The organism is Pedobacter borealis DSM 19626 (assembly GCF_000708285.2).
GTDB lineage: Bacteria > Bacteroidota > Bacteroidia > Sphingobacteriales > Sphingobacteriaceae > Pedobacter > Pedobacter borealis.
In genome coordinates this window covers 1-57671 of record NZ_JAUG01000043.1, presented here as the reverse complement: position 1 = coordinate 57671, position 57671 = coordinate 1, and the positions used below count along the sequence as shown (strand labels likewise).

The following is a 57671-nucleotide window of genomic DNA, read 5'->3' as shown; positions in this document are numbered from 1 at the left end:
TGTATTTTTTGAATCCCAAATTGCCATCCTACAATAACGTTTCCAAGTAGAAACGAGGTTGGGGTTCCTTTGGTACTATCGAAAATAGTTCCGTTTAATAATCTTCCTTCATAATCAGAAGTGATTTTTGTAGATGCTGTATACACCACACTTCCTGTTCCTGGTTCTAATATCTGATAAAATATACCACTGGCATCTTTCGTAGCCGAGATATTATTAGTCTTCACAAAAGCACTTATTGCAGCAGTATCAGCCTTAAACTGTGGCGTAGGGTCGTAATCATCAACCGGCACATTTTTCTTACAGGCTGCTAAGCACCCTGCAAAGCAGATCATGAGTATAAAATATTTAAACTTAACCATCAATCGCAAAAATAAGCTTTTAATACGGATGCTACAATTTTTAACCTATTTTAACAATTTTAAGGAGCTTAAAGGTAAAAGTAAAAAGACTAAAGCGGCATTTTGATTTGAATTTAGTCTTTTATCCCTAGTCTTACGCTTATTGTGTATTAGACAGCTGTATGGTAAAATCTAATACAGAGTTACCAGGGATAGGGCCTACCGAACTGCTTCCATAGCCCAAACCCGGTGGAACGATCAACCTAATTTCTCCACCTTTTTGGATTTTAGGAATGCCTATTCTCCAGCCCTGTATTAATTCTGCCAGATTAAAGGTTTGCTCTTTGCCACCACCATTATCAAATACACTTCCGTCTAATAACCTACCTTCATATTTAATGCTTATTTTGGTATTGTTGGGATAAGTGAACGATCCCGAACCAGGTTTAATGATCTGATAATATAAGCCAGAATCGTCTCTAACTGCATTAATATTATTTTGTTTGATGAAATCGGTAATTTGTTTTTCAGGGTCTTCATCTTTTTTACAAGACGAAACCATAGCTACACATAAAAGAAGTATCGGAAGTAATCTAAATTTAAACATGCGCGAAAATAGGATTTTGGCAGCACAACTCTAAAAACTAAGCTAATTTTTCAAATGTGATGAAGCACAAAGCCAGGCTTTCATCGGTAACATCAGTCCTGCTTTACACTTTTATCTTTTTCCACTTCTGTCATGCTGAGGCACGAAGCATCTGTTTCATCGGCTTCAGATGCTTCGTGCCTCAGCATGACAGCATATTATAGATTCTGCAAGAAAAAGGATAACGTTTCAATCAGGGCTAATTAAGCGGGTCCTGTGGTGCTGTTAACCCAAATCTCCTAAAACCTAATTTGGCACAACAAAAAAAGGTTTAGCGCCTGAGTTAATGCACCTAAACCTTAAGCCCTCTACCCTAAACCTACCTTAAAAGATATATTTATTTGCCTCAATAAGCTGTTGGGCGACTCTTTGACGGGCATCTTTAACATTAAATGGTTCTACTTTAGTAAAACGGCGTAAACCAACAAGCATCATACGTTGCTCATCACCTTCGGCAAATGCCCAAATCGCTTCTTTACCCGCTTTGGCTATACCATCAACCGCTTCTACCAAATAAATTCTTAATAGATCTAATTGGCCTGCAACTGCTGCTTCTCCGCGGGTACTTGCTAATTTTTCTGTTCTCAACAGTGCAGATTCGAGCACATAAACATAACTGGCCATATCTGCAATGTTCATTAAAATTTCCTGCTCTTTGCTTAGGGTCATCATCAATTTTTGAACCGCAGCACCAGCCACCATTAAAGTTGCTTTTTTCAAATTCGACAAGACCTTTTTCTCTGCAGCAAATAAAGTGGTATCCTCTTCCCCAAAATCAGGGATGCTCATTAATTCGGCTGCAACCGCTGTAGCTGGCGTCATTAAATCCAATTCACCTTTCATGGCGCGTTTTAGCATCATATCAACGGTCAACAAGCGGTTAATTTCGTTTGTACCTTCGAAAATCCGGTTGATACGCGCATCACGGTAAGCCCTGTCCATTGGCGCATCGGCACTAAAGCCCATACCACCGTAAATCTGCACACCTTCATCCACAGTATAATCTAAAGCTTCAGAACCCCATACTTTTAAAATGGCACACTCTACCGCAAATTGCTCCACAGATTTTAACCTAGCTTTACCAGACTCCATTCCACCCGCAACCAGTTGGTCGTAAGTATCATCAATATTCTGTCCGGCACGATAGTTTGCCGAATCAACAGCATAAAGCTTAGAAGCGATTTCTGCAATTTTAAAACGGATTGCACCATATTTAGAAATCGGTCGACCAAATTGGATCCGTTCGTTCGAATAATTAATCGCTGTATTTAAAGTTGCTTTTGAAGCACCGATAGCCGCTGCTGATAGTTTGATACGGCCAATATTTAAAATGTTAACCGCTATTTTGAAACCGTTTTCTCTATCGCTCAACATGTTCTCAACCGGCACCGGACAATCGTTAAAGAAAACCTGGCGGGTTGAAGAACCTTTAATACCCATTTTATGCTCTTCGGGATTCATGGTGATGCCACCGAAATCTTTCTCTACAATAAATGCAGTTAAGTTTTTATCATCGTCAATTTTAGCGAAAACAATAAAAATATCGGCAAAACCACCATTGGTAATCCACATTTTCTGTCCTGTAATGATATAGTGTTTACCATCGTCGCTCAGCGTGGCTTTGGTTTTACCAGAGTTCGCATCCGAACCTGAGTTTGGCTCAGTTAAACAATAAGCAGCTTTCCATTCGCCCGAACCGAGTTTAGGGATATACTTTGCTTTTTGTGCTTCATTACCATAATATAAAATTGGTAATGTACCGATTCCGGTATGTGCAGAAAGTGCAACGGCGAAAGAGTGGCCTGCACCTACCACGTCTGCAACCAGCATGGAAGTATTGAAGTTTTTGCCAAAACCGCCGTACTCTTCCGGTACCGAAACACCAAGAATACCCAGTTCGCCAGCTTTGGTTAAAAGTGTTGGCATCAACTCAGGATCTTCCTGTTTGTCAATTTTATCTAAATTGGGATAAACCTCAGCCGCCAGAAAATCGCGACAGGTTTGTGCAATCATCTGCTGCTCTTCATCAAATTCTTCAGGGATAAATACTTCCTGATAAGTGGTATCCTTAATTAAGAATTCACCGCCTTTAATTGTCTTTTTTTCAGTTGTTTCCATTGTTTTAGTATCTAGTAGCGAGTATTAGGTATCAAGACAAAGCTTAACACTAGATATCACTAAATTTTAATATTATGCAGCTATTATCAGGCATCAAAACTGTGTTCAAAAACTTGATATCGCTTTATTATTTTTTCTATTATTTCTTCTATTCAATCTGGACATTTATACTCAAACCTTAATGCTTACACTTTGATACTTCTATCCAAAGCATAAACCATTTTTTGAATCTCAGTAGTTTTCTCAACCAAATCAGCTGATAATTCATCATCTAGTAATTCAAGTCGGTTTGAAATAATCAATTGTGTCTCTAACTCAAAAGCTGAACCTTAGCTTATGTTCAAAAAATATTTGAATTGAGCACCACTTCCTCTACCAGAACCCTCAGCTATGTTTGAAGGAATTGATACCGAACATCTTTTCATTTGCGAAATAAGCCCGAACCTTTCATCACTTGGCAAAAACGACGTTGCTCTATAAACTTCTACAGCTAGTTCAATAGATTTCTGCCAAACTTTTAGTTCTTTAAAATTATGCATATACTTTAGTATTAAATTATGAATACAAATATGTTTGGGATGATTTCATAAACTTGTATTCACCTGTTATTCAATCTCGATACTTGATACCCACATCTTGATACTAATTACAGCAACTCAAAAATTCCTGCGGCACCCTGTCCGGTTCCTACGCACATGGTTACCATTCCGTACTTTTTATTTTGTCTTTTTAGTTCATCCATGATCTGTACGGTAAGTTTTGCTCCTGTACAACCCAGCGGATGCCCTAATGCAATTGCACCACCATTTACATTAATTACATCAGGATTTAAATCTAATGTTCTGATTACGGCTAACGATTGTGAGGCAAAAGCTTCGTTCAGTTCAATTAAATCGATATCCTCTTTTTTCAAACCAGCTTGTTTCAACGCTTTTGGAATTGCCTCGATTGGGCCAATCCCCATAATGCGTGGCGGAACTCCTGCGATACCGTAACTTACCAACCTGGCAATCGGTTCTGCGTTTAATTCTTTCATTTTCTTTTCAGACACCACCAAAACAAAAGCTGCTCCATCAGATGTTTGTGATGAGTTACCCGCGGTTACACTTCCAACCACATCAAATACAGGTTTCAGTTTCGCCAGCTTATCTAAGGTAGTATCTGCACGCGGCCCCTCATCGGTATCAACCACGTAAGAACGGGTTTTCTTTTTAAGGTTTGCATCAAGGTAATTTTCGTTTACTGTGATTGGCAGAATACCGTCTTTTAAATAACCATTTTTTATAGCGTGAATAGCTTTTTCATGAGATCTTAACGAAAAAGCATCCTGATCTTCACGGCTCACATTGTATTCTTTAGCTACTGCCTCGGCGGTTAAGCCCATACCCCAATACCAGTCTGGATTGTTTTTTGCGACTTCTGCATTGGGCACCAGTTTCCAACCACCAAAAGGCATTCCACTCATCACCTCTACACCACCTGCAATAATACAATCGGCCATGCCAGCCTTAATTTTGGCAACTGCTGTCGCAATGGTATCTAAACCCGATGCACAATAGCGGTTTACCGTAACACCCGGAACTTTATCGGTATCGAGGCCCATCAGCGAAATCATACGGCCAATATTTAAGCCTTGCTCTGCCTCTGGTGTAGCATTACCTACTATTACATCATCAATCTGTTCGTTATCTAAATTCGGAACCGATGCCACTAAAGCCCTGATTACTTCTGCGGCTAAATCATCAGCTCTTGTAAAACGGAATACGCCACGGGGTGCTTTGCCCACTGCTGTACGATATCCGGCTATAATATATGCTTCCATTATTTTAGTATCTAGTAGCCAGAATCAAGTATCAAGACCTAATCCTCGCATTGTTTTATTTGTTATTAATGTAAGTAAAACTTTATTCGACATTCATATCTTGATACTTGATACTCATATCTAAATATTTAACCCACTAGTTCCTCAACGGTTTCCCCTTAGTAATTATCGACTGGATCCGCTCTAAGGATTTCCGCTCACCTGCAAGTGATAAAAATGCTTCCCTCTCCAGATCCAATAAATATTGCTCTGTTACTTCTGTTGGAGCCGATAAGTCTCCTCCACACATCACATAACCTAATTTTTCGGATATTTTTTTATCGTGTTCAGAAATGAAATGCCCCGCATACATGCTATTTGCACCAGCATAAACAATTCCTAAACCTTGTTTTCCTAATACTTTAATATCGTTCCGTTGCACAGGTTTTGTATAACCAGCATCGGCCAATTCTATTGCTTTAGCTTTTGCATCGGCCAATAAGCGGTTCCGGTTCATCGAGATCGAGAATTTATCCTTTTGCAGATAGCCCAGCTCGTAAGCCTCGTAACCAGAAGTAGAAACTTTCGCCATTCCGATGGTTAAGAAACGATCTTTCAAAGCATTTTGCACAATCTGATCATCTTTATACTCATCAGAAGCACGCAAAGCAAATTCTTTTGTTCCGCCGCCGCCTGGGATAACGCCAACACCAAACTCAACCAAACCCATATAAGTTTCGGCAGAAAGCTGAACGTGATCGGCATGTAAACTGAATTCGCAACCACCACCCAGGGTTAAATTATGTGGGGCAACCACAACCGGAATAGAAGAATAACGGATGCGCATCGAAGTATTCTGGAACATCCTGATCGCCATATTCAATTCATCCCACTCCTGCTCTACCGCCATCATAAAAATCATACCCACATTTGCCCCGGCAGAGAAGTTTGCGCCATCATTGCCAATTACCAAGCCACGGTAATCTTTCTCGGCCATATCAATCGCTTTGTTTATTCCAGAGATCACATCACCGCCAATGGTATTCATTTTGGTATGGAATTCTACATTCAGAATGCCATCGCCCAGATCGATAATCGAAACTCCTGAGTTTTTCCAAAGGGTTTTATTTTCGCGGAGGTTATCTAAAATGATAAACTCATCGGTTCCAGGCAGAGCTTTATAACTTTTAGAAGGGATATCGTAATATTTTTTAACGCCGTTTTCTACTTTATAGAATGAAGTATTTCCGGCATCGAGCATTTCATGTACCCAAGCCGCAGCTTTATTGCCGTATTGCTCCATTCCTTCGATGGCTTCTTTTACACCAACTGCATCCCAAAGTTCGAAGGGGCCAAGTTCCCAACCGAAACCTGCACGCATTGCATCATCAATACGGTACAATTCGTCAGAAATTTCAGGAATTCTATCTGATACATATTCAAATAAACCAAATGAAGAATGGCGGAACAACTCGCCTGCCTTATCTTTTCCTTTGGCAAAAATCTTCATGCGCTCACGAAGATTTTCAACCGGCTTAGTCATTTCTAAGGTAGCCGATTTTACTTTTTGCTGTGGTTTGTATGCTAAAGTTTTTAAATCAAGCGCCAGGATTTCGGTTTTACCATCGGAAGATTTGGTTTTTTTATAGAAACCCTGTTTGGTTTTATCGCCAAGCCATTTGTTCTCTTCCATTTTTTGCACGTATGCTGGAAGTTTAAACAAATCGTGTGCTTTATCATCCGGACAGTTATCATAAAGTCCTTTTGCTACTTTGATCATGGTATCTAAACCTACCACATCCGAAGTACGGAAAGTAGCCGATTTTGGTCTACCCAAGGCTGGTCCGGTAAATTTATCAACTTCTTCTACTGTCAGATCCAGTTTTTCAACTAAATGCAAAAGTGCCATGATAGAATAAACACCTACACGATTGGCGATAAAAGCTGGGGTATCTTTACATAAAACAGTTGTTTTTCCTAAAAACTTATCGCCATAATGCATCAGAAAATCAACAATTTCAGGTTGCGTGTGTGGTGTAGGGATAACCTCTAACAATTTTAAATAGCGGGGCGGATTAAAAAAGTGTGTACCGCAGAAATGCGATTTAAAATCATCACTCCTTCCTTCAGCCATTAAATGGATTGGAATACCAGAAGTATTCGAAGTAATCAATGTGCCAGGTTTACGGAACTGCTCTACCTGCTCGAAAACTTTTTTCTTGATATCAAGATTTTCGACCACGACTTCAATTACCCAATCGTAACCGGCAATTTTCGGCATATCATCGTCGAAATTCCCAGTTTTGATCTTATTTAATACTTTTTTGCTATAAACTGGAGATGGGTTTGTTTTTACGGCCGTTTGCAAAGCTGTATTAACAATCCGGTTTTTTACAACTGGGTTATCCAGTGTTAAGCCTTTTGCCTGCTCTTCGGGGCTTAAGTCTTTTGGGGCAATATCCAACAACAAAACCTCTACACCAATGTTGGCGAAGTGGCATGCAATACGCGACCCCATAATACCCGAACCTAAAACTGCAACTTTATTAATGCTTCGTTTCATTATCTCTTTGCTTTTCATTAGTCTGATAGGGCCATTTATATAGCAACCTGCCAAACAGATTTTTTGATTGTTATATTTGTTAATCAACAGTATAGGCTACCGTGATATCATTTAGTTTTATCAATAGATTAATAAAAGTCTCCTTCTCTTTTTTAGAGAAATGCTCATCGAGATATTCATTAAATTTCCGAACAACACCCTTGGCCAATTGCTTTTTCTCTTTACCGAAATCAGTTAGAAAAACCTTTACCGATCGTTTATCGCCTGCAGATGTTTCACGGTAAATGAGGTTGGCCTCTTCCATATTATTTAACATACGGGATAAACTGGTTGCTTTAACCCCAAGTAAGCCAGCTAAATTTGAAACCGCAGTTCCCTCGGCATCATCTATATTAATAAGCATGTAACCAATGGCCTGGGTAATCCCGAAACCAGATGCCATTTGATTGTACTTATTAAACATATTTTGCCAGGCAAACTTAACGTGGTAATCTATGGTTTGTTGTTGTTTCATTTTTGCTAATTTATTATGCTTGCATAACAAAGCTAATGAATGTATTTTGTTAATGCAATAGAAAAATTCAAAATATTTGTCAAATTTTTCTTATCATAGTCATACACAAAATGAAAACACTTAATATGTTAAAAGCTAGCGGAATTCTCCTATTTAGCCTATTTATTTTATGGGCAACAATTTGTAAAAGTCAGGTATCTTATTTCGGAGCTGCCCTTTTAAACAGCCAAAAATTAGAGACATTTAAAAAAACAACAACCTTGTTTACTTTACAGTATGCGGATTATGCTGAATTGCAAAAATTTGATCAGGCTATTAAAAAAAACTGGACGATTACACCTTATAAAATTATTAAACCCGAAGAGCTTGCCCGTTACGATACGCTTTCAAACTATTCGTTCTTCTATTTCGATGGTTATGCCAATAAGCTGGATAGCACCAAAAATGTAAACGTAGTTTACGCATTAAAGCTGGTTAGTCCATCAAAAAAAACCAAAACAAAGGAAGAAAGTGTACTTGCAACGGTTACGCTTTTTGCTGATCGGAGTACCAATCTTCAAATAGAAATTCAGGATGCCACTACCGGCTCAAAAAGAGCGATAAGAAATAACCTGATATCAACCCTCTACAATAAGTCGAATTTTCTCAATTGGTCGCCAGGATTTTTAAAGGGTTATTTAAAACAGATTAATGATGGATTGCTCGCAAACGAGGATTGTAATTTAGATTACCAGTTTTACAATAAGGTACGTTTACCAGAATTAACAAAAGAAACGCTGTATGTGCCTGAGTATATTAAGCAGGTATTCTCATCCAAATTGACTCTTTTGCCTCAATCGGGGGTAGTTTTAGAACCTTATAATTATAAACTCAAATTTGCATCGTACAAGGAATTGGATAGTTTAATTTTGAATAGTGAAACGAATATTAAGTATGTAGTTTACACTCAACGTTCTAATGATAAAATAATCAGTGTTTATGATAGCAAAGACGATAAAATCATTTACCAGCGTTTTTATTCGCAATCACCAAATTTTGAAATGAATGATTTAAGCGAAATCAAAAAGGTAATTGTTTCGCTTAAATAAGTTGATTTCGAATAATATTTATTAAGCTGTCATTCTGAACGCAGTGAAGAATCCTTAACACAAGAACCACTGGTATTTAATCCAGAAGCCTATTGCGCCAAAATTAGCCTAGCAAAGGTCCTTCACTCCGTTCAGGATGACAAATTCGCTAATCTGGTCTTAGTGTCTCGCTAAGACATTAGAAATGCTAAACTTAACATTACAGAACTATCTTATGTCGTAGCGAGACGCGACGACATAAGATAGTTAATTTCGAATAATATTTATTACGCTGTCATTCTGAACGCAGTGAAGAATCCTTAACATAAGAACCACTGGTATTTAATCCAGAAGCCTATTGCGCCAAAATTAGTCTAACAAAGATCCTTCACTGCGTTCAGGATGACAAATTCGCTTTTAAGATACTAACCAAAAAGTAGTCAGCTATCATAGACAAAACCTCTTAAACCAAAAAAGTCCCGATTTTCATCGGGATTTTTTAAATGTTATTAAAAACAGTCTAGTAAAGGGTAAACTCTACACGACGGTTTTGTTGACGGCCTTTTGCAGTTTTATTAGTAGCAATTGGTTGACCCATACCATAACCTGTAGCCTCAATACGTGATGCATTTGCACCTTGAGAAACTAAATAAGCTTTTACAGATTCTGCTCTATCTTTCGATAAACGCAAGTTTAATTCTTTTGAACCTGTATTATCTGTGTGGCCAGCTAATTTTAAGCTAAAGTTTTTCTGGATTAATAATGCCGCAACTCTGTTTAAAGAAGCATAAGATTTAGAACGGATGGTTGCTTTACCTAAATCGAACTCTAAGTTTTTAATCGCTTCGTTAACAACTTTACGATCTTCTTCTGTTACGATTACTTTCTCTACAACCTTTTCTGGAGTTTTTAACGGACAACCAGAACCATCAACAACAGTTCCTGCTGGTGTATCAGGACATTTATCCAATTTATCTGCAACACCGTCACCATCTGTATCTTTCAAGATGTCGTTCATTTCTGAACGTAGTTTTGCATTTTCAGCTTTTTGAGCATCTAAATCAGATTTCAAACCCTCTGCAGTTTGTTTTGCTTTTAACGCTTCATCATAAGTTAAAGCTACCGGATTGTGGAAAGCCAATTGTTTTCCGCTACCTAAGGCAAACTCTAAACCAGCGTAAGCATAGTTATATTTATCGTTTCCACCTCTGTAATAGCCATCTACGTTATCACCATCAACAAAGTTGATCGTCCAACCTAGATCCAAGTTAACCGCATCAGAAATTTTAAATTTAGCACCCACACCTACTGGAATAATTAATTCTTGGATGTTTTTGTCGCCAGCATATAAAGAAGTTCCCGATGCAGTTGTAATAGTTGGTTTATAACCTGCAATACCCGCACCAGCTGAAGCATAAAGCTGCAAAGTGTTCTCTTTTTTAAACATATCGATATTGAACATGTTTACTACAGCATTCAAACTTCCCGAGTACGATAATTCTGTGTCGAAAGCTTTTACTGGCGAGTTGTTTACCACACCGCTTTCATAGGGCTCGGTATTATCACCTTTTAATTTACCACGAACTCCATCTAAGCGAAGAGAGAAATAAGGTGTAAATTGTTTTTTAATGTAAAGGCCATAACCTAAACTTGATTTGTTATTACTGAAATCATTTTTTCCACCTAGTGGTGATAATGGAGTAAGCACACCAGCGTTTACACCGATAGACCATGTTCTGAACGTTGCTGTTGAAGTTGCAGGGCTTTCCTGAGCTGAAGCAACCGACCCGATGAATAAACCAGCGAGTGCAACTGGAAGTGTCTTGAATAGTTGTAATTTCATAAATTTTCTATTAACGTTGAATAAGCGTTGCCCAAGTATTACAATAGCCATACCAAAAACACAAGCCTGTAAAAATACTTATCAACTTTTCAACACTAATAGTCGGTTAAATACGCCGAATAAACTAAAAAATACGTTATAAAATAGTAAGCGCAGCACTTTCAATTTGCATAGGCCTTACAGATCTTCTAAAATCAAAATCTTTAGTTTCAGGCTTCAATAGCCTATTTTCTGTGGATATTTTACGAATGGCAGGAATCGGCAGTATCCATCTTGTTAAAATAAATCAATGTCAATTCATCAAGTTGGGTAAACCCTTCCTGCGAATCACGAATAAATATTTTATCAATCCCTTTTTTTGATCATCTATCGCCCCATGTTATAAGCACATCCGCCACAATATTGTACACTATTTAATATCGCCGGCAAATTTCCAACGGGTACTGAAATTTTCTGGCAATTGCTGATTGGTTAATAAGGCCCTTACCATTTCTACCGGCATATTGTTTTCGTGCAATATGTGATTGTGAAACTGAATGTTGGTCATTTTACCGCTTTGTACCAACTCTTTGTGCAATGCCCTAAACTGTAATCCGCCTAACATATACCCAATTTGATATAGCGGCCCATAACCTCCGGTAAACGATCTACGTACCTCTGCTTCTGCGTTAGCACGCTCGAAACCAACACGATCTACCAAAAAATCGATACACTGCTGAGGTGTCCATTTGCCTAAATGGTAGTTCATTGAAAAAATGATACGCGCACAACGGTGCATGCGCCAAAAAAGCATTCCAATTTTATCTTCCGGAGATTTTGCAAAATTCTGGTCCCACAGCAACATCTCCCAATACAGCGACCAGCCTTCCGTCCAGAAAGGCGTACCAAAAACCTTACGGTAAGGTTTGTAGCGGCTTTGCATAAAATGTTGAAGGTTATGCCCGGGAATAAGTTCATGAAAAACTACAGCTCTGGAAAAATGCCTGTTATTGCCACGCAAGGTCATCATTTTGGCATCCTCGGTCATGTCTTCTGTTGGGTAGGCTATTAATACGGATTCACCACCCAGGAAAAACGGCGCAAACAATTGTTCCTTCGGACTTAGCATGCGCATCCGCCAGCCTTCTTTGGCCAGGGCTGGAATGGCGATGAGTTTATTTGTCTCTACAAAATTTATGGCTTCATTGGCCAGTTCATAAACCAGTTCGGGCTGTTTCCCCAAGTCAGGATAATCTGTTTTTACTTTTTCCAGTGCTTTTTTCCATTCGTTACCAAAGCCCATTTGTTGCGAGGCTTTGAGCATTTCGGCATCACACCAGGCAAATTCTCTCATGGCAATGGCCTCAATCTGCTCAGGGGCATAAGCAATCATCTCATCCTTTAAGCTGCTTAATAAAGCTGTTCCTCCTATCGGATTGCCAATAATGCCACTTCCATCGTCTTTGGCATTTGACGGTTTAGCTATTTTACCCAGTGCAGCAGCATAATCCTTTGCGGCATCTACTACATCGGGATAAACTGCTTTGGTGGCTTTGGTGAATTGCGGATCGTAGCCATCATAAAACTGATAAGCTTCGGTAAATACAGCCATGTATTGATTAACGGTTTCCTGCGCCCAAGAAGCCTGTACTGGCGTAACTGCTAGGTCTTTGTTTTCTACTGCTTTTGTGGTTTTCTGAATAGCTTCTTTCAGTTGTTCGAATTGTTCTTTGGTAATTTTACCATCTTGTTGCTGGCCAATTCTTCGCTTTGCTTCAAAATCCAACAATATTTTGGCAAAGGGTAAAGTAAAAATGCTGTTTCTAAATTCGGCGTAGTGCTGTTGCAAACTTGCCGAATCTGATCTGATATCGCGTTTAAGCAAAATATAATCTACCCTTTCATTTACAGTTAGCTTGTTAAAAGGCAATGCCTTTAATTGTTTTTGCCATTCAGTATAAAAGCGTTCCATCCGCTTAAAGTATTCCTCCGATCGCTTGAGCGTATATTTACGGTTTAACATGGTCTCGTCTGATTGATATTGATTAATCAGTGGACTCACCAGGCTGGCTTCATTAGTTTGAGCGTGTAATTGTAGGGTAACTGTTAGAAATAAAAACAGCGAAAATAGTTTGCGCATAGCGATTGGGGCATGTTTGATTAGCTAACGCAATATAGCTAAACCGCTAAATATTTGTAGCAGGGTGCCTGTGTAACTTATTGAAGATATTGGTTGTTGATCTATAGGCTAGCAAATGCGAATCAAGAATAGAGGTTTTAATGTTTTTTGGAGCGCAATGCCTTTGAGATGATTAATGGTAGTCCAACTTTTCCGCTATATCTTTTTTGCCTTAACGGCAAAAAAGTATGCCGCTTCAATTTGGGCTATTTACCTGGGGCAATGCAATAGAACATAGTCGCAAGATTAAATATGCACTTTTTCATCTCTTTAAATTTTAAACCACACAAAAATTGAATTGCAAAAGATTGACTAGTGTTAAGATAAAAAATAGATGTGAGAAATTGCTACCAGCCAATGGCCTTATCATCCCCCCTTGGGTCGGCACCGCCCTGATAATTGCCCCATTTAGTTTTTAAGATGGCATCAACCCTGCCAATCGCACCTCTCGGTACAACTTTATAGCCTTTTGCTTTTAATTTTTCGAGGGTTAAACTATCGATGGCATCTTTTTCGATATATACTTCATCTGGTAACCATTGGTGATGAAACTTTTTAGCAGCCACAGCCGACTGCATCGACATATCAAAATCGATTACATTTATAATGGTTTGAAATACGGATGTGATGATGGTTGAACCGCCTGGAGTACCCACCACCATAAATAATTTTCCATCTTTCTCTACAATACTCGGTGTCATAGAGCTTAACATTCGTTTATTGGGTGCAATTGCATTGGCTTCGCCACCAACTAAACCGTACATGTTAGGTGCGCCAGGTTTAACAGAAAAGTCGTCCATTTCGTTATTCAACAGAAACCCGGCTCCTTTTACAGCAACTAACGATCCGTAAGAACCATTTAAGGTAGTGGTAATCGAAACAGCATTTCCATCGCGGTCTACAATAGAGAAATGTGTGGTCTCTTCGTGTTCTGCCCCTTTTATTTCACCGGCCAAAACAGCGCTGCTTGGTGTTGCTGCTGCCCAGTTAAAGTTTGCCATGCGTTTTTTATTATAATCGGCGCTCAACATTTGTTGTTGTGGAACAGCGTAAAAATCAGGGTCGCCTAGATGTGTTGCCCGATCGGCATACACTCTTCTTTCGGCTTCTACAATTACCTGAACTGTAGAGTCTGCATTATGCCCCCACTTTTTTAATGGAAAATTTTCTACACTTTGCAGCAATTGAATCAGGGCAATACCTCCACTTGAAGTTGGTGGCATGGTAATAACCTTATAGTCTCTATAGTTGCCTGTTATGGGTTTACGCCAGGTGGCGTGATAATTTTTTAAATCTTCTTTTGTAATAAGTCCATGGCCTCGTTGCATTTCAGCCACAAGCGAATCGGCTACAGCACCTTCATAAAAACCTTCCCTACCTTTTTCCTGGATCAGTTTTAGCGTATTGCCAAGCTCTTTTTGAACCAGAAGATCATTTTCCTGCCAGGTACTTTCTAAATTTACGAAGGCCGTTCCATCTGGATTAAAATCCATAAACTTTCTATGCAAACCATTCAATTCGCTTGCCTGCCGCTTGGTAATTTTGAAACCATCTTGCGCCAAATTTATTGCCGGTTGTAACACCTGTGCCCAAGAAAGTTTCCCATATTTTTTGTGTGCCTCTACCATACCATCTACTGATCCTGGTACGCCAGCGGCTAAATGCCCATATAAACTTTTATCTACAATTGGATTGCCGGTCGAATCGAGATACATATCTCTGCTGGCTGCCGCAGCTGCTTTTTCTCTAAAATCTAAAGCATTTATTTCGCCGTTTGCACCGCGGCACACCATAAAACCGCCCCCACCTATATTTCCCGCATTTGGATAAACCACAGCAAGTGCAAACTGAACAGCAACAGCTGCATCAACCGCATTCCCACCTTTTTTTAAAATATCTATACCTACTTGCGATGCTTCTGGATGGGCAGAAACCACCATCCCATTTTTATATTCGCCACTGTTGTTTTTACCCAATTGCCCGGTTACACAACCAGCCAACAACAGCACAACGCTTAGGTATATTAACGATTTTTTAATGTTATTGAGGGGCTTTATAGTTTTCTGCATCTTTATATATTTTTTCGATTACTTCGTTGTTTTTTTCGGTAATCACTTTTCTTTTCAAGCTTAATTTTGGGGTAAGCTCTCCTCCATCTATGCTCCACTCTTTTGGTAACAGCGCAAATCTTTTTACCTGCTCCCATTTACCAAAACCTACATTTGCCGCTTCGATAACCTCGTTATACTTAGTGAGTACCTGTTCGTTTTTAATAATCTCTTCGTTCGAGGTAAAAGTAATGCCTTTTCTTCCAGCCCAGGTTTTTAAGGTTTCGAAATTTGGAACAATCAGTGCAGAAGGGAATTTTCTATTTTCACCCAAAACCATAATCTGTTCGATAAAAATCGATTCTTTGTATTTATTCTCCAGCATTTGTGGAGCAACGTATTTACCACCTGCTGTTTTAAACATTTCTTTTTTACGGTCTGTAATTTTTAAAAAGCGACCATCAACCAGTTCTCCAATATCTCCGGTATGGAACCATCCCTCTTTATCTACCGCCTCATCGGTTAAATCAGGTCGGTTGTAATAACCTTTCATTACCTGGTGTCCTCTGGTTAAAACTTCGCCATCCTGCGCTATTTTAACTTCCACACCTTTAATTACTTCACCAACGGTGCCGAACATGGTTCCGCCGAAATGATTAACCGTAATTACAGGTGAAGTTTCAGTTAGTCCGTATCCTTCAAAAACAGGCATACCAGCCGCCCAGAAAATTCTGGCCAAACGCGGATTCAGTGCCGCTCCACCTGATACAATCACTACAATTTCACCGCCTAAAGCTTCCTGCCATTTTTTGAAAACCAGTTTACGGGCAATCCCCAGTTTGAAGTTATACCAGGCACCTGCATCAATTTTATACTTTTCGGCTAAAGCTACCGACCAGAAGAAAATCCCTTTTTTAATCCCCGTTAATGCTTTCCCTTTCTCCATTATCTTATCGTACACTTTTTCGAGAAGCCTTGGAACGGTAGAGAACACATTGGGTTTTACATGCTGAATATCGGCTACAATGGTTTCCATGCTTTCGGCATAATAAACTCCAGTATAATTAAACAGGTATAAATAAATGATCATCCGCTCGAAAATGTGCGAAAGCGGTAAAAAGCTTAAGCCTTTTTTAACGCCTTCGGGTATCACCACCGCTGAGTTAACAAAATTTGCAACCAGGTTATGATGCGTTAGCATTACACCTTTTGGCGTGCCCGTAGTTCCAGATGTATAAATTAAGGTTAAAATATCTTCGGCTGCAACATTAGCACGATATTCTTCCAAATCAATATCTGAACTCGCTTTGCCCAATTCAATTAATGTATTCCAGTTTTCGGCTTCAGTAATTTCATTAAAACTATAAATCTTAATGGCTGGGTTTATCGCATCAGCACAAGGCTTAATTTTCTTATACAAATCTTCATCGGCTACAAAAATAATGGCGATTTCTGCATCTTTTAAGATAAACTGGATATCGTGCTCGGCCAGGGTTGGATACAAGGGAATCTGATAGGCACCGATCTGGTTGGCTGCAAAATCAGCAATATTCCACTCAGGTCGGTTGTGCGACATTACAGCAACCCTACCTCCTTTGCCTATGCCTTGCTTAATTAATCCGCGGCTTAGGTTATCTACGGCAGTACAAAAATCGGCTGTACTATAATTTATCCATTTTCCGTTAATTTTTCCGCTGATGAATTCCTGCTTAGGATTTTCGAGGCTATATTTCAAAAGATCAAAAACCCGTTTAATTTCTGCCGCCATATGAATTGTTTATTATTTGGTTAAGTTAAAAAATCAAACATAAAGATTAACATCTATATGCCTTTTTAATGAAAATAATACCTCGTAGTTAATAAAACGCTGTATTTACTTTTCGTAAAAAATATTTAAATAAACTTAGTGATTAGAAAATTACTATGCAAGCATTGTTTTTTATCCTTATTGATTTTTACCAAAAAAACATAAACGGCATTAAAGTTGTTAAGCAGATAATTATTTACAAAACATTTAAATTATGAAAAAGTTATTTACAATTTTAGGATGCATTGCATTGTTTGCCCTTACTACAACAAACGTTCAAGCGCAGAATTACAAAAACGCAATTGGTGGTCGTTTTGGAAGTTACAACGGTGTTTCTTTTAAAACTGGCCTAAATAAAGGCGCAATGTTGGAGCTAATTGGTAATTTCAGGAGCTCTGGTGGTGTTAATTACGTTCAGTTAACTGGTTTATATGAAGTTTATAACCCAATTAAAGGCGCAGAGGGATTAAATTGGTACTATGGTGGTGGTGCAAGTGTAGGTTCAATGAAAGTTAAAGGTTTTGATGGCGATGTGTATTTAGGTTTAAACGGTGTTTTAGGTTTAGATTATAAATTTAAAGGCGCTCCAATTAACTTATCATTAGATTGGATTCCTACTTTAAGATTGACACCAGATACTGATTTTTACAGTGGTGATGTGGGCTTAGGTGTTCGTTTTACTTTCTAGGCAAGCGCATGGCGCTGAGCGCTGAAAGACTAAAGCTAAAAGTCCAGAGACTAAAGCAAAAGTATAGAGGCATAAAAAATCCCGTAGGAAATTAATCTTACGGGATTTTTTATGGAGTTTTAAAATCAACTGCAAATTGAAAACTTTTAACTGCGAACTGCCTAAACGCCTGTCCATTTTTTTAACACAGCTTTTTGAGCTGGTGTTGCATTTTCGTTTACGGTTGCTTTTAAGCGTACACTTGGATTTTCTTTCAAGCTTAAAGAAATTTCTTTTTCAAGCCCATCGCGGATTACTTTAACCGTTAGCTGATCGCCAATTTTTTTATCGGTAATGATGGGTAAAATATCCAGCGAAAATTTCGGTTCTTTTAATTTCACATTTTTCAATACATCACTTAATGATACGCCATCAATCAGTACAATTACATCGTTAACATTTAAACCACTTACCCAAGCTGCTGAGTTTCTGGTAACCGAAGTTACTTCTAAACCTTTAGTAGCCAACTGAACTGCTGCACCACTAACCGGTTTACCAGGCGTTGCATTTTCTGTAGAAACATCTACACCTGCATAGGCGAAATACTTTACATAGTCTACATCATCTACACCGTTAACATATTTTGCCCAAAAGTTAGTAAAACTAATACCTGATATTTTTTCAACCATTGCCTTAAATTCTGCATCGGTATAACCGCGTTTCAACGTTTTGCACTGCAAATACATGGCTTTCATTACATCATCTAAACTTTTAGCACCTTTGGTAGCGTTAATGATTTCGAGATCCATCAAAATACCGATCACTTCTCCTTTATTATAGTAAGAAATGGAATTGTTTTTTGAATTCTCATTAGGGCGGTAGCCAATAATCCATGCATCATAACTAGATGAAGCAGCTGACTGATATTTAGCGCCAGGGGTATTTAACACCGTAGCCACACCGCTAGCCAGATCTTTCAAAAATTCGTTTACATCAGTAAAACCTGCTCTATGCAAGTACTTATTTTCGTAATACGAGGTAAATCCTTCAGCCACCCAAAGGTTGGTGGTGTAATTTTCGTTGTCATAATCGAAAGGGCCTAGTGCTACCGGACGCAGACGCTTAACATTCCAAAGGTGGTGATACTCGTGTGCAACCAGACCTAAAAAGCCTTTGTAGCCTTCGGCCGTATTGTAAGCGTTTCTTGTAGCGCCTAAAGTGGTAGAGTTTAAATGCTCTAAACCTCCCCCACCTTTTAAGAAATTATGAACAATGAAGAGGTAATATTTATTAGGGTTTTCGCCATAAACTGCAGTTTCTTTTTCTACAATTTTAGCCATATCTACTTTTAGTTTCTCTTTATCGTAATTACCACCGCCGTACATGGCTACTTCGTGGCGAACACCAGCAGCTGTAAATTCAAAAATATCCTGATTACCCACTTCAATAGGACTATCGTAAAGAATATCAAAATCGGTAGCTTTATAGGTGAATTGCGCTCCAGCAACAGGTGTTAAACCAGTAGAAACTTTACTCCAGGTATTAAAAGGAATAATTTTTACAGTGCTTGGCGATTTGATCATGCCGTCAGGATGCATAAAAATCCCTGTTGGAGATAAGAAAGCATGAGATTCGTCGATAAAAGGTGTACGCACCGAGATTTCGAATGCATAAACACGGTAATTGACCTGGATATTGGCAGCCTTGGCTGAAAAAATTCTCCAGGTGTTTTTCCTTACTTTTTCAACTTTTACGGCTTTACCTGCTGCAGTAGCCTTAAATTCTTCTACACTTTTTTCAAACTCGCGAACCAAATAAGAACCTGGTGTCCAAACAGGCATTTTTACATCTACATAATCTTTTGCCAAGCCAGAAATATTCATCTGAACTTCAGCATAGTGTGCCTGTGGTTCTTTAAAAGAAACCTCAAAGCCTATTTTTACCTGCGCCTTCGCTGCCATAATACACGTTAGTAGTAAAACTAAACTTAAAATTGATTTTTTGTTAAACATATTGATATTGACTGTGTTTTGCTGCAAATTTAGATTTATTGGCGGGGTTTTGGAACAAAATAGCTAAATGTGGTGTAAAATAGTTGTTTCGGTTCAACTTGCGTTTGGCGTTTGGCGATTTGCGGAAAATACAGGGAGCTTAAGTACCCAAGTGGCACCAAGCATGTTTTTGTTGATTTTTGAAGGGATAATAATTGACTAAGACCTATTATTTACACCCAAACTGTAGACTTCAGACTGCAGACTTCGGACTAAAATCGGTAACATCCTTAATACAACAAATTTAGGACTAAACTATTTGAATATTTTTACGCTCTAATTCTAGAATATTAATCTTATTTTAATGTTCGGAATACGCACGACACAAAAAGAAACATGAAGAAAAGGTATATTATCTATGCTGTTTTAGCTATAGGCCTGGCTTATTTGGTCTATTACAGAATTAACGTAAATAAAAAAATCGAAGGGAAAGGTGGAGCATCTGCCGGGGCTGGAAAAGGTAAACCTGGTGGCAAAGGGGGCTCTTCTGCACCATTGATAGTTGACGGAGTCATCGTAAAACTGGTATCCTTTGATAATGATCTGGAGGTAACTGGTGCTATTGATGCAAACGAATCTGTTGTATTAAAAAGTGAAGTATCAGGATTGGTTACCGGCATCTATTTTCAAGAAGGTACAACGGTATCGAAAGGAAGTGTACTGGTTAAAGTAAACGACAGAGATATACAGGCCCAATTGCAGGATGCACTAACCAAACAAAAACTTTCCGGAACAAACGAAAACCGGGCAAAACAGCTTTTGGCTAAAGGTGCAATCAGTCAGGAAGAATATGATACAGCACTAGCCGATTTAAAATCGCTACAGGCGCAGGCACAATTAATCAGGGCACAACTGGCTAAAACGACTATCCGGGCACCTTTTACTGGCAGAGTGGGTTTACGTAGTATTTCTGCAGGAACGTATTTAACGCCAGCCACCGTAATTGCCAATTTGGTGAGCACCAATCCGGTTAAAATTACATTTTCTGTTCCTGAAAAATATGCCGGGCAGATTAAACTGAATTCGGAGATTACCTTTACCACTGATGGTTCTTCTAAAGAGAATAAAGGAAAGGTTTATGCCATTGAACCTGGAATTAATGCTGCAACCAGAACCTTACAGATTAGGGCTTTGGCACCTAATGCAGACAACGCCTTATTACCAGGATCTTTTGCCAAAATTAAACTGGCTTTAAATACGGTAGAAAATGCCATATTAATTCCTAACGAAGCCGTAATACCTGTGTTAAAAGGAAAGATTGTGTACATACAAAAAGACGGAAAAGCACAGGAAGTTAAAGTAGAGGCGGGCACTCGTACCGATGAAAACATTGTGATTACTTCAGGATTAAAAGCTGGCGACACGGTGTTAACTACCGGGTCGATGGCGCTAAAAAAAGATGCTCCTGTAAAAGTTCATTTGGTTAAACAATAATTATGAGTATCTCCACCACGAGTATAAAACGGCCGGTTCTGGCCATTGTGATGAACTTATTGATTGTCCTGTTCGGGATAATCGGTTATACCTTTTTGGGTGTTCGCGAATACCCATCAATTGACCCAACCGTAGTTTCAGTAAGAACCTCCTATCCGGGGGCCAACTCCGATATTATCGAATCGCAAATTACCGAACCTTTAGAAAAATCGATCAATTCAATTGATGGCATCCGAAATATTTCTTCATCAAGTAACCAGGGAACAAGCAATATTACGATAGAGTTTAACCTCGATAAAAATATAGAAGAGGCGGCAAATGATGTGCGCGACAAAGTATCGCAGGCTGCCCGTACCTTACCAAAAGATATTGACGGTTTACCGGTAGTAAGTAAGGCCGATGCAAATTCTGACCCGATTTTATCAATGACCATCCAGAGCGATAAACGCAATACACTGGAGTTAAGTGATTTCGCTGAAAACGTAATCGCTGATCGTATCCAAACCATTCCGGGTGTAAGTAGCGTTCAGATCCAGGGGCAACGGAAATATGCCATGCGTATTTGGATGGACCCAAATAAACTAAGTGCTTACGGTTTAACTTCACAGGATATTGTTACCGCTTTAGATAATGAAAACGTAGAGCTTCCATCAGGAAAAATCACCGGAGCTACTACCGAGCTAACGGTTAAAACTTTAGGAAAACTGACCAACGAAAGCGAGTTTAACAACTTGATCCTGAAAACAGATAGCAACCAGGTAATCAAGTTAAAAGATGTAGGTTATGCAGTTTTAGGACCTGAAAACGAAGAAACCATTTTACGCGAATCGGGCAGACCGATGGTGGCCATCGCCATTATCCCTCAGCCAGGAGCCAATTACCTCGATATCAGTAAAGAGTTTTACAAGCGTTTTGATAAGCTAAAAGCCGATATCCCTCAAGACATTAAGCTAAAAGTTGCATTAGACAATACACTATTTATCAAACGATCGGTAACCGAAGTTGCCGAGACGATTGGTTTATCATTGGTACTGGTAATCTTGATCATTTACCTTTTCTTTAGAGATTGGGCTATTGCTTTCAGACCATTGATTGATATTCCGGTATCGTTGATTTTCACTTTCTTTATCATGTACGCCTTCGGATTTTCAATCAACGTATTGAGTTTGCTGGCCATTGTACTCGCTACGGGATTGGTGGTAGATGATGGTATTGTAGTTACGGAAAATATCTTTAAAAAGGTAGAAGAAGGGATGTCGCCTTTCGAGGCAGCCATTAAAGGATCAAATGAAATCTTTTTTGCCGTAATTTCTATTTCCATTACCCTTGCAGCCGTATTCTTACCGGTAATTTTCTTGCAGGGGTTTGTAGGCCGCTTATTTAGAGAGTTCGGGGTGGTAATCGGTGCAGCAGTATTGGTCTCGGCCTTTGTATCGCTTACTTTAACACCAATGTTAAATGCCTACCTAATGAAAAAAGGTGGACATAAACCATCCAGGTTTTACAATTGGACTGAACCCTATTTTGTAAAATTAAATGATGCCTACGAATCGAACCTGAATAAATTTTTGGATAAAAGATGGCTATCTGTTCCGATCATTTTGGTTTGTATGGGCTTAATTTTCTTATTCTGGAAGATTTTGCCAAAAGAAACCGCTCCATATGATGATAGAAGTGCAATAAACATTAATGCGACTACTCCAGAAGGTGCATCTTTTACCTATACCGATCAGTTTATTATGAAATTGAACCAATTGGTTCTCGATTCTGTTCCCGAAAAAAATGTAAACATTACCATTACCTCGCCAGGTTTTGGTGGCTCAGGCTCGGTAAACTCCGGTTTTGTAAGGATGGGTTTAACTGATCCTGAAGATCGTAAGCGTTCGCAAAAAGATATTGCCGATATGCTTACCCGCATTACAAAGAAATATACCGAGGGCAAAACCATTGTAAATCAACAACCAACCATCTCCGTTGGCCGTCGTGGGGGTTTACCGATCAGTTATATCATCCAGGCACAAAATTTCGAAAAACTAAGGGAGAAAATTCCTTTGTTTATGGATGCGGTATCGAAAGATCCAACATTCACCGTTTCGGATGTGAACCTGAAATTTAACAAGCCAGAAATTAACTTAACCATCGACAGGGATAAAGCCAAAAATTTAGGCGTTTCCATTTCTGCTATTGCCCAAACCTTAAATTTAGGTTTAAGCGGCCAAAGGTTTTCGTATTTCTTCATGAATGGAAAACAATACCAGGTAATTGGCCAGTTCGATCGTGGAGACCGGAAAGATCCGTTAGATTTGAGCTCGGTTTACGTACGTAATGATAAAGGCGAATTGGTTCAGCTCGACAATGTGGTTACGGCTAAAGAAGAAAGTAGTCCACCGCAGCTGTACAGGAACAATCGTTTTATCGCAGCAACTGTTTCGGCAGGGTTAGCACCTGGAAAAAGTATTGGTGAAGGTATTGATGCGATGGATGCCATTTCTAAAAAAGTGTTAGACGAGACTTTCTCTACCGATTTAAGCGGAGAATCGCGGGATTTTAAAGAAAGTTCTTCAAATACCTTCTTTGCATTCGGTTTGGCACTGCTACTCGTTTATTTAATTCTTTCGGCACAGTTTGAAAGCTTCAAAGATCCGATTATTATCATTTTAACCGTACCTATGGCGGTTGCGGGTGCATTTTTATCGCTATGGTTATGTGGTCAAAGCTGGAATATCTTTAGCCAGATCGGTACCATTATGCTTATTGGTCTGGTAACTAAAAATGGCATTTTAATTGTCGAATTTGCCAACCAGTTAAAAGAAAAAGGCATTCCAATCCCTGAAGCCATACGTGAGGCTGCTGTTTCGCGTTTGCGTCCAATTTTAATGACCAGTTTGGCGATTGCCATTGGTGCACTACCTATTGCATTGGCTTTAGGAGCTGCTGCAAAAAGTAGAATGAGTATGGGAACCGTAATTGTTGGTGGTACCTTATTCTCTTTGGTTTTAACCTTATTTGTAATCCCTGCTATTTACTCTTACTGGGCTAAACCATACAAACCGAATAAAGAATTGAAAGAAGCCCATCGTTTTGAACAAGAAGCTTTACATATAGAAGAATAAGATGAGCAAGAAATTAAAAATATTTACCCTACTGCTAAGCTTATCCCTTTCGGGCGTTGCACAAGAACAACTGAGCCTGCAGGAAGCCATTACCATTGCTTTACAGAATAATTACGATATTAAAATCAATAAAAACCAGGTCGATATGGCAAAGAACAATGCCAATATCGGCAATGCTGGTATGTTGCCCAATTTAACCGGAAGTTATACCAATGGTGGAAGTATCCAGAACACCAGACAAACCCCTGCAACTGGTCCTGATCGGGTAATTACAGGAGCAAAAAGTACCAATAACAGCTATGGAGCTGATTTAAACTGGACCATTTTTGATGGTTTTAGTATGTTCGCCAATTACGACCGCTTAAAAGAGCTGCAAAAACAAGGCGAATTAAACGCACGCCTAACCATTTTAACTACTGTAGCCGATGTAATTACAGCCTATTATGATATTGTAAGACAGCAGCAGTTGGTTATAGCAGCTGATAGTGCTATGGATGTTTCGGTATTACGCACCAATATTGCCAAAACAAAACTGCAGCTTGGCCGCGGTTCTAAACTGGATGTATTAACCGCACAGGTTGATTATAATACCGATACTTCAAATTACCTACAGACCAAAAATGCCTTACAGGTAGCTAAAGTTCGATTGAACCAACTGATGGTAAGAGATATTGGCACTTCGTTTTCTGTTGTTAATAATATTGATGTAGACAAAGGTATCCTCTTTAGCAAAATGGCCGAAATGGCCGAGCAGCAGAACCCGAATGTACAAAACGCCTTCATCAATCAGCGGATAGCTTCCCTGACCTTAAAATCAGTACGTGGGGCAAGATATCCATCTATCAGTTTAAATTCTGGATACAGCAGGGCAAACAGCACCAGCCCTACGGGCTTTAACCAAAAGTTTGCGGCAAATGGATTTACTTATGGTGTTACGGCAAGCCTTAACTTATTTAACGGCTTTTTACAGCGCCAGCAAGAACGCAATGCAAAGATCGAGATCGACAATTCTATCCTGAATTTAAACAAAACCAAACTTGATGTAAACGCGCAGTTGCTTACCGCTTATCAAAATTACAGCACTTACCTTGATCTGATTAAATTAGAGCAACGAAATGTAGATATTGCAAAAGAAAACCTAGATATTACTTTAGCAAAATACCGTTTAGGCAGCATAGCCCCTTTAGAGTTAAGAGAAGCACAACGAAATGCGATAGATGCACAGAACCGTTTCATCGAAATGCAATATCAGGCCAAAATTGCCGAAACAACACTGAAAGAAATCAGTGGAAATATAAATTTATCTAATTAATTTTTATATTTAGTCCCATGATACTTGTTGCAGATAGTGGCTCATCAAAAACCGATTGGATGGGCTATCATAATGGCGAAACCATTAAATTTAGCACTCCTGGAATAAACCCTTATTTCTTAAGTGAGCAAGAAATTACCAAGCTGATTTCTAAAAATGAACCTTTATTACAATGTGCTGATGAGGTAAAAGAAATCTACTTTTTTGGAGCAGGTTGTTCTTCACCAGACAAGCATGAAGTAGTCTCAAATGGCCTATCAGCCGTTTTTGGTAATGCTTTTATTTCAGTAGATCACGATCTTCTGGGTTCGGTATATGCTACCTGCGGAAATGCCGAAGGCTTAAACTGTATTTTAGGCACCGGATCGAATATTTGTTATTTCGATGGAAAGAAAATCCACGATGGCCACCATGGCTTAGGTTATGTACTTGGCGATGAAGGTTCTGGTACTTTCTTTGGGAAAAAAGTGCTTTTAAGCTATATGTACAATAAAATGCCATCCAACTTAGCGGCAGAATTTAAAAAATCTTTCCCAGCAGAAAAGGAGCAAATTATTACCAACGTATATCAAAAACCCTTCCCTAATATCTATTTGGCAGGTTTTAGCCGTTTCATGGCCAACCACAAAGACCATCCATTTATTCAGGATATTTTAAGAACTGGCTTTCAGGAATTTGTAGATACGAATGTTAAAGATTATCCAAAACATAAAAACGTTCCATGCCATTTTGTAGGCTCCATAGCTTATTATTACCAGGAAACATTAATTTCGGTGTTATTAGAAAATGGCATTGAGCCTGGGAAAATACTACAGAAGCCCATTGAAGAGTTATTTAATTTTATCTTAAATAAAGAAGGTATCGTACACCAAGCGAGTTAAAATCGAAGTCTAATTTTTAGCTCCTATAAACTTATTGTTAAAATATCCTTAAGATTGTAAACATAACAACATAAACTTTTGTTATATTTTTAACAGCATACAAATGCTAACACATATGAAGAGAATACTGGTAGTAGACGATGATATTGAGGTTTTAGAAACCATACAATTAATACTGGAAATCGGAGGGTTTAAAGTTTCGGCACTAAATGATGGTGAGGAGATTTTTAACAGAATTGAAAAATTTAGCCCTGATTTAATCTTACTGGATATTTCTCTCGGGCATATCGATGGGCGTGTGCTCTGCGAGCAGTTAAAATCAATTGAAAGTACCTCTAAAATTCCAATTTTATTGATTTCTGGTTTATACGATCCAAAAGATTTTACAACCTTAAACTACGGTCAGGACGATTTCTTATCAAAACCATTCCAAATGGATGTATTGCTTAAAAAGATCACTAAAATTCTTTCACTGGAAGAAGATAAACCAAGTTTTCTTTTAAATTAAGTTAATCCAACATTAAAATATTTAGCCAAGAGGTTTTTTAAATCTTCTTGGCTTTTTTATTTTTATAAAAATCTATCTTAAAACAACTTCATATTACCAAGTGAAGCATGGTTAAAATCTTTGCTTGTAAAATATTAACGGTGGTCTGTGAGGACACAGACCACGGAATTGGAATCGGCAGCAGGTACAGCTGGACTAACACCAATTGAAATATTGGCTTTGCTTTCCGAATCATTATTTAAACTGTGCAATAAAAACAACTAGCTGGATATTTTTTTCCGACTATCAAAAGATCTTTAAATAAGATTAGACTGAAAACGACCGTGCTAATTTTACAATATTGATGAAGACAAAAGACCACGAAATCAAAATAGATCCTGAAACAAGTTCAGGATGACGCAACTAAGGGGGGAGGCTACCTATATTTATCTCACATCTTTCTTCCATTTCCACTTCTTCTCCTACTGTCATTTTGGCAAACAAATTCTTTTGGAACAACCCTTGTTATGCAGGATATAGATTAAACAATTTATTTACATATGAGCATACAAGAAAAAGGAAATATCTCCATACACACCGAGAATATTTTCCCGATAATTAAGAAGTTTTTATACTCTGATAACGAAATTTTTCTTCGTGAGTTGGTTTCTAACGCAGTAGATGCAGTCCAGAAAATTAAAAGACTAGGTTCATTAGGTCAGTTTAATGGCGAAGTTGGTCAACCATTGGTACAAGTTGCGGTTGATAAGGATGCAAAAACCATTACCATTAGCGATAATGGTTTGGGTATGACTGCTGAAGAGATTAAAAAATACATTAACCAGGTTGCATTTTCTGGCGCAAGTGAGTTTGTAGAGAAATTTAAAGATGCTAAAGATGCCAATGAAATCATCGGTAAATTCGGTTTAGGTTTCTACTCGGCCTTTATGGTTGCAGATTTAGTGGAGATTCAAACTTTATCATACCAGGATGGCGCTGAACCTGCACGTTGGGTTTGCGATGGCAGTACAGAATTTGAAATTACTGAAGGTACTAAAACTACACGTGGTACCGATATTATCCTCCATGTAAACAAAGATTCGGAAGAGTTTTTAGAAGAAAGTAAACTGCAGGAAATTCTTGATAAATACGCTAAATTTTTACCGGTTCCAATTAAGTTTGGTACTAAAACAGAATCGGTTGAAGATGGCGTAGATGAAGAAGGTAAAGCGAAGTATAATGATGTTGAGGTTGATAACATTATCAACACCACCAACCCAATCTGGACAAAAGCTCCTGCAGATTTGTCAGACGAGGATTATTTAAACTTTTACCGCGAATTATATCCATTTAGTGAAGAACCATTATTCTGGATCCACTTAAATGTTGATTATCCTTTTAATTTAACAGGCGTACTGTATTTCCCTAAATTGAAAAACGATTTCGAAATGCAGCGCAACAAAATTAAATTATACTCTCGCCAGGTATTTATTACCGATGAGGTTAAAGATATTGTTCCTGAGTTTTTGATGTTATTGCACGGTGTAATCGACTCTCCGGATATTCCGTTAAATGTATCACGTAGTTTCTTACAGGCCGACAGCAACGTTAAAAAGATCAATAACTACATCACTAAAAAGGTTGCTGATAAATTAGGGGAGTTATTTGCTAAAGACCGTAAAGCTTACGAAGATAAATGGAAAGATATTGGTCTTTTTGTAAAATACGGAATGATCAGTGAAGAGAAGTTTTATGATAAAGCCAAAGATTTTGCTTTAGTTGGAAACACTAAAAATGAGCTTTTCACACTTCCTGAGTATAAGGAGAAGGTAACCGCATTACAGACCGATAAAAACGGTACAGTGGTTTATTTATACACCAATGATGCTGCTAAACAAGATGCATTTATCCAATCGGCCAATAAAAAAGATTACGATGTTTTAGTATTGGATTCGCCAATCGACAATCACTTTATTAATCAATTGGAGCAAAAACTAGAGAAAACATCAATCAAACGTGTTGACTCGAGTGTTGCAGATAAGTTAATTGAGAAAGATGAGCAGAATGAGCATGTTTTAACCGAAGATCAGGTAAAAGAAGTAACTGCTATTTTTGAAAAAGCCATTACCAAACCAGGTATGCATGTAGAAATTGTGGCTTTACACCCTGAAGAATTACCAGTTACCATTACCATGGATGAATTTATGCGCAGAATGAAAGATATGGCTGCAATGGGTGGCGGAATGGGCTTTTATGGCCAGATGCCAGACAACTATAAGGTTGCCATTAATGGAAACCATAAATTGGTAAGTAAAATTTTAAAAACTGAAGGAGAAGAGCAGCGCAACCTGGCTAAACAAGCGGTAGATTTAGCACTTTTAGCACAGGGTATGTTAACTGGTGCAGAATTAACAGCTTTTGTAAGCAGAAGTGTAGAATTAATTTAATCAGGAAATCCTGTTATAGTTTAAAGAGGTTGTATCATAAATATAGATTGTCATCCTGTCCAAAGGACTCCTGTGGAGAGCCTGTCGAAGGACCTGTTTAAATGCCCTTCAAAGCATTTCGACAAGCTCAACGTGACAAGTTCGAATGAAATCAGAACTTATGATACAACCTCTTTTGTTTTTAGGCTAAGTCCATAAAAAAAGTCCCGATTAAATCGGAACTTTTAGGCAAGAATTTTCGGGAACTCTTAGATTAAAATTAATATTGTTTAGCTTGCTATTGGCGCCTGCTTTTGATCTACATTGAAGTAATCTTTATGGTCTTCGATCATTTTGGCAATCGTGGACGCTTTAGTATCGGTTATTTTAAATTCGAACAATGGCTCTTGATTTTTCTTTGATCTCACCATTTTCTCTGTATAAAAGCGATATACCAAACCATTGGTTAATAAGCCATATTTAGCTTTTGTTTTACGGAAATACTTAGATAAGCGTGAATCATGGATATCTAAATTTTCAGCATGGTGTTTACATTCCACCAAAATTGTTGGTTCGCCATCTTTCATAATGGTGTAATCAACTTTTTTACTTTTTTTAACTCCAAAGTCTAGAACAGCTTCAGATTGAACCTCAGAAGGATCAAATCCTAAAATTTGGATAAAAGGCATAACTAACGCATTCCTAGTTAAATCCTCAGATTGAACTTGTGGAAGCATTTTCTTAATTCTTACGGCAAACTGCCCGATTTCGTCTTTCAATTCCATGATGTTATCTATTATTAGGTAGTTAGTTTTTTAAATTGTATTGGTTAAATACCGAGTTTGCAGTGATAATAATTTGATCTAAACTTTGTTTATCAAAAAAGTTTCTGTTCAACATATCAACCATATAAGTTAATTTATTGATATCAGTTGCCTGCATGGTAAATCTAAAACTTTTCATGCCATCTTTTATCGCCTGCTGCACGTAGTTACGTACAACCAGAAAAGATTTTCTGAATGCGTATTCGCCATCTAACTGGCCCTTTACAGGGTTCTGTCCATCAAGATTGCTATATTCATTTTGCATTCTCTGGTACATATCTGCGTTGATTCCTTGATTTTTTAGAATCCCCTTGTAGTAGATTTTATTAAGTAAATACTCGTATTCGTTGTGTTTCATGTGGAGGCTTGGTAGATGTAGGGGAATGTTTCTTTTGCTTACGGTATTTTTTGTTTTTTGGTTTTTAATAAATTTTAACCCAGTATTGTATGGCCTGTTTTTAATTTTATTATCTACAGGCTACACAAGATTGGGCAGGCAGATGTTTTTCACAATTAGTAGTTTTCACTGCTAATTATTTTGTTTTTGGCAAACAGTATAAAGATTATAAAAAGAAGGGGTCTGGATAATTTTTTTACATCAACCACCCAGAATATTACACGAAACCAATGTTTTTTTTTAGACGAAACCAGGAATAAGTTTTTCAGGTGCATTTGTTAATTCAATTCATTTTTTATTTAACTTGCGTTCAAATCAAATAAAACAAACATATTTATACTCATGAATCTAAAATGCGTTGTTATAGACGACGAGCAACATGCAATTGAAGTGTTAACTGACCACATTGCAGAAATGCCTGGTTTAACAGTTTTTAAAACTTTTACCAGCCCTGTCCAAGCACTTACTGAGATCAGTATTGAGGACGAAATTGATTTATTGTTTATGGATATTGATATGCCAGGAATCAATGGATTGGAACTGGCTAAAAATATCAGAGAAAAAGCAAAATATTTGATTTTCACTACTGCTCATCCTGATTATGCCCTGCAGGCATTTGATGTACAATCAGATCAGTACTTATTAAAACCTATTTCCTTTGCAAAATTTGCACTAGGTATTGATAGGATTTTAAAAAAGGAAGCAAATAATACCAAGGTTAGCACGAAAGAAGCTGATCAGGTGGCTGCCCTTTATATTAAAGGCGACCATAAATATGCTTTTTCTAACATCGCCATTGATGAAATACTTTACATCAAAGCGCTACAGAATTATATACAGATTATTACTAAATCTGAAACCCACACCACCTATCTTACACTTAAGGAAATTGAAAAGGCCTTAGAAAACCACGCATTTATCCGTGTTAATAAATCGAACATTGTTGCTAAAGCGGCAATTAAAAAGGTAGATGGAAATATAATCCGTTTGGTAAATAACGAGATGATCCAAATTGGCGAAGGTTATAAAGAAGCTTTCTTCGCCTATGTACAGAACAGTTTGTTAAAATCGAATCGTAACCAGTAATTAGATAGAATCGATCCAGCTAGTTGTTACGATCATGTGGATTTAGTTTCCTGTAAGAGCAGTAAGTTTGGAAACTAAAATTCCATGATGAAACTTGTCATTACGGTATGACTCATATCACCGGTTGGATTAGTTTGATAGTTGTTTTGAGTTTTGATGTTTTTATAAACAAAAACAGTTTTTTTAGCAAGTTTAGCAGTATGTTGAGTTTTCATTGTATAATTATTAAATATGATGATAAATTATTAAAATAAGTTAATTACGAAATTAAAATTCCATGATGAAACTTGTCATTACTGTATGGCTCATATCACCGGTTGGATTAGTTTGATAGTTGTTTTGAGCTTTGATATTTTTATAAACAAAAACAGTTTTTTTAGAAAGTTTAGCTAAAGTATTTGTGTGTTGAGTTTTCATAATATATTGTATTTAAATTTTTATTGTTATCGTTGTTATTAATTTTCTGTAAAGATGCACCTCAAAATTAGACTCAACCACTTTTTTACACAAACACCTACTTTTGTAAGATAAAAACCTCATTTCAATAGATTAAAAGAAAAAAATGAACTTTTTAAACCCAAAAATATTCTACGAAAAGTATAAATTTCACTTATTGGTTTGGAGTCTTTACATCGTTTATGAGGTATTTATTCTTGGTTTAGCTACCAACAGATTCAGAGAACCTGGAGCTTATCTGCTTGTATATATTGTTAGTATTGCAACGTTCTATACTCATGGCTTTTTACTAAAAAAAATATTAAAAACGGGTTCGAATGCTATAAAAACATTAAAGATTACCCTGCTAATTTTTGTAATCATTTTCGCATATGTTGTTTCTACATTTCTTCTCATAATCCTATTCGAAAAAACAAGACTAATTGCTACAAATCCAGCTAGAACTTTTGACAGGGAATTTGTATTGGCCTGCATCTATCGTTCAATATTGTATGTTGGTTATTCTACGGGCTATGTTTATATCACCAAATCATTTCAGGATCAGAAGAAAGTAGAAGCCTTAGAACGACAAAACCTGGTTACCCAGATAGAGAAACAGGCTTTAGAGAACGATCTGGTTCAATCGCAAAACAATTATCTGCGCAGTCAGATCAACCCACACTTTCTTTTTAATACTTTAAACTTTATTTATAACGACGCCCGCAAAAAGGCACCTATGGCGGCAGATGCCATTATGAATCTGGCCGAAATGATGCGTTATGCCCTAAAACGTCCTGAAGCATCAGAAATGGTTCCACTAAGTGAAGAAATTGAGCAAATTGAACACCTGATTAATCTGCATAAACTCCGAACGGCTAACACAATTAATCTGGAACTTGAGGTAACGGGCGATATGTTCGGGTTAAGATTTCCACCGCTTATCTTATTAACTTTGGCAGAAAACATATTTAAGCATGGAAATGTTTCACACTCTACTCAACAGGCCCTTATTAAAATTGCTTACCAAAATGACAACCTTCATATCAGTACCATAAACATGATTAATGATAATAGAGGCAAACAGACAGAAAGCCATCATGTAGGGATTGTCAATATTAGCAAGCGCCTGAGTAATTTTTATGGCAATGATTATGTATTCAGGTATTACAAAGACCCGCTTAACCGGTATATTACTGAAATAAATGTAACTGTTGTTAACCCCTTAGCCAAGTTAAACCGTTAAGCTTTCATTGCATTTTGACGCTGGATATCTTTTAGCAGAAAATAATACATAACCATTTCATGTGTCCGCTGATCTTTGCTGAAAAATCTGTTTACGTGCATATGCATTAAATCAGTTAATAGCTTTAGTGCATTTTCGGGAGCACATTGTTTAAGAATTTTGATAAACGAATCTGAAAACTTATCGAACTTCTGCTCCTGCGCTGTTGTTAAAACCATCCACTCTGTTTTACGAAACTCCTGGTAGTGATTGTTTAATTGTTTAAAATCGGCAGCATCTAATCGATGTTCCTCATTAAAGGTATCAGACATTATGCTCACGATCTTATTGATGGCCAGCTTATCTATAATGTTAGACCCGATAACCTTTGAAATCAAAAGGCTACACAATTTATATTTATTGAAATCATCGGTCTGAGTTTCTAAAAGCGATAATACAAATTCACTATCTACAGCAAAATGCTGCTCAACATCTTCGATCATGTTGCTGCCATAACGCTCTAACTCTCGCTTATAGGTCTTAATCTGTACATCAGACACCAAACCTGAATTTAAAAACAATTCCAGATCATCCATGAGTTTTGATGTTAACAGCTGCCCATCTATTGGATTGTTTAGTTGAACCCTAAACCTGATGTGGTTTCCATTTTCATTGTAGCGGATAAAAAACCACGATTTGACCTGATCTGTATGAGTGGAGATGAAAGGCGCAATTACATCTGTCAAAATCTGATCACCGCGTTGCTGGTGGCAATAAATTTCGAAATACAGCCATTCTTTACCTGGCAGGAAAAATCGCGTTACTTCAGCATTTGCTGATGTTTTAGCCAAACCACGATAAATCTGTTCGCTATGACCTATACTTAAAACAAACTGGGCTAAATAGGGTTTAGCTGCTTCATCAACCACGATACTGTTTTGAGGCAGTAACATTTCTTCTATGTAAGTACTCCCATGTTTTTGCAGGTATTGCAGAAAAGCATTTATATCATCGTCGTTTTGTAGTGCAAAGCATAATGTCTGATCGGATATACCTGCTTTAAAATATTCGCTAACACCTAAATTGCTCAAATATGACCTACAGTTGGCGACAGATAGCCACTTTTGATCGGCACCTAAAAGGGCTTCTTTTTTAATCCTCCATTTATTACTGCTTAAAACTATATTTTGATATTGTAACCTTGGATAATAATCCAAATCAGGGAAAATAGTATCAAGTGGAAAGGAAAGATTGGTTTGAATGCCTTGATGTTGCAAATCGCACAGTAACCTAAATACAGAAAGATCTGAACGGATGTAGTTGTACGCAGAAGCCATTCTTGGTACGAGCCGTTTATTTAAATGCTTAGAGCGAAGGATGATCTCTGTGCCCCGAATTGAAATCTGTATATCATTTAAGGCAAGTGGCGATGCTGAGGTATCAAAATTTAAGATTGATAATTGATGCCCATAAATCAGTTTTCGCCTGTTTACATTATCTACATTGGCCTCTACCATATAGGCCACATCAAAAAATAAAACCTCGGGGTTTGCTTGTTGTTCGGCGGCAGCAATGTTTTTAGCATATTGTGTTACATCATCGGCTGCCATTGTAAATCTTCCGCTTAATGCATTTGATGTTGCTCCACCTATCTGTTCGATAAAAATCAAATCGTCATGAACAGACATTACCATGCTAAATGAATTAGGTAAGGCTGCTAATTTCTGATTCGGCGTTAAGGTAAGTTTGTTCAGATAAACAGTTTTACCTTTTTCGAAGTTTTGTTCAGTCAGGAAGGTTTTTAATGCCGTTTTAATATTTTCTGTCTCTGCTTTTTTCGGTGGCTTAGTATTGAAGCGTGTGATAAACTCGCTGTTTTGACCAGCTTGTTCCAGCTCATCGTAACCTACACCCATTTCGGGATCTAGCGCCAATAAAAGCGGTACTTCCTGATCTTCAAATTTCTTTTTAAACCTGATCTGAAACTGGCTAAGGGCATCACGATCTTTTGCGGGCATTACACTGTGGAGCAAATTGATCAAAGCTGGAATAGCCTGAAGGAAACGTTCATTAATACCTCCCGATAAAGCTGTGCGCTGCGCGATAAGGTATTTTGGCAACTCAGCCGTAGCGGTGAGTCCTAAACGTTCAAAATAATCATCCCCTATAATATTGGGATCGTAATTGGTAAAAACAAGCTGTAAATCGTGCATATCGTGCAGCAAACCAAACAGATTTTCGGTTTCAGCATCATTTAAATTTAATTGTTTTGCCAGATCGTTAAGCCTGATCGGTGTTAAGCAAGCAGCCAATATTTGCTTTACAAAATCGTCTTGATCTAACTCGGCCAATTCGAAAACACCATCGGTACAGGCGATATAACGGATACTGTTGGGCGTTAAATAATAACTGCTGTTACTAAATATGAGGCAGTTCTTTTGCAGCACTTCTGCCAATGGCAATTGAATATTATTCTTATAAGGCCAATCAACCAATTCTCGTACCTTTTGGGTTTCTTCAACTACTATTCTGCTTTCCGATGATTTAATGGCATTGTTTAACAAACTAAAACCGGCAAAGGTACCATATGGGGTTGACCGGAATTTCGCACGGTTAAAATATTTCCAGATGGTAAAATAAACTTTAGGTGGAAGATCTTTTAGTTCGTTTGCCTTTACTTCTTTTATGGTTTCGTAAAATGTTGCAGAAGATATTGCAATTGCTGCTTTTAATTCCTCCCAACAATCTACCAGTTCAGATTGATATGAAAATTTAGGTGTTCTAAAAATTACGGTTGGTTGAATATTAAGCTTCATTGAATTTAAAATGGTAGGCGAAAATTACAAAGATTAATTTAAAAAGTTATCAATTGACAGTTTTCAGTTTGCAGTTCCATACGCACAATCCTTTAATAGTGCATTAAAAATTCAGGGGCACATAGGCCTTGATTACAAATCTCCGTTAGTCGGGATTTATAATCCCGTCTCCTGAACTAAGGATTTTCAATCCTTTAATAGTGAATTAGAAATCCAAGGCAAATGAGGCTGTATCATAAGTTCTGATTTCATTCGAACTTGTCACGTTGAGCTTGTCGAAATGCTTTGAAGGGCATTTAAACAGGTCCTTCGACAGGCTCTCCACAGGAGTCCTTTGGACAGGATGACAATTCTATATTTATGATACAACCTCTTTCCGTATAGGCTTGTATTTTATTTATCTTAAACCACATAAACTAAGGGGCTTAAACTATCTTCTTTGCGTAGCTATGTAATTTATTATTTTAAACCACATAGAACAGATTCTTAAACTATATTTTCTATGTATCCTTGATTTTAACTAAAGAGAAATTTTCAGAAACCTCATACACTGGATTGCTTAAAATCGGTTTTTGTTACTCATCGGATGAGTTTCATCCGATGAGTAACATTTTTTCGATTAAATTCCCTTCTTAAGTTCGCGATCGATATAAGCCTTCAACCTATTTTTATCTTCAGGTAAGGGACAACGAACCTCTACCCAGTTACCTTTCTTGTCAATTAATAAAAATCTAGGGATTGCACCAATTTTATATTTCCTACCAAAAGACTTACCAATATTATCCAATAGCTGAACACCTTCAAGTTCTTTTTCCTTGATCATACCCAACCACTTTTGCTTATCCTTATCGGCATCCAAAGAGATGCCTACAAACACCACATTGTTGTTTCCTTGATAAGATTGTTCAACTTCTTTCAAGAAAGGCATTTGTGCTTTACAAGGACCACACCAGGTAGCCCAAACATCAATAAATATTACTTTGCCTTTAAAATCTTTCATTGAAACCATTTTACCATTTACATCTGGCAATATAAAGTCAGCTGCCGATTTGCCTATAAAAGCTGTATCTGGAGCAAACTGTTCCAATATGTTATTATATTTCAGCTTTACCGATTCTGGCTTAGCATACTTTGCAAAAGGCAAAAATACTTGTTTGAACTCGCTATAATTATTAATACTAAATTCTTCCAATTGCGACTTCAATAAAAATGATTTTAATGTTTCATTGGAGACAGTATTCATCATATATTGTAATTTCTCCTCATCGCCTAGACTTTGTCTTTTTGGCTCGCTTAGTTCACTTAAACTAAACTTGGCGTACAAATTTAGATACTCACTCCCTTCTCCAAGCAGCAGCAAATTTGCGGAACTGATTTTGTTTTGATGAAGTACCTGGCTATAATAAGCTGGCACATTTGAAAACTCTTTAGCTGGTAACCAAAATAAGTGTTTCTTGCCAGCCAAGTTTAACAAGGAACGCATAATAAGCAAACTGTTATCTAACTGTGCTACTGTTTTAAACGACTGGTTAAACTTAACATTGGCCGTTTGGGCATCCTTCAAAAAGACTGTAATTTTTGGTTGAAGAGTTTGGTAGGCTAAACTAAATGCTGCTGAATCTAAAATAGCACTATATTTCTGCTCTAACTTATAGCCATAATGCGATGCAGGTTCAATAAGTTGTGCCCAATTATCTAGCACTCTATTTTCGGGCGTCGTTTCCGTCCAATCAGCTTTCACTCCCGATGTACCATCAATATTTAATGAAACTTGATCATTTGGTCTAAGGTATATACGCTTTTTCCATCTACTATTCGACAGGTAATAAAAGCCTTCTTCTTGTACTGGAACCAATAAGCTAAAATAAGTGCCACCCTTTTCTGTACTAAAAGTCTCTATTTTCTCTGAACGGCCTTCTACTACCCTTTCTATGTTTAGATCTCCACCATATTTCCAATTGGTTAAGGTGCCATTTAGCAATGCAGTTGAATATCTGGAAGGTTTTCTTTCCACCTCTATGCCTTTCCCTGTCTTTTCATCAAAATTCGAAGGATTTAAGACCACATTTATATTTTGTTTTGCCTGAAATTGTAACGGAAATGTAGCTCCACGATCTACTTCCAATCTTAAGTGTCCCATTTTCATAATAACGACCTTTATTTGATAGGTCGCATCAGCGCGAAAAGGAATAGAGAACGAAAACTTCTCATTGTTGGGATTTGTGAAATAAGTCGCAATTACCCTTCTCGAACCGGCAACATTACTTACTATCGAGATTTCAGCATGCTTTCTAACGGTGAGCTGTCCGATGATATTAACTTTTTCTTGTGCAAAAGTTTGTACGGTCGCCCATAGGAAACAACAAACCAAGAGAAAAACTTTTTTGTATTGCATTTTATTGTCTTTAGTTTTTGTGGATTAAATTACTTTGAGGCCAATGTTTCATCTAATAGCTTTTTAAAAGCAGGATTTGAAGGCATTGGTGCATCAACGGTTACGATTTTTCCTTCACGATCAAAAATTAAAAATCTTGGGATACCTTCAACTTTATAATAATTATGGATAGATTCAGTGGCGTTTGATAATAATTCCAAAGTAGCAAAGCCTTTTTTAACGACAAAATTTTTCCAAACGTCTTTTCGAGATAAGCCATCAACCGAGATCCCGATAAATACAATATCGTTTCTGTCTTTGTAATATTCGTGTTCTATTTTCGCCATCACCGGTTTCTCGGCTAAGCATGGCGCACACCACATAGCCCATAAATCGATAATGACCACTTTTCCTTTGAACTCTGCTAAAGTATGAACTTTGTCATTTATATCTTTTAATGCAAAATTATACCCGGGAGTGCCATTTGCAAAGAGATAAAGTTCTTCATACTTTTTCTGGTAAGCCGCTTTAAGTTCCGTTGAATTAAATAATGCTTTATAGGGTTGAATGTAGTTTACAAAATCTTCATACTTTCTTAAAGCCCGCATATGATAAGCTAAATAGACCGCTTTAACTTCGTTGTTACAAATTAATGGAACGTTAGCAGCGAAAGATGAAAAATTTAGTGTTATCATTTTTCTCGTTTGATTGAATTTCCAAAATGCAAAAACATAATTGAGCATTTGCATGCCATGTTCTGAATGGAGTAATCGAGGATTACATACAATTTTTGGATCCATCAGCGGCTTGTAAAATGGTTGCACCGTTGCGCTGCTATCATATTCAATATTTAACCGACTTCCAAAATTGAAGAAATTTGCTGCTACAAGATATTGAAGATCGGTTGCAACCTTGTCTGCCAATAATTGATTGTAATAAACATTTGTTGTTTTGCTTTTCTGTAAAAAGGTGGCAGCAAATTTTTCAAGCTCCTTATATTTGGCATAAGGCTGATTAGCTCTGTTTTTTGCGAATTTGCAGTATTGATTAAAAACTGTTGACCAAGTAGCTAGATACTTTGTTTCTATATTGGGCTGGTCTATGATGCAGCTATCGTAATCTAACGAAAGTGTACCGGCGTAACAATTGATTTTTTTCTGATCACCTGCTTTTAAATAGATGGGATAATTAAAACTCAGTTCCTTACCACCAGCCTTTTTGATAAAATAAACCCCTTCTTTCACATCAACAACAAATTTTAACATTCCTTTTTCGTCAGGGCGTTTAAAGCCTAAACTGAGAGGCTCGCCATCTTTTAGCTGATAGAGAAACAATCCGCTTTGTGTATTACCATAAACTGTGAAATTTAAGGTGGCTTTACCGGTACTGGCATTGGCTTCCAATGCACCCCACGTAAATAACAACAAAAATGCTAGTAATTTTTTCATTTGTATATAATTTGAGTTTTATCGTTTATGAAGCTATTATGAGCATATTCATTGCAGCTTTACAGCGGCATGCTCTCGCTTGTTTCACTCCATTTAATGTTTAAATATCGCATGCCTATGGTTTTTAGGCATGCGATAAAATATTATTATTATCCTTAGAACTGATTTTTAAGGCTGTTTTTGATCTGATTCGCAACAAACAATAAATGTTCTTTCGAATCTGTGTCGCTAGCCGATTCCGCAGCTACTAAAATTTCTTTACGTAAGTTTTTCAAATGAAGGGCTAAAACACTGCCGATATCTGAATTGGTGGTCAGTGGTGCCACTTCTTCTGCTAACGGCCCACCAAATAGCAATCCTATTGCATTCGTGCCAGCTTCGGCTTCTTTGATCGACCTCAATATGTTGGCGACGTAACCTTTTTGTATGTCCCTGCGATACATATCAATCGGCTTATTCGTTTTTAGTTCACTCCACACGCCTTCTTTCAAATCGGTTAAATATTCGTTCATCGAATAAGTTTTTTCTTTTCCAAAACGCTGTTGCATGAAGTTCAAGGTATTGAATACGCGATCACTTAACATCTGCGTTAGAATCAGATCTTGAAGTGTGTGCACCCCACCAGCGCGAACAGGGCTACCAATTTTATTTAACAAATTTGGATCTAGCAACCAATAAGGTGTTTCAAGTACATTCTTGTTTAGAAAAGCTACTGCTTCCTTCTGCTTCTCAACAGGTGCAGATTCGTAAACATCGCCAGGTTGATCTGGATTTTTGTAGGTTTCATAAACACTAGCAATGTTTTTTACGACGTGATTCGCATATCTTACAAACTGATTGGCTACCTGTAGATACATTTTCGTTTGATTATTGTACAGGTCGTTGTCTTCTTTTGTCCATTCGGGAAGATGTGCCAGAACATACTTCAAATTTTTAATACCATATTCACTGGCTTTCATATTGTTATCACCTAAATCCTCTGATTGGCAACGTGCATCAAAGTTCATACCCTCACCACCAAACCAAAGCCCTGGATTTGCTTTAAGGCTGTCGGTAATCCATTTAGAAACTATTCTTTTATCCTCCAAATCATCTTTTGCAGCAATATAAGTATAGCCCCATTTAATGGCCCACTTATCATAATCGTTGATGCGTGGCATGATACCTTTTGTACTTATACTATCTTCTGGCTGTGCTACATAGTTAAAACGCGCATAATCCATAATAGAATTGGCAAAACCATGTTCTTCGACCCACTTTTTATCTCTTAATTTTTCCACTGGCGTTAAGCTACTGCTTCCCATGTTATGCCTTAAGCCCAAAGTGTGCCCAACCTCATGTGATGATACAAATCGGATCAGTTCACCCATCAATTCATCGCTGAACTTCATCTTACGTGCCCTAGGATCATTTGGACTTGCCTGTACCATATACCAATCATGTACTAAGCTCATCACGTTGTGGTACCAACCTACATAGCTCTGTAAAATTTCGCCGCTTCTCGGGTCATGTATGTTTGGACCATAGGCATTAGCAACATCAGAAGGCAAATAACGTAACACTTTATAACGTGCATCTTCTAAGCTCATGGTCGTATCGTTTTCTGGCCACTCTTTGCCAATAATTGCATTTTTGAAACCCGCAGCTTTAAATGCTTCATTCCAGTCGTTAATACCTGCGATTAAATATTTACGCCATTGTTTCGGCGTGGCTGGATCAAGGTAATACACAATAGGTTCCTTTGGTTCTACCAATTCGCCTCTTTTGTATTTGGCCATGTCTTCTGCCTTTGGCTCTAGACGGTAGCGGACAATAAAAGTTGTTGGTGCAAAATTCTGTTGCGCATCGGAAATTGGTTGGTATGAATTTGCAAAATAACCTACTCGGAGGTCAAAATGGCGGGGCATCATCGGTTTCTCTGGCATTAACAAAATAGAAGTTGATACCTCTAACGTAATTGCACCACCAATTCTAGCTGCTTCAATTGCAGGCGTTGCGGGGGCTCCTGGTTTAGCTGGAGTTCCTGCTGATGCCGCATAAGTTCTAACCATTTTCAACTCTACGTTTGTAGGATAAGAGGCTACACTTTTCATATAGCTTCTATCTGAAGCAATACCGCTGATAGACATTCTTTGTTTAACCTCCGGACTTAGCATGGTAAAAGTATTCTCTTTTTGCAGAAAATCTGTTGCGTCAATTACCGAACTCTTACCATCTTCTCCTTTGGCCTTGATTTCAAATACCATCGCAATAGGATTAATGTTTGAAATCGCAACAGCCTTTGAAATGGTACTCGTTGAATCTGCCTGATAAACTGTGCTAATTATTCTTAGCATCATTTTTCCGCCGAATCCCTTTTCGAAGCAGATGGTTCTTGTATTCATAATTTCGCCACCGAATTTCGGACTACCACCAGGCACTTTTACCAACCAATTGGTTACCAAAAGCTCTCTTTTTAAAATGGCGTCTGGAATTTCGAAGTAGTACTTATCGCCATTTCTATAAATATTGATCAAACCCATTTTACGTTCAGTATCTTTTGTTACGATTGAACTAATTGGTTTAACACTGCTTTTTTCAGTTTCAGCACTAATTTTCTGAACCTTATCCTGTTGGGCCATCAATGTATTGCAACACCAGGTTAACAACCCAAGAAATATTATTTTAAGTCTCATTGGAATATCTTATCGTTATAATGACTATTCAATTATTTTTTATCCAGATCTAAATATTTATCGATTTTTCCTGATACATATTCCAAATGGGCCACCATTACCGGATCTTGATAAGTAGGAATTGCCGCTTTGCACTGATCCATGATTTTTTTCAAATGCATACGCACAACAACAGGCACATCTGTACCTCCTAAATCTTCAGCAAGCGGCTTAGATGGATCTGGAAGTTTATCACCTTCCTGAGCACATTTAAGCATATAACCTACCGCGGCCTTTTGTAAGACACGTTTATAACTATCTACGGCTTCGTGGCTTTTTAATTCACCCCATAGACCATTATTTAAATCAGTGAATAAATCATCTACAGTATAAGTGTTTGCTTTTCCGTAACGCATTGTGGTGGTGTTCATCCTGAAAAGACGATTTGTGTTAATTAAATAATATAAGGTATTGTCCTGCATCTTTTGAAACTGCTCCTTTTTAGCAGGTTTTTTAAATTTGTTAAGGACATTCTGATCAAAGATCCATGTTGGCGTATCAAACACTTCTTTATTTAAAAAAGCTACCGCAGCTTTCTGAGTTGCTTTAGGTACAGGCACATAAACATCTCCATCTTGTTCTATGCTTTTAATCGTTGTATAAACTCCTCCTACGTTTGAATAAACGTGGCGCATAAGGAAAGAAAACTGGTCACATATGGTATAATATAAATCTGAAGTAGGGTAATAGGTATCATCTTCGGTAACTGTCCATTTAATCAAATTGGCCATCGCTACTTTCAGATTTTTAAGACCATATTCGCTCGCCTTAATTGGATCGTTTCCTAAATCTGCCCACTGTACACTTGGATCGATAGGATCATTAGTATTTCCGCCCTGATCACCTGCAAACCATAGCTTTGAACCTGTTTTGGCTTGATCAAGTATCCATTTTAAACGGATTTTTTTATCGCTTTCAAAATCTTTGGCACCAGTATAGCTATATCCCCATTTGATAGCCCATTTGTCATAATCGCCTATTCCTGGAATTAATCCTTTTCTGGAAATTTTGTCTTCCGGTTGAGCTACGTAATTATAGAAGTTAAGATCCATAATAGAATTGTTAAATGGATGATTTGCTAACCATTTCTGATCTCTTAATTGAGCGATTGGAATTGTAGAACTGCTTCCTAAGTTTTCACGTAAGCCCAATGTAAAGCCTACGTTACGACTAATTTGAGCCCTAATTAAAGCGCCCATTAGCTCATTACTGAACTTCATTGAACGCGCATTAGGATCAACGGGGCCAGCCTGTATCATATACCAATCGTGGAGCGTTTTAATCTGACTATGCGACCATCCGATATAGGTTTGCAAAATTTCGCCCGTGCGCGGATCGCTTAGTTTGGGATTAATCGTGAAAGGATTAACAGAAGGGAAATAACGAACTACGCGATAACGAGCATCTTCCAAATCCATGGTTTTATCATTTTCTGGCCATTCTTTGCCTACAATTGCATTTTTAAAACCAGCTGCTTTAAAAGCTTCATTCCAATCATTAATACCTGCGATGATATATTGTCGCCATTGCTTCGGTGTTGCAGGATCGACATAATAGATCAAAGGTTCCTTTGGCTCTACCAGTGCTCCAGCTTTGTAACGGGCAAGGTCTTCTGGTTTTACCTCTAATCTGTTTTTGGAAATAAAGCGTTTCAAATCTACCTGCTGTTGATCATCAGAAAAAACTTGATAACTTCCTGAACTATAACCAACCCTAGGGTCATAAACCTGTACATTCATTGGGGTTTTAGGCATAATCATTACAGAGTTGCTGATTTCAAATGTAATCCCAACGCTTGCGGTAGCTGGTGCTGCCGCCCCAGGATCAGCTCCATCGGCAGGTTTAGCAGGCGCACCTCCGATGCTATAGGTTTTCATTGATTTAATCTCAATATTTTTCGGGTAAGCTTCCATAGATAAAAGCATGGATCTGTCTGCAGCAGGAGATCCAGTTCCCATTTGTTTTTTCATGTCTGCATCAAACCCAGAAATCAGGTTATCCTTCAGGAAAAAATCAGCAAAATCTACCACCGACGATTTACCGTCTGTTCCTCGTGTCTTTAAGTCGAGAACCATAATAATAGGTTCTACTGTTGCATTTCTTAAGGCACGAGAAATGAAATCTGATGGATTACTTTGCGCAACATTTGTGACTGCACGAACAAATAATTTATCATTAGGTGCTTTTTCAAAGGACACAATCATGGCATTCACCATTTCACCCCCAAATCTTGGACTACCAGTTGGAACTTTTGACAATCGGGTAGTGAATAGAAACTCGCGGTTCAATAAAGAATCTGGAATTTCAAAGTAATAATGATCATCCACAATGTGCACTTTAAAAAACCCCGACTTCGAAATCGCTTTAGCGGTAATAACATCATTGTAAGCTTTCAATTTCACCATTGCCGGTTTCTTCACCGCAGCAGAATCTTGCGCTAAGCTTGTCTGAAATGCGAATAACGCGATTAGCAAGGGGATGAATTTTAATTTGATAAATTTTGGTTTCATTTGTATGTATTATTTATTTAACAAGCAATCAAGCTCTTATCACTATTTTTCAGTTTAAGATTGATTGATGTGGTTTGATAAGTGGAATAAGTATATTAATATTGATAATGGTTAAAGATTATTTTCCTAATGCCTTCTTAAATACTAGGTCTGTAATTTTCTCAAAGCCTGTATAAAGATCAGCGGGGCTTGATGGCGTGCCAATAATCCCTCCTGTGGCATTTAGATTAAAGAAATAAACCCGATGGCCTCCCCCGCTCGAAGTTTCGTCTGTAGCAACAACAAGGACTTTACCTTCTGTTGAGGGAAGATTTGTGGCAGCATAGCCTGAGTTAAAGATTTTCATGACTTTAATTACGGTGCCTGTTGGGAAAGTTAGTCCAGCACTGGCTGTTGAAGTTCCCAATGTTTTGATGCTACAATTGTAGATGATATTTCCGCTGACGTAATAAAGTGATCCCCCTGGCAAGGCCAAATAAGTTGGACTTGCAAATAAGGTAGCAGAATTAATCCCTGGACAGTTTGCTGGCTTTAAAAGATAACGACCCGTTCTAAAATCATTTTTATAGGCAATCGCACGTTGAAACTGAATTAAATTTGTGGTATCACCAGTATTGTTTCTGAAGATGCAATTCCAATACCCATTTCCAGTTGTCATGGGTTGCGCATTTTCTGCATGGACTAAATCATGCTTCATGTTATTTAAATCAAAGCCTGAACCCGTTGTAGGATGTAAATCTGCCGTAGTTCCTGCATAATTCACAAAGTGCTTGTTGGGCAAATCCGGATTAGCAGGAACGAAGGTATTATTATCGGCTCTAAGCAGTAGAAAACAACGATTTGTCTTGTCAAACAAAGTAAAATAAGCGTCGCTATTTGAGGAATTAATCACAAATGGACTAAGGTTAAAACTTCCAATAAAAGGTGGGTTGAAATAGATTGGTAGCGCTTTAACCGTAAGCGCGTTAACTTGTCGATATGAAATTTGATTGTTATTGATGATATATTCCCATCCTGCACTACTGCTTCCAGCGGACCCGTTTAACTGAAAGTTTATTGCACTTGGTGTTGTGACAAACCAACTATCAGCTCTTGTTGAATCTGCAAAATCAATACCTCTTACTTCTAAACCTCCATTAGGATAAAAAAATGATACTCTTTGTAAACGCATGGCGGTTGCATAACTTAATACATTTACTTTGTAAGTGCCTTTAGGTAATTTATGCTGATTAAAAATGGAATAGACATTATCATATACTTTACCTTTTACTGATCCATCCCTTGTGGTAATTACCGATAAATCTGCACCATCTCCGGTCGACATATCTTGCAAGACCAACCAACCTTCATTACCCCATGTAGCTGCCGAAACATTTAAGGCAAAACTTTTATAATAAGCAATTCCGGAGTTCTTATCGGCAAGTTTAACAACCAAGCGGTATAAATTTGGTGGTAAGATTATTTTGGTATCCAATTGTGCTCCTGTGCCCAAAATAGATTTTGGCGGATTAGCATTCGATGGCACATATTGTGTAATTATCCATTCATAATCGAAATTATTCGCTGTCCCGATAGATTGATTCAATTTAAGCCTTACTTTTAAGCTGTCATTTTGATTAAGATTTATCGAATCAGCTGTAATGAACACATTCCGGTCTACCTTATCCAGATCTGTCGCAATCTTAACTACATTTTGCTCCTGATAATCATAGTTTCCTTTATCTTTAGCACAGCCGATAAAAAATACTGTGGCAATGATGGAACCCAAGAGTGCTATTTTTGTCTTTTTCATTGATATATAATTGTTTTTTATCGGTAATGAAGCTATCACGGACATATTCACTTTTGTTTGGGAGAGGTATGCCCATGATGGTTTCATCTGTCTATAATTATTGAAGGTATGTTTCATCATTAATAATTTGCTGGTCCAACTTGTATTAACTGATTATTGGCATCCGGGTCTTTCAATGTTGCTCCGCTCCCTCCATAATTTCCTGGATAGTTTACACGGATATAATTTCTTACAACGGCAACATATTGGTCATAAATTATTGGGTGTTGACCAGCAAAGCGATTCCCAGAGGCAAACTCCGTAACGGTTTCCCCTTTCAAAGGATCATATAGGGCTTCTAAAATCAATTTATACTTCGTTTTTGTCCATGTACCAAAATTGGTAGAGTATCCCGCAAAAGGCAAACCTGTTAATGTACCCCAAGTAACTGGTTGTTGGATATAAGCTAGGTTAATTGTGAGCGACTGTTGCGCGGAGATTCCATTGCCGGGAAAAGCATCATTTGGCTTAATTTTTAAAGCGAATTTTACGGTTGCCGCTTCTAAATCTATGGTCCGGTAAACCGCTATCGAAATGTTGGTTTTGAAAGAATTTGCGGGAATAACCGGATTGGATAACAACTTGAAATGTACCCCCTGCACAGCATTTAGGTCTGGTGAATTTAATACCTCAATTGAAATAGGTCTCGCTGTAGCAGCTGCGTTTCCAAAAACATTGATCGGAATTTGTAACGTATCAATAAGCTTCGTTGGATATTTGGCAAATGAATAGTAAATATTAGGATCGGTTGTGCCAAAAGATAATCCATCAGATTCGGTAAATAAAGCCGGATCTTTTGCACATCCCACGAAAAAGAGGACTGCAAATAACGCTGGTAAATATGATTTTAAATTTTTCATGTCTTTTCTATTGATCAATGGTGAGCGAACTAATGGTTATATTCTACTTCCTTGTCTGGTATTGGGAAAACATAGGCACCAACAGGCACTATCGCCGTGGTTCCAGTAACCAATGCCAAATCTTTATTCAGCCGTTTGTAGTAAAAAAATGTTTGGCCTTCTTGAATGAATTCCTTCTTGTATTCCTTCATGATTTCATTCGAAAGATTGGCTTCATCTGGAATAGCTGTGCTGGTTAAACTATTCAAACCTCTCGCATTCCTAACCTTGTTCAAATAAGATAATCCTGAAGGAACATCTCCTTTTGCACCCAAACACTCAGCAGCGATATAGTACATTTCTGAAACCCTGATTACCGGCATAATATTTTGAAGTAAGTACGGTAACCCAGCGTTTTGAAAAAACTTCGACGGCACATTTAGACCGCTGTTATTGTTGTCAAACCAAGAGATATACCTATAATCAGTGGTACTTCCGGTAGTAGTCGTATAAATAGCGGTTTTATTCGCCGCAGGGAGTTGAAAAGCCCCAGTTTGTATTTCGAATAAAGCACTGTTGATTTTTTGCACATTGGTACTATATAAAGCGAAGACCAATTCCTGCGAAAACAAACGATCTCTAGTCGTATTAGCAATATTCGCTACATTACTTGTGATCAACGGAAATTTACCACTTCCGATTACTGCCTGTGCACTGATAAGTGCGTTTGCAAAATCACCTTTATATTGGTAGGTACGCGCTAGCAAAGATTGGGTTGCCCAGTAGTTCATATGATTTTGCGAATAGGAACTAAACAAATCATAAGAACCTTTCTTAACCGCTGCTGTGTCTGTTTGTGCGAGTAGTAATTTGGCTTTTTTAAGGTCCGAAATACAAGAATCAAGCGCGGTATTTAAAGAAACGAACGGTGTAGACGTAATGTTAAATGTGGTGATGTAAGGAATTGATTTTTCGTTTGCGCCGGTCACGGGAGGTTGTCCATATAAACGGGCTAAATCAAAATGAAATAAAGCCCTCAATGCTAAGGCTTCGCCCTTTACGCGGTAATAATTATCTCGAGTGAAAATCTCTTTTTTATTATCTATCTGAAGCAGTAGATTATTTACATTGGCAATGTTATTATACATCCCACTCCAAATACCGGCGATTTCTGCTTTTACGCCCGCATCAGTATAACTATAGCGGGAAGTATTGGCATATAAACCATTACTAAAAGCCGAAGTGGAGGCATTGGTATAGTTATAAGCCATCACAGAAAGCATCCCAATGGAAAGATCATTCGTGTACAAACCTTGTGATGGACCATTATTAGGCCTATCCATTCCCAAATAAACCCCAGTAAGGGCATCAATAAATCCTTGTTCATCACTAAACAAAGTTTGTTGTGGAAATTTATCCCTTGGTGGCAGATCCAAAAATTTTGAACAACCTGTAAGTCCGAATAAGGAAAGAGATAACAAAAAAAACCGGCTATAAGTTAATAAAGCCATCTTTTTGCTTTTTTGTTTAATTTGCTGATTACTCATATTGCGATACATAAGACTAGAAATTAGTAGATAAGCCAAAACTGAAACTTCTTGAAAAGGGATAACCTGTACCTCTTTCCGTTTTGATGGTAGCTAAACGGGCAAAATTGTTTTGGGTAACCATTAATCGAGGCGCAGAAAGATGTGCCGCTTTTACCCATTTCAAGTTTGCTGGAAAATTATAGCCCACGGTAATGCTAGAAATCTCCAAGAAATTATTCTTTTGTACAAAACGAGAGGTAGCATTAGTTTGCTGTAAGCCATTGGTGCCGTCAGCAACTAGCGATTTAAATGAAGAATGGTCTCCCGGTTGTTTCCATCGTTCTGTTAATACTCTTTCGTCAGCGTTAACCGCTAAAAGATTAACATTCTCAATCTTATCAACCAAAGTTTGATTGTACATATAACCTCCATACTGGAACATCAAGTTAAAGTTCAGTACAAAGTTTTTATAGTTAAAGTTGGACGACATGGATCCTTTAAATTTGCTATTTGCATCTGCTATAGGCTGTTTATCCAACGCATCCCATGTAAAAGTTCTGCTTCCATCTAACTTCACAAATACTTCCTTACCAGAGGCTGGATCAATACCCAATGAAGGCACAGCCCAAATTCTACTCATTGATTGGCCGACAACAAAACGTGGCAATGGTGATTTTTGAGAAATATTTGGGTCGTTTGTGCTGTTGTTGGCCTTATTGATTGATTCAATTGCAGGCGATAATCGGGTAATCACATTAGTGTGATGTCCAGTATTGAAACCAACGGTCCAGAAAATATTCTTTTTGGCATTTTTAATAATCGGCGTTGAAATAGAGATTTCATAGCCCTGATTTTTAGTTCCACCTAAGTTGTCTTGATAATTTACAAATCCAGTTGAAGGAGCTACTTCTAGCGGCAAGATCAAGTTGTCTGTGGTTTCTTGGAATAGTTCAAATGAAGTATTTAACCTGCCATTAAAGAATCCAAGAGTTAACCCAATGTTTTTCTTTAGCGTTTGCTGCCATTTCAAATCAGGATTAGCATAGTTGCCCAATAAAGTTCCCAATTGTAAACGATAATTATTGGTAAAGCTGTACTGATAAACTTGTTGGGACATGTAAGCTGAGAAGCTTTGATTACCTGTAATACCAATACTAGCACGTAATTTTGCGGATTGGATAATATCGTTCGGTTTAAAAAACTTTTCATTTGAGATGTTCCATGCTACACCACCGCCGTAAAATGGTGCTAATTTATTGTTGCTACCAAATTGGGAAGAACCACTCTGATTAATGGTAAATTCGGCAGTATATCGATTTGCATAATTGTAACTTAAACTTAGGTAGTTGGACAAACTCTTGGTCAAGTTCTTTGTTGAGCTTGGTTTTAAATTAGACAAGCCAAAACCATTTGCCAAGCCTAGTTCGTCCAAATAATCATTAGGAATTCCAGCAACCGATATTTGTGTACCTACACTCGATGTTTTTTGAAATGAACCACCTAACGAAGCAAAAAAAGTATGTTTTCCTAAACTTTTGTTAAAATTTGCATTAATTTTTCCATCAATGGAACTATTTATCCCCTTTAATTGCGAATAAGTACCTAATTCAGAAAATACGGTAATGGAGTTTTCAAAGCTGGTATGGTCTGCCGGAAAGAAAGTCTCTGAATTCGGCACATTTCTGCTCCAGCCTAAACTCCCTCTAATTTGAATGGCATCTGAAATAGTCCATTCTACACTCGTGCTGTTACCTATATTAAGATTAGCAGCATAGCTTTTTGAATTCAAGGTCGAATTATAGGCCGTATTGGTCATTATTCCACCAGGTGAAGCAATATCAAAACCCAAGTCTTTAGCTGTAGGTTCAAATACTTTGATAATATTTCCTGAATCATCTTTGTTCTTAAAATAAGGAAACTGAGCTGCGTAATCACTATAACTGCCCCATGGTGTGTTATTGCCTTTCGTATAGCCTAATGTAATACGATTATCAAAACGAAATTTCTTAACAAAATAAATTAGGCTGTAGCCCAATCCGTAACGTTTACGACCGGATTCTTTCATTACACCTTCCGAATCATTGTAGTTTAGGTTTAATGCATACCTAAGCGCTCCAGAACCCCCAGATAACGAAAAGCTATGATTTACGCCAAACCCTACCTGAACTGGTTGAGTTAACCAATCGGTATTTATTCCACTTTTTACATTACTTAAGCGGTAATTATACCATTGTTTCTTGCCGATATCATTGAAAAGATTTTCATCGTTATAAACTCCAGCTAAGCGTTGTGCTTCTAATAAACCCGCAGCATCTAGCAGATGATATGACGATAAATCAGGTAATTCAATGTTAAAATTGACCGAATATGTCGCTCTAATTTTACCAGCCACTGGTTGCTTCGTTTCCACAACAATAACTCCGTTTGCTGCTTTTGAACCGTAAGCGACTGTTGCTGCCGCATCTTTTAATACGGTAATACTCGCTATCAAATTGATATCCATATCATAGATGGTTTGCATAGTCGTTTGAAAACCATCTAAAATAATTAACGGCTCATTTGGGTTGGATAAATAACTCGACATGATATCTCCATTAGATACTGGGGTTGCACTAGTTGTAGCTCCTCCAGTTGTTAACGGTAAATTGTTTTGTCCACGAATCTGGATAATCGGTAATTGATTTGGATCACTACCTAATACATTATTTTCTGTTAATCTAACCGATGGATCAAGTACAGCAAGTGCTTGGATTACACTTCTTGGATTAACTGATTTTAGCTCATCACCTGTATAGGTTTTCGCAGCACCTGTAAAGTTTCCTACTGGTCTTTTATAAAGCCCATTGTTGATGGTTACTTCTGTTAAGGTTGTTGTAGTGCTTTTAAGATTGACAATGAGTGTTTTTTGTCCAATTTCCAACGCGACGTAAGCAACTTTGTAACCTACGAATGAAATTCGCAAGGTTGCTTTAGCCGGAACATTCCTTAATTCAAACGTTCCGTTTAGTGCGGTAGTAGTTACATTGTTGCTGCCTACAAGTTGTACCATTGCGCCTTGGAGAAATTCTCCATTTTCACCCTTTACAACACCGGTCACCGTAGTACTTTGTGCAAATAAAGCAATTGAAAACAGGTTCATCAACAGTAATAATAAAACTCCTTTGCGAACAGGTTTAAATCCTTTATTTAATATTTTATAATTGCTACTCATATGGATTGTACATCGAATTATTTGTTGAAACAATATTTTAAAAAACTACTCAGGCCTAACAAACACATAGGTTGCATTGGCATCTACCGGAACTTTCGTGAATGGCAGCGCAGAAAATGGTGTATTCTTACGTTTGAAATAAAAGAATAGTTGTCCTTCACTAATAAACTCTTTTTGGTATTCTTTTCCGATTTCGTCACTTAAATTGTCAAGCGGTAATGCGGTAAGCGTATACTTTGGCAAATTCCGATGTACCCTTACGCTATCCAATAAATTCGTAGCAGTTAATGCATCATTTTTTTTCACAGCACATTCAGCAGCGATATAGTACATTTCTGTTAAACGAATCATCGGAAAAGAGCTCTTGGTGCCTAAAGGGTAAAACTTTTTAGGCATAAATGGAGACCCTGAGCCTAATCCTGTTGAAGGATCTACAAATGATTTTCTCCAATCTGCAGTGGCTCCATTTCCTGTTACATATAGTTCTGTTTGGCTTGCGGCAGATAAACCTAAAGTAACCTGATCTGTCAATACTGATTTATGGAAGGCTTGCGATTGATAAACAAACAGGTTAAATAAACCTTCATTCGAAAAGAATAAATCTGTATTGTTTTTGGCCAATAAAAATTTATTGCTAGCAATTACTGCATTCGCATAGTTTTGTGCATTCTCATGATCGCCCTTGTACAGATACACACGAGCCAATAAACCTTTCACGGCCCAATTGTTTAAACGATAATCGGTAACATCGTTTGGCTCTAAAAGACTTTCAGCGGTTTTCAAATCGGCTATACACTGCAACATTACCTCGTCTACTGTAGCTGTCGCCGTAGTAGTCGATTGGATTGTTTTAACGTAGGGAATTCCTTTTTCAGTCCCTATTCCGACAGCCGGAGCAGGAGCAAATAGGCGCAGCAAATCAAAATGTAAATAGGCTCTCAAGGCCAAAGCTTCACCTTTATACCTATTGTAATTATTGACAGCCAACATCTCTTTCTTCGCTTCTATGTTAACCAACAAATTGTTGAGGTTAGCGATAGATTGGTACATTTTGCTCCATACATCAGCAGCATAATCTTTTAGTGCTTTATCTTGGAAATTATAGCGAGCACCTTGATAAAATAGGTTGCCTATTGTAGGGCTTATATTCACATCATAACTTCTACCAGTTACCGACAGAACGCCCAGGGTTAGATCTCTTCCATAAAGAGATTGTCCGGCCATTTGCAGATAAACGCCATACAACGCATCTTGAAATCCCTTTTCTGTAGAAAACAATGTAGATTCATCTACTTGCAAAGGTTGCGGTGTATCATTTACCCACTTTTTACATGATGCGGTGCCAAGGATGGTCATGAGCCCTGCAATTACTAATATTTTATTTTTTAAAATCTTCATCTTTGATCTTATTATCATTTCCTAAGTGAGCTTGATTTAAAAATTTGCATTTAGCGAAAAAGTATAGTTACGTTGGAATGGATAGTAAATACCTCGCTCCATCTCCGCGCCTCCCACTTCAAAAGCGTTGTTTATGATGCATCTTAAACCAATGTTTTTGGTCCTGATTTTACTGGCCCACATTTTTGGCAAGCTATAGCCGAGCATAATAGAAGCACACTGAATCTTATCATCTTTTTGGACCATCCTGGTTGTTGCAAAAGTTGGGGCAGTAGCCAATCCATTTACGGAAAGTTTCTTATAAAGGAAATCGGTTGTATTAGGCTGCGTCCAACGTTGCGTTGAAGCTCTTTGATCTACATTGTAAGTGATATCAGCATTTTCTATTCGATCAACCAAAGTTTGATTATAGACTTTTGCACCCAACTGATAGCTAAAATAGATTCCCGCAGAAAACTGTTTGAAAGAAGCATCTGTACCAAATGAACCCGACAATGAAGGCATTAAATCTCCCGCTAAAATTTTATCGTTAGCATCCCAAATAGTTGTTGTTGAACCATCTTTTTTTAGGAACATTTCCTGACCAGTTTGTGCATCAATTCCTAAAGATTGTACTGCCCATATTGCGGAAGGAGAATAGCCGACTTGGTACTGACTTTGTGGTTTGGTTTGGTCTGCAACAACATTGCTGTTGTTGTTGTACACCAATAAACTCGGCGCGATTTCGGCTACTTTATCTTTGTTCCAAAGGCCATTTAGCCTTAGGTTCCAATTAAGGTTATTATGGGTTGCCTTGTAAATAGATCCACTTGCACTAAACTCGGCACCACGGTTTTCTATGCTTCCATAATTCTGATAATAGGCATAAGTAACAAGACCGGTAGAAGGTAATGCAATATCGGGCAAGATCAGTTTAGTTGTTTTCTGTTTATAGATATCGAAACTTAGTGCCAACCTGTTGTTAAACAAGGAGACATCCAAACCTAAGTTCTGTTTAAAGGTTTCTGGCGATTGCAAATTATCGTTGGCATAACCAGTTAAATAGGCACCTAGACCACGACCTATTAAACCAGTTCCGTTACCCGTGGGAATGTATTGTATGCCTGTAAAATAGTTATAGGTTGTTCTGTTGAGATAAGAAAGAAAATTCTGATTACCACTAACCCCAACACTTCCTCTAATTTTTAACTGATTTATCCATTTTGCTTGTTCAAGGAAATGTTCTTTGTTCACATTCCATGAAAGGCCTGTGGCCCAGAATAACATTGCATGTTGTCCAATTGCGGAATAAAAATCATTCGCCCCTGATAAATCTAATTGGTAACGCCCGTTATAGCTATATACGAGGTTCGCAAATGTGGATGCATAGCGTGTTACAATTTTGCCGGTTTCAGGTTTTGAAGCTGAGTAGCTAGTACCAAAAGCAACATCGGCTAATCGGTCTACATTAAAGCCTTGAACAACAAATCCTGCAGATTCACTAGCAGTCTGGATTAAGTTTTGGCCCGCTGTTCCATAGATTTCATGCTGCCCAAATTTCTGATGGTATTGCAATTGTAAACCACCTTCTACATTCATAAAGCTATTTGAAGTATAACGATATAACCCTCTAGTAAATAGATTATCTACAGTTACATTGGCGAAAGCAGTATGATTTGGAGGTAAAAAATAATTAAGCTCATCAGCTTGTTTATTAATTCCAATCATTCCGTTCAATTGTAATTTCTCATTGATTACAAAATTCATGTTAGTCATATTACTAATCCTCGAATAGTCTAAGGCATCAGTTGTTGCCATAGTAGCATTAAAAGCTGGATTCATATAACTCGTTGTTACATCACCTACGGTAACTTCTTCTAAAACCTTTTGTATTTTTCCAGTTGCGGAATCATATATGCTCCAATAAGGATTTTGTTTAGTATAGTTATTAAATGGTCCGTAAGCAGAATTTGATGCAGCTGTTCCTAAATATGAAAATCTGTTATTGAAAGTAAACGATTTGAAATGGCCGCCAAAATAGGCACCTAGCTCAGTCGATTTTCTGCTGGAGCCTTTCATACTACCTTCCTTATCGTTATAAGCAGCTGAAATACTGTATACCATATCATCATTACCACCGCTTAATTGAAGTGAATGCCTCATTCCAATACCTTTACGTAATGGTATTTGTAGCCAGGCTGTATTTGTTCCCTTATTGTAGGCCTGATCATAGCGTTTTGCATAATAGGCACCTAAATCGCCTGTGTAAAGACCGGCTTTATTTTCGATGTCTAACTTTTCTTTAGCGTCCAATATGTTATAAGAAGAAAGATCTGCCGTTGCGATTTGCAATTCTGAGGTAAGTCCAACGTTTAAAAGTCCCCTTTGAGGCTTTAGCGTTTTAACAATGATGATCCCGTTTCCGCCTCGCATACCATAGCTTGCTGTAGCTGATGCGTCCTTCAAAACGGTTACACTATGAATTCGGGTGATGTCTAAATCCGATATGGTTTGCAGGCTAACTTGACTACCATCCAATAAAATAACTGGGGTTCCGGGCGACATGATATTCGATGCCATATAATCCCCTGAGGATGGACCTACTTCAACACCAAAATTACCTGTTTGATTACTAGCAATTGTAGCAGCATAAGGAAAAGTATTTGTACCTCTTAGGCTAACATTTGATAAGGTATTGGGATCTCCACCAATATTGTTATTTCTTGATACTCCAAATGAAGGCACATAATATTTTAATGCATCGATTAAGCTATTGGAATTCACCGCGCGTAATTCATCGCCACTAATTGCCACTGTTGCTCCGGCAAACAATTCGCTGGGCCTGCTGTACATTCCTGTATTTACAATAGAGCCATCTGATGTATCCATGCCTTTTTGCATAAAGACAGTTGAAGTTCCCGATGATATTTTTTTTACTACGCCATAATAACCTGGTTTACTTAAAACGGCAACCGAATCTTTAACACCGCCTTCAAAAGCTATAATACCACCATAGGTGAATTTTATTTGTCCGCCGATTACTACCTTAACACTATCTAACATGGTTAAATTATCTAAGTCTTTCACACTAAGAATTATCTCGCGATTTCGAGAGGTAGTATCAACAACTTTTTTTGCATTTTTTGAATTGCGCACTTGAGCAAAACTTATCTGAAGGTTCAGACAAATGCATATCAAAGTAAATAGGCCAAACACTTTTAATTTCATTGATCAGATTTATTGGTAACAGATTAGTTTATATAGTTTTATACAAATTGAAATATCAAAATTATACAACAGGGAATGAAAATGGAATGGACAATCGAGGGGAATGACTGGATTATGCTTTGAAAATAAGTAAAAGATAGAAACTCTTGGAGCTTTAAAACTATAAAGTGATAAACACATTATTATCCACAAATAAAAAAATCGTAAAAAACGGCAATTCCACCCGAATAAGCCAGTTTTCAGGCTCTTTTTTAACTTAACAAGCAGTCTATATTACAGAAATATTAAGTTTACTGGCTGAGTTTTTCGTTGCTGATTTAACACAAAGATAATGGAGCACCACCAAAATTGCCATTATTAAGCATACCAGATATCTAAAAGAGGCAACTACAATATTCCCCACTTATACGTCCTAATTCTTTTAATACTGATGTGAATAATAGCATTTTTGTGCGCAAATTGATTTAAAAGTAGCACCTAAAATCGCTTGATAAAGCCGTAATGAAAATAGCAAGAAACTAACTATTGACCTGAGTTCGATTATTAAATCTCA

At 37.7% G+C, this 57671-nt stretch carries 36 protein-coding genes and 1 pseudogene (1 of these 37 running past the window's edge); 10 read left to right on the top strand and 27 right to left on the bottom strand.

The window, feature by feature from the left end; translation table 11 throughout:
- The 7 genes and pseudogenes from AW17_RS13195 to AW17_RS13165 form a co-directional block, all read right to left on the bottom strand.
- On the bottom strand, positions 1-335 hold the 5' portion of the coding sequence (locus tag AW17_RS13195) for an FKBP-type peptidyl-prolyl cis-trans isomerase (RefSeq protein ID WP_245235063.1). Its footprint begins 124 nt before the window's first position; the window shows 335 of its 459 coding nt (coding positions 1-335); it begins with the start codon at positions 333-335; its stop codon lies beyond the left edge, outside the window.
- A gap of 166 nt (positions 336-501) precedes the next feature.
- The gene (locus tag AW17_RS13190) at positions 502-948 is read right to left on the bottom strand and encodes an FKBP-type peptidyl-prolyl cis-trans isomerase (protein ID WP_029277121.1); all 447 of its coding nucleotides are present in this window, start codon (positions 946-948) and stop codon (positions 502-504) included.
- 363 nt (positions 949-1311) lie between these two features.
- Complete coding sequence (locus AW17_RS13185) at positions 1312-3105, bottom strand: acyl-CoA dehydrogenase family protein (RefSeq protein WP_029277120.1); 1794 nt, start codon at positions 3103-3105, stop codon at positions 1312-1314.
- Positions 3106-3290: 185 nt separating this feature from the next.
- A pseudogene (locus AW17_RS13180) lies at positions 3291-3644 on the bottom strand (four helix bundle protein).
- 107 nt (positions 3645-3751) lie between these two features.
- Positions 3752-4927 (bottom strand): acetyl-CoA C-acyltransferase, encoded by a 1176-nt coding sequence (locus AW17_RS13175; RefSeq protein WP_029277118.1) that lies wholly within the window; start codon positions 4925-4927, stop codon positions 3752-3754.
- 136 nt (positions 4928-5063) lie between these two features.
- A complete protein-coding gene (locus AW17_RS13170; RefSeq protein WP_029277116.1) occupies positions 5064-7469 on the bottom strand; it encodes a 3-hydroxyacyl-CoA dehydrogenase/enoyl-CoA hydratase family protein in 2406 nt (801 codons plus the stop codon).
- A 79-nt stretch (positions 7470-7548) separates the two neighbouring features.
- Positions 7549-7983 carry a MarR family winged helix-turn-helix transcriptional regulator gene (locus AW17_RS13165; RefSeq protein WP_029277114.1) on the bottom strand — a complete coding sequence of 145 codons (435 nt, stop codon included), beginning with the start codon at positions 7981-7983 and terminating at the stop codon, positions 7549-7551.
- Between the two features lie 110 nt (positions 7984-8093).
- On the opposite strand from AW17_RS13165, the gene AW17_RS13160 reads away from it, so the two are divergent.
- On the top strand, positions 8094-9071 hold the full coding sequence (locus AW17_RS13160) for a hypothetical protein (RefSeq protein WP_029277112.1): 978 nt from the start codon (positions 8094-8096) through the stop codon (positions 9069-9071).
- Between the two features lie 499 nt (positions 9072-9570).
- Here the strand turns inward: AW17_RS13160 and AW17_RS13155 are convergent, their stop codons facing one another.
- The 4 genes from AW17_RS13155 to AW17_RS13140 form a co-directional block, all read right to left on the bottom strand.
- On the bottom strand, positions 9571-10893 hold the full coding sequence (locus tag AW17_RS13155) for a DUF6089 family protein (RefSeq protein WP_029277110.1): 1323 nt from the start codon (positions 10891-10893) through the stop codon (positions 9571-9573).
- Between the two features lie 409 nt (positions 10894-11302).
- Positions 11303-13012 (bottom strand): DUF885 family protein, encoded by a 1710-nt coding sequence (locus AW17_RS13150; protein WP_029277109.1) that lies wholly within the window; start codon positions 13010-13012, stop codon positions 11303-11305.
- A gap of 386 nt (positions 13013-13398) precedes the next feature.
- Positions 13399-15120, bottom strand: coding sequence for a gamma-glutamyltransferase (gene ggt, locus AW17_RS13145; protein ID WP_029277108.1), 1722 nt, complete (start codon positions 15118-15120; stop codon positions 13399-13401).
- Positions 15092-16867, bottom strand: coding sequence for an AMP-dependent synthetase/ligase (locus AW17_RS13140; protein WP_029277106.1), 1776 nt, complete (start codon positions 16865-16867; stop codon positions 15092-15094). Before AW17_RS13140 ends, ggt begins: the two co-directional genes overlap by 29 nt.
- Before the next feature lie 253 nt (positions 16868-17120).
- Here AW17_RS13140 and AW17_RS13135 point away from each other — a divergent pair, with 253 nt between their 5' ends.
- Positions 17121-17594 (top strand): hypothetical protein, encoded by a 474-nt coding sequence (locus tag AW17_RS13135; protein WP_029277104.1) that lies wholly within the window; start codon positions 17121-17123, stop codon positions 17592-17594.
- Between the two features lie 161 nt (positions 17595-17755).
- Here AW17_RS13135 and AW17_RS13130 read toward each other — a convergent pair whose 3' ends face one another.
- Entirely contained in the window at positions 17756-19534 is a 1779-nt protein-coding gene (locus AW17_RS13130; protein WP_245235062.1) for a M61 family metallopeptidase, read from the bottom strand.
- Between the two features lie 426 nt (positions 19535-19960).
- On the opposite strand from AW17_RS13130, the gene AW17_RS13125 reads away from it, so the two are divergent.
- The 6 genes from AW17_RS13125 to htpG all read left to right on the top strand — a co-directional run bounded on the left by AW17_RS13125 (position 19961) and on the right by htpG (position 29298).
- The gene (locus AW17_RS13125) at positions 19961-21058 is read left to right on the top strand and encodes an efflux RND transporter periplasmic adaptor subunit (RefSeq protein ID WP_029277100.1); all 1098 of its coding nucleotides are present in this window, start codon (positions 19961-19963) and stop codon (positions 21056-21058) included.
- Positions 21059-21060: 2 nt separating this feature from the next.
- On the top strand, positions 21061-24171 hold the full coding sequence (locus AW17_RS13120; RefSeq protein WP_029277099.1) for an efflux RND transporter permease subunit: 3111 nt from the start codon (positions 21061-21063) through the stop codon (positions 24169-24171).
- A gap of 1 nt (position 24172) precedes the next feature.
- Complete coding sequence (locus AW17_RS13115) at positions 24173-25483, top strand: TolC family protein (protein WP_029277097.1); 1311 nt, start codon at positions 24173-24175, stop codon at positions 25481-25483.
- Positions 25484-25500: 17 nt separating this feature from the next.
- Positions 25501-26364, top strand: a complete 864-nt coding sequence (locus AW17_RS13110) for an N-acetylglucosamine kinase (RefSeq protein ID WP_029277095.1) — start codon at positions 25501-25503, stop codon at positions 26362-26364.
- Between the two features lie 115 nt (positions 26365-26479).
- Positions 26480-26872, top strand: a complete 393-nt coding sequence (locus tag AW17_RS13105) for a response regulator (RefSeq protein ID WP_051691826.1) — start codon at positions 26480-26482, stop codon at positions 26870-26872.
- A 539-nt stretch (positions 26873-27411) separates the two neighbouring features.
- Positions 27412-29298 (top strand): molecular chaperone HtpG, encoded by a 1887-nt coding sequence (gene htpG, locus AW17_RS13100; RefSeq protein ID WP_209434997.1) that lies wholly within the window; start codon positions 27412-27414, stop codon positions 29296-29298.
- 269 nt (positions 29299-29567) lie between these two features.
- Here htpG and AW17_RS13095 read toward each other — a convergent pair whose 3' ends face one another.
- Both AW17_RS13095 and AW17_RS13090 read right to left on the bottom strand, forming a co-directional pair.
- A complete protein-coding gene (locus AW17_RS13095) occupies positions 29568-30062 on the bottom strand; it encodes a type I restriction enzyme HsdR N-terminal domain-containing protein (protein ID WP_051691825.1) in 495 nt (164 codons plus the stop codon).
- A gap of 22 nt (positions 30063-30084) precedes the next feature.
- Positions 30085-30459, bottom strand: a complete 375-nt coding sequence (locus AW17_RS13090) for a hypothetical protein (protein ID WP_029277089.1) — start codon at positions 30457-30459, stop codon at positions 30085-30087.
- A 381-nt stretch (positions 30460-30840) separates the two neighbouring features.
- Between AW17_RS13090 and AW17_RS13085 the strand changes: the two genes are divergently transcribed.
- Positions 30841-31584 (top strand): LytR/AlgR family response regulator transcription factor, encoded by a 744-nt coding sequence (locus AW17_RS13085; protein ID WP_029277087.1) that lies wholly within the window; start codon positions 30841-30843, stop codon positions 31582-31584.
- 74 nt (positions 31585-31658) lie between these two features.
- Here AW17_RS13085 and AW17_RS24205 read toward each other — a convergent pair whose 3' ends face one another.
- Both AW17_RS24205 and AW17_RS24200 read right to left on the bottom strand, forming a co-directional pair.
- The gene (locus AW17_RS24205) at positions 31659-31799 is read right to left on the bottom strand and encodes a hypothetical protein (protein WP_157280290.1); all 141 of its coding nucleotides are present in this window, start codon (positions 31797-31799) and stop codon (positions 31659-31661) included.
- A gap of 52 nt (positions 31800-31851) precedes the next feature.
- On the bottom strand, positions 31852-32001 hold the full coding sequence (locus AW17_RS24200; RefSeq protein ID WP_157280288.1) for a hypothetical protein: 150 nt from the start codon (positions 31999-32001) through the stop codon (positions 31852-31854).
- 145 nt (positions 32002-32146) lie between these two features.
- Here AW17_RS24200 and AW17_RS13080 point away from each other — a divergent pair, with 145 nt between their 5' ends.
- Entirely contained in the window at positions 32147-33262 is a 1116-nt protein-coding gene (locus AW17_RS13080) for a sensor histidine kinase (RefSeq protein ID WP_029277085.1), read from the top strand.
- On the opposite strand, the gene AW17_RS13075 is transcribed toward AW17_RS13080, so the two are convergent.
- The 11 genes from AW17_RS13075 to AW17_RS13025 form a co-directional block, all read right to left on the bottom strand.
- Positions 33259-36057, bottom strand: coding sequence for a lantibiotic dehydratase (locus tag AW17_RS13075; RefSeq protein WP_029277083.1), 2799 nt, complete (start codon positions 36055-36057; stop codon positions 33259-33261). The two genes, AW17_RS13080 and AW17_RS13075, sit on opposite strands and share 4 nt — an antisense overlap.
- Before the next feature lie 619 nt (positions 36058-36676).
- Positions 36677-38452 carry a TlpA family protein disulfide reductase gene (locus AW17_RS13070; RefSeq protein WP_029277081.1) on the bottom strand — a complete coding sequence of 592 codons (1776 nt, stop codon included), beginning with the start codon at positions 38450-38452 and terminating at the stop codon, positions 36677-36679.
- Positions 38453-38481: 29 nt separating this feature from the next.
- Positions 38482-39879, bottom strand: a complete 1398-nt coding sequence (locus tag AW17_RS13065) for a TlpA family protein disulfide reductase (protein ID WP_051691824.1) — start codon at positions 39877-39879, stop codon at positions 38482-38484.
- 155 nt (positions 39880-40034) lie between these two features.
- Positions 40035-42554, bottom strand: coding sequence for a zinc-dependent metalloprotease (locus AW17_RS13060; RefSeq protein WP_083488709.1), 2520 nt, complete (start codon positions 42552-42554; stop codon positions 40035-40037).
- Positions 42555-42586: 32 nt separating this feature from the next.
- Positions 42587-45103: a zinc-dependent metalloprotease gene (locus AW17_RS13055; protein WP_051691822.1), complete on the bottom strand. Its 2517-nt coding sequence runs from the start codon at positions 45101-45103 to the stop codon at positions 42587-42589.
- A 118-nt stretch (positions 45104-45221) separates the two neighbouring features.
- Positions 45222-46895 (bottom strand): PKD-like family lipoprotein, encoded by a 1674-nt coding sequence (locus tag AW17_RS13050; RefSeq protein WP_029277073.1) that lies wholly within the window; start codon positions 46893-46895, stop codon positions 45222-45224.
- Between the two features lie 119 nt (positions 46896-47014).
- The gene (locus AW17_RS13045; RefSeq protein ID WP_029277071.1) at positions 47015-47794 is read right to left on the bottom strand and encodes a DUF4843 domain-containing protein; all 780 of its coding nucleotides are present in this window, start codon (positions 47792-47794) and stop codon (positions 47015-47017) included.
- Between the two features lie 29 nt (positions 47795-47823).
- Positions 47824-49284, bottom strand: coding sequence for a RagB/SusD family nutrient uptake outer membrane protein (locus AW17_RS13040; RefSeq protein ID WP_167343676.1), 1461 nt, complete (start codon positions 49282-49284; stop codon positions 47824-47826).
- Between the two features lie 52 nt (positions 49285-49336).
- Positions 49337-52513 (bottom strand): SusC/RagA family TonB-linked outer membrane protein, encoded by a 3177-nt coding sequence (locus tag AW17_RS13035; RefSeq protein ID WP_029277067.1) that lies wholly within the window; start codon positions 52511-52513, stop codon positions 49337-49339.
- Positions 52514-52558: 45 nt separating this feature from the next.
- Positions 52559-53911 (bottom strand): RagB/SusD family nutrient uptake outer membrane protein, encoded by a 1353-nt coding sequence (locus AW17_RS13030; RefSeq protein WP_029277066.1) that lies wholly within the window; start codon positions 53909-53911, stop codon positions 52559-52561.
- A gap of 36 nt (positions 53912-53947) precedes the next feature.
- A complete protein-coding gene (locus AW17_RS13025) occupies positions 53948-56953 on the bottom strand; it encodes a SusC/RagA family TonB-linked outer membrane protein (RefSeq protein ID WP_167343675.1) in 3006 nt (1001 codons plus the stop codon).
- Positions 56954-57671: the final 718 nt, after the last annotated feature.

Excerpts from the sequence above, each read along its gene's own strand:
- AW17_RS24200 (WP_157280288.1), bottom strand. The coding sequence starts at position 32,001 with ATGAAAACTCAACACACAAATACTTTAGCTAAACTTTCTAAAAAAACT.
- AW17_RS13045 (WP_029277071.1), bottom strand. The coding sequence starts at position 47,794 with ATGAAAAATTTAAAATCATATTTACCAGCGTTATTTGCAGTCCTCTTT.
- AW17_RS13050 (WP_029277073.1), bottom strand. The coding sequence starts at position 46,895 with ATGAAAAAGACAAAAATAGCACTCTTGGGTTCCATCATTGCCACAGTA.
- AW17_RS13060 (WP_083488709.1), bottom strand. The coding sequence starts at position 42,554 with ATGAGACTTAAAATAATATTTCTTGGGTTGTTAACCTGGTGTTGCAAT.
- AW17_RS13075 (WP_029277083.1), bottom strand. The coding sequence starts at position 36,057 with ATGAAGCTTAATATTCAACCAACCGTAATTTTTAGAACACCTAAATTT.
- AW17_RS13175 (WP_029277118.1), bottom strand. The coding sequence starts at position 4,927 with ATGGAAGCATATATTATAGCCGGATATCGTACAGCAGTGGGCAAAGCA.
- AW17_RS13030 (WP_029277066.1), bottom strand. The coding sequence starts at position 53,911 with ATGAAGATTTTAAAAAATAAAATATTAGTAATTGCAGGGCTCATGACC.
- AW17_RS13125 (WP_029277100.1), top strand. The coding sequence starts at position 19,961 with ATGAAGAAAAGGTATATTATCTATGCTGTTTTAGCTATAGGCCTGGCT.
- AW17_RS13085 (WP_029277087.1), top strand. The coding sequence starts at position 30,841 with ATGAATCTAAAATGCGTTGTTATAGACGACGAGCAACATGCAATTGAA.
- AW17_RS13140 (WP_029277106.1), bottom strand. The coding sequence starts at position 16,867 with ATGGCGGCAGAAATTAAACGGGTTTTTGATCTTTTGAAATATAGCCTC.
- AW17_RS13110 (WP_029277095.1), top strand. The coding sequence starts at position 25,501 with ATGATACTTGTTGCAGATAGTGGCTCATCAAAAACCGATTGGATGGGC.
- AW17_RS13065 (WP_051691824.1), bottom strand. The coding sequence starts at position 39,879 with ATGAAAAAATTACTAGCATTTTTGTTGTTATTTACGTGGGGTGCATTG.
- AW17_RS13035 (WP_029277067.1), bottom strand. The coding sequence starts at position 52,513 with ATGAGTAGCAATTATAAAATATTAAATAAAGGATTTAAACCTGTTCGC.
- AW17_RS13150 (WP_029277109.1), bottom strand. The coding sequence starts at position 13,012 with ATGCGCAAACTATTTTCGCTGTTTTTATTTCTAACAGTTACCCTACAA.
- htpG (WP_209434997.1), top strand. The coding sequence starts at position 27,412 with ATGAGCATACAAGAAAAAGGAAATATCTCCATACACACCGAGAATATT.
- AW17_RS13135 (WP_029277104.1), top strand. The coding sequence starts at position 17,121 with ATGAAAAAGTTATTTACAATTTTAGGATGCATTGCATTGTTTGCCCTT.
- AW17_RS13040 (WP_167343676.1), bottom strand. The coding sequence starts at position 49,284 with ATGGCTTTATTAACTTATAGCCGGTTTTTTTTGTTATCTCTTTCCTTA.
- AW17_RS13080 (WP_029277085.1), top strand. The coding sequence starts at position 32,147 with ATGAACTTTTTAAACCCAAAAATATTCTACGAAAAGTATAAATTTCAC.
- AW17_RS24205 (WP_157280290.1), bottom strand. The coding sequence starts at position 31,799 with ATGAAAACTCAACATACTGCTAAACTTGCTAAAAAAACTGTTTTTGTT.
- AW17_RS13055 (WP_051691822.1), bottom strand. The coding sequence starts at position 45,103 with ATGAAACCAAAATTTATCAAATTAAAATTCATCCCCTTGCTAATCGCG.
- AW17_RS13170 (WP_029277116.1), bottom strand. The coding sequence starts at position 7,469 with ATGAAACGAAGCATTAATAAAGTTGCAGTTTTAGGTTCGGGTATTATG.
- AW17_RS13185 (WP_029277120.1), bottom strand. The coding sequence starts at position 3,105 with ATGGAAACAACTGAAAAAAAGACAATTAAAGGCGGTGAATTCTTAATT.
- AW17_RS13130 (WP_245235062.1), bottom strand. The coding sequence starts at position 19,534 with ATGGCAGCGAAGGCGCAGGTAAAAATAGGCTTTGAGGTTTCTTTTAAA.
- AW17_RS13090 (WP_029277089.1), bottom strand. The coding sequence starts at position 30,459 with ATGAAACACAACGAATACGAGTATTTACTTAATAAAATCTACTACAAG.
- AW17_RS13115 (WP_029277097.1), top strand. The coding sequence starts at position 24,173 with ATGAGCAAGAAATTAAAAATATTTACCCTACTGCTAAGCTTATCCCTT.
- AW17_RS13155 (WP_029277110.1), bottom strand. The coding sequence starts at position 10,893 with ATGAAATTACAACTATTCAAGACACTTCCAGTTGCACTCGCTGGTTTA.
- AW17_RS13165 (WP_029277114.1), bottom strand. The coding sequence starts at position 7,983 with ATGAAACAACAACAAACCATAGATTACCACGTTAAGTTTGCCTGGCAA.
- AW17_RS13160 (WP_029277112.1), top strand. The coding sequence starts at position 8,094 with ATGAAAACACTTAATATGTTAAAAGCTAGCGGAATTCTCCTATTTAGC.
- AW17_RS13105 (WP_051691826.1), top strand. The coding sequence starts at position 26,480 with ATGAAGAGAATACTGGTAGTAGACGATGATATTGAGGTTTTAGAAACC.
- AW17_RS13095 (WP_051691825.1), bottom strand. The coding sequence starts at position 30,062 with ATGGAATTGAAAGACGAAATCGGGCAGTTTGCCGTAAGAATTAAGAAA.
- AW17_RS13025 (WP_167343675.1), bottom strand. The coding sequence starts at position 56,953 with ATGTTAGATAGTGTTAAGGTAGTAATCGGCGGACAAATAAAATTCACC.
- AW17_RS13190 (WP_029277121.1), bottom strand. The coding sequence starts at position 948 with ATGTTTAAATTTAGATTACTTCCGATACTTCTTTTATGTGTAGCTATG.
- AW17_RS13070 (WP_029277081.1), bottom strand. The coding sequence starts at position 38,452 with ATGCAATACAAAAAAGTTTTTCTCTTGGTTTGTTGTTTCCTATGGGCG.
- ggt (WP_029277108.1), bottom strand. The coding sequence starts at position 15,120 with ATGCAGAAAACTATAAAGCCCCTCAATAACATTAAAAAATCGTTAATA.
- AW17_RS13120 (WP_029277099.1), top strand. The coding sequence starts at position 21,061 with ATGAGTATCTCCACCACGAGTATAAAACGGCCGGTTCTGGCCATTGTG.